The organism is Nitrosomonas sp. (assembly GCF_022842015.1).
Taxonomy (GTDB): Bacteria; Pseudomonadota; Gammaproteobacteria; order Burkholderiales; family Nitrosomonadaceae; genus Nitrosomonas.
On record NZ_JALHQJ010000023.1, the window covers coordinates 1 to 40,907 of the forward strand.

The window sequence follows — 40,907 nt, forward strand, 5'->3', positions numbered from 1 at the left end:
ATGCTTATGCCGATAAGGCAACCAGCTGGCTAATTGCGCCACGACGCCACTACTTAAATTCTGTAAATTCAAAGCAATACCGGATATCCATAACAATAGGGAAATCAGATTAAATCCCAACAGCACTGCAAGTAACCAATAAATATTCAGCGTGGAAGACTCGCTCACTGCCTGGCTCGCTGCCAGGCCGCCCAAAATCACTGCTATGATCAAACCTATTCGACGCGCACGAACAAACTGTTGACTCGGCTGCCGCAACTTATCTGCCAGCGCATTCTCGTAAATCAAATGATGAGCGCGAATCTTCAGCTGATGAATGAATTCAGGATAACTGAAATCACTGCTTGCAGAACTCGGTATATTCTTGATGCTGGTATAGGATAGTTCTTCTGCTTTGATCGATTCGATCTTGCGTAATTGCTCAATCCGCACCAAATCAGAAAAGGTATATTTTTTTACTGACATTGCGCGATCCATTTTGAGCAAATAACAATCAAAGAGTTACGGTTTATGGTTAATGAGCGACTCATGAGTGTCCAAGAAATATCAACCTAAATTCTCAGCATGCTGTAAAACAGGCTAAAATCGATCATCACATCATTCAATATAGTGACAGGAAGTTTCTATGAAGCCGGTTGCAATTTTTAGACATATACCCATCGAAGGGCCGGGCTATTTTGCCACATTTCTCGACAACAATCATATTCCTTGGCGCCTGATTAAAATCGACGCTGGAGAAAAACCGCCAGCCTGTATCGATGCATTCAGTGGTTTAGTGTTTATGGGCGGGCCCATGAGCGTCAACGATGATTTACCCTGGATCGATTCGTCGCTTACACTGATTCGACAGGCAGCTGCCGTGGATATGCCGGTATTGGGTCACTGTTTGGGTGGGCAATTGATGGCCAAGGCACTGGGAGGCGTTATCAGCGCCAATCCGGCAAAAGAGATGGGGTGGGGTGAAGTCACCGTACCGGATCATCCGATTGCGCGTGAATGGTTTGGTGATCTAGCCACCTTCAATTCCTTTCATTGGCACGGCGAAGCTTTCAGCCTGCCTCAAGGTGCCACGTGCATCCTATCCAGCCAGTATTGTGAAAACCAGGCTTTTGCACTCGACGTGCATTTAGGTATGCAATGCCATGTCGAAATGACAGAACGTTTGGTGCGCGACTGGTGCAGCGTAGCCGCAGAAGAGCTTGCCAGCATCAGCGAGCCATCAGTGCAATCAATGGAAGAGATTGAAAAAGATTTACCTGAGCGGGTGGCAGCGCTAAACATGGTAGCTGAAAGGCTGTACCGGAAATGGATTGTCCATTTGAAATAGCTCGTGGAGCTCGCCTGTTAATCGGGTCATTCTCGACAATGAGAACACTGGCATCAATTGAGAAACGAATGCATAACTTGCAGCAAGGAAATTCCATTCGCTTTTTTTACTGCCTTTCTGATCAACTATCTGCGTTTCAACAGGTAATGTTACTATAGTGGTTTTAATAATTTTCGAAGGATTGGTACTATCATGTTTTCGCAGAAACACACTATAGAAAATGTCGACCCGGATTTATGGCGAGCAATTAAAGGCGAGGTACAACGCCAAGAAGAGTATATCGAATTAATTGCATCGGAAAATTATGCTAGCCCCGCTGTCATGCAAGCCCAGGGCTCCGTTCTGACCAACAAGTACGCCGAAGGTTATCCAGGCAAGCGCTATTATGGCGGTTGCTTGTATGCAGATCAAGTTGAACAACTCGCGATTGATCGATTAAAAGCGCTCTTTGGCGCTGAGTATGTGAATGTGCAACCACACTCGGGTTCCCAAGCCAATACAGCAGTTTACCTCTCAGTGCTAAAGCCAGGCGATACTTTGCTTGGCATGTCGCTAGCGCATGGGGGTCATTTAACCCATGGTTCTAGCGTGAGCATGAGCGGAAAGATTTTTAATTCGATTTCTTATGGATTGGTTCCGGAAACCGAATTGCTTGATTATGATGAGGTCGAGAAATTAGCCCATGAACATAAACCCAAAATGATCGTAGCGGGTGCCTCTGCTTATGCACGAGTGATAGACTGGAAGCGTTTTCGGAAAATAGCCGATGCTGTTGGCGCGTATTTGTTGGTGGATATGGCACACTATGCTGGGTTGGTAGCAGCGGGCTTTTATCCAAACCCAGTTGGAATCGCTGATTTTGTCACAAGCACTACGCACAAAACCTTGCGCGGCCCACGAGGAGGGGTCATTATGGCCAAACCTGAGTATGAGAAAGCATTGAATTCTGCAATCTTCCCACAAACTCAAGGCGGTCCATTAATGCATGTAATTGCAGCCAAAGCTGTTTCATTTAAGGAGGCTGCGAGCAAGGAATTTAAAGATTATCAGGAACAGGTAATTGATAACGCTAGGGTCATGGCTAAGGTGTTAACCAATCGTGGATTACGGATTGTATCTGGCCAGACCGATTGTCATTTATTCTTGGTTGACTTGCGCGCGATGAACTTAACTGGCAAACAAGCAGAAGAATCGCTTGAAATGGCGCATATCACGGTTAACAAAAATGCTATCCCCAATGATCCGCAGAAACCCTTTGTTACCAGTGGCATTCGCATCGGATCGCCTGCAATAACCACTCGAGGCTTCAAAGAACTGGAATCGGAGCAATTGGCTAATCTGATAGCAGACGTTCTGGCTGCACCTGAAGACTCGGGAGTCATAGCACGTGTAGCTACCGAGGCAAAACGATTATGTGCAAAATTTCCGGTGTATGGATAACACCAAAACTGACACATGACTTGAGTTTATGATTACAGATCATGATTAAATATGAAGTGTCCTTTTTGTAATACCGATGACACCAATGTCATAGACTCGCGTGTAAGCGAGGATGGTCAAAAAATTCGCCGTCGTCGACGCTGTTTGGCTTGCGATAAGCGCTTTACAACCTATGAGACGATTGAGCTGCGTTTACCTCAGGTCGTGAAACATGATGGTACTCGTGCGGAATTTGATCGCAACAAATTGTTAACGGGCTTTAAAAGAGCGCTTCACAAACGTCCAGTTCCAACCAGTTATGTTGATGCGGCAATTGATCGTATTGTACAAAAATTCCTGGCCAAGGGTGAACGCGAAGTTTCATCACGCAGTATTGGCGAAAGCGTGATGGAAGAACTTTATAAACTCGATAAAGTAGCGTATATCCGATTTGCGTCTGTTTATAAAAGCTTTCAGGACGTGGATGATTTTCGTGATGCGATAAAGGAAGTGCAATAGCCGGGGCAACCATTGCAACGGGAGAAAGTATCCCGAATACGTCAGAAAGTCTCTGATGATTTTCGGGTTTTTTAAGCTGGACTTTCCTATCATTTATCTTACCAGAGGGATATTCTAGATGTTTTCTTCCGCCGATTACGCTTTCATGTCACATGCACTGCGGCTGGCAGAAAAGGGACTCTACAGTACAACACCCAATCCTCGTGTAGGATGCGTACTCACGCTACATGATCAAATCGTAGGTAGCGGCTGGCACGAAAAGGCGGGGCAGCCGCATGCAGAAATTAATGCACTAGCCTCAGCCTCAGAAAAGACGCGTGGCGCAACAGCCTATATCACATTGGAGCCTTGCAGTCATTATGGACGGACGCCGCCCTGTGTTAACGCTTTAATTGACGCTGGAATTGCCAAGGCCATAATAGCCATGGAAGATCCCAATCCAATGGTATGCGGACGTGGCTGCGCACTCCTGGAGCAAGCGGGAATCACCGTGCAAAAAGGCTTATTGCAGACACAAGCACAAGCACTCAATGCGGGGTTTATAACTCGCATGACCGATAAGAGACCGTGGATCAGGCTGAAAACTGCTGCCAGCCTGGATGGCAAAACCGCACTGAACAACGGAATCAGCCAATGGATTACCGACGAAGCCGCACGACATGACGGTCATCGATGGCGCGCACGCTCATGTGCTATCGTAGCAGGCATTGGTACCGTAAAGTCCGATAATCCACAGCTGTCAGTTCGGCATGTTGAGACAGCGCGCCAGCCCAAAAAAGTTATTGTAGACAGCCGGTTGACTATCCCGCTGGATGCGAAATTGCTTCAGGGGGGCGACGAAATATTAATTTTTACCGCACATGATGGGAATATTGAGAAAAAAAAAGCGCTTAGTGGAATGGGCGCTCAAGTTATTGTTATACCCAATGCGGAAGACTCAGTTGATCTGAGGAGAATGATGACTATTTTAGCTGAGTTGGAAATAAATGAAGTGCTGGTGGAGGCTGGGCGTGAATTGAATGGCGCATTGATTGAAGCTGGATTGGTTGATGAAATGATTTTTTATCTTGCGCCACACTTGCTGGGTGATGATGCGCGAGGGATGATTAAACTGCCTGAATTAACATGTCTTGAACAAAGAAAAGAACTTAAAATTCAGGATGTACGCATGATTGGACAAGATATCCGAATCATCGCAAGATTTCCATCAAGCCTGAGCTTATCGTAGATTTACTCTCGCAAGGGTCTTTTGGCAAGTTTGCGTTGCAGCGTGCGCCGATGCATATTCAATATTCTTGCTGTCACCGAGATATTATTGTCGTTCTCGGCAAGAATACGTTGAATATATTCCCACTCTAATCGACCCACTGATAAAGGGTTCGCACTGATCGGTGTATCAGACTCCCCAACTGTACGTTCAAAAGCTGCCATGATTTGATCCGCATCGACAGGCTTTGCAAGATAATGGGTGGCGCCAAGTTTAATTGCTTCAACAGCTGTGGCGATGCTGGCATAGCCTGTTAGCATAACAATACGGGTACCAGGATCCAAAGCTCTTAATCTTTCAACCAATACCAATCCTGATTCGCTGGATAGTTTTAGATCAACAATGGCATATTCGGGTGTCGACTGTTCAGCTAGATTTAGAGCATCTTCAATGGCATGCGCGCATGTTACGAAAAAACCGCGCTTCCTCATGGCCTTTGCTAGCACTTCACAAAAAATAGTATCGTCATCAACGATCAATAAACTGGGATCTTCGGTACTGTCAATTAATAAAGACTCGATCATGCAATTGATCCTATCAATGGTAAAACGACTTGTGTGCAGGCCCCGCCATTTTCAAGATTAAACAAACGAACGCTACCTCCAAATCGTTCTATATTGGCATTAGCCAGAAACAAGCCGATGCCAAAACCCTGTCCCGGTGCTTTACTGGAAAAGAAAGCTTCACCAGCACGCTGCAATGCCTCTGCTGACAACCCTTTGCCGTCATCAATAATCTCCAGGTGCAACTCTTGATTATCCCAATGGCTGCTGATTTCAATACGTTCTGAAGATGCATCTGCGGCATTATTCAGCAGATTGAGTATAGATTGGTTCAATAATTGATTATCCATAATTCGAGGTACGGGTTGTGTGCTTGTACTTTGATACGTGAATTTAACAGAGGGCCGTATCAACTTCCATTTATCCAATATTTGACGGAGAAATTCGTCAACAGCAAGCTCGCTACCATGCTCAGCTCTTGTTTGACCTGCTTTTGCCAGCAAATGAGTCAAAGTCTGCTTGCAATGAACTATCTGATCCCGCAGTATATGAATATTGTTTTGGAATTCTGTATCATGCGTATATTCTTGCTGTAATTCACCGGTTACTACTGCCATCGTCGAGAGCGGCGTGCCTAGCTCGTGAGCGGCACCTGCGGCCAGTGTTCCTAATGCGATGATTTGCTCATTGCGCAAGGCATGTTCACGTGCTTTGGCAAGATCGCGGTCCCGATCACGGATGGAAGAACTCATTCTAACGACAAACCAGGCAATGATTACTGTACTTAATACAAATGCCAGCCACATTCCAGATACATGCAATGCAAACTCAATAAGATGATTGCTATGCTCGTGCGGGAGAGGTATATAAACGAATAACAGCAGCGTATAACAAGCAATTGTAATAACAGCCATAATCCATGTATAGCGCCAAGGCAGTGTGGCGGCTGCGATGGTTAGGGGTAGCAAGAATAATGAAATAAATGGATTGGTTGACCCGCCACTGAAATACAGCAAAGCACTCAGTGCCAGAACATCAATCAACAATTGAAAAAAGAATTCCAAGTGAGAAACTGGCCATTTACGATGTAATCGTATCCATGTAAGCAGATTTATTACTGCGAGTAATATCACGACGACAATCATGGGTAGCCAGGGAATTACAATATCAATGCTCCAGTACACGATGGTAAAGGTGAGGCATTGGGCAAATATAGCGATATTTCGAAGCAGAAATAATCGGTGTAAGTTTTTGCTAAGTGGTGATTGACTGAGATCACTGAACATGATGCATGTATAGGATGAATTTTTGACTTGTTTAACAATAGAACATTAGCTGAAATTCCCTAAAATAGCTATGTGACAAATTGTCTCAGGTTAGTTTAAGTAGAAATTTGAACACATACTGAAATCATGGTAACCAATGGTTTTTTCGGTTAAAATCTTCGGTCACCTATCTTGCGCTTGAAAATTAGCATTATCTTTCTAAAATTACTTTATGATTCTTATTCTTGTTCCCAATACCCGACCTGAAAGCCCGGAATATAAACAGTTGATGGCGCATCTAGCCAACTTCACGGGGATATCAACACGCGTTCATACCGAAGTCGGCATTGAGCAAACACTAACAGAGATATATTTAATCGGTAACACCAAAGTATTATCCATTGAAGATGTGAGTTGCTTGCCTTGTGTTGATAGCGTTGTACGCGTATCCGAAGAATATCGCGTTTTAGGTCGACATAAAAATGACGATCGCGCAACTTACTTTGAATATAACGGTGTTCGTTTTGGGCAAGACACGCTAAACGTGTTTGCCGGTCTATGCGCCGTCGACACCATTGAACATGTTGAAATGATGATGAAGGCATTGCGTGAGCATGGTCAGGTTTGTACGCGTATGGGTGCTTATAAACCACGTACCAGTCCATATGCTTTTCAGGGTCACGGAAAGACCTGTTTACCTTATGTATTTGATATGGCGGGAAAATATGGAATAAAAGTGATTGCCATGGAGATTACGCACGAGTCTCATTTAGAAGAGATACGTAACGCGCTTTACCAGACAGGCAGTGCAACCGGCGTTATGCTGCAGATAGGTACAAGGAATACACAAAATTTTGAATTATTAAAAATCGTTGGTCGCCAGCAGAATTTTCCAGTATTGATCAAACGAGGCTTTGGCATTACTTTGGATGAATCTTTGAATGCTGCAGAGTATTTAGCTTCGGAAGGAAATCGAAAAGTAATTTTCGGTTTACGTGGCATGAAAACAAACATGGGTGACCCGCATCGTAATTTTGTCGATTTCTCACATGTGCCGGCGGTCAAGCGCTTGACACGCATGCCGGTCTGTATAGATCCCTCACATTCAGTGGGAACACGCGCAAGCTCGCCGGAGGGCATATTGGACATTATGCATGTGACTGCACAAGGCATCGTTGCAGGCGCCAATATGGTACTGGTGGATTTTCACCCGGCACCCAGTAACGCATTGGTAGATGGCCCACAAGCATTACTGATCAAAGAATTACCGCAATTTCTTGAGGATATCCAAATCGCTCGTGAAGCTTATGAAAAACGTACCCTACTGGCTGAACGTTATCGAGAAATATAAAATCCCAGCGTAATTTATAAGCTGATAAGTTTTGTTATTTATAATAATTTATCTATTACTGACTGAGTGCAAACATAATATCCATTGTTGGAGAATAAAAAATGATCAAAGTACTACTCTCAAATCCAAGAGGTTTTTGTGCCGGTGTAGACCGCGCGATCGAGATTGTAGAAAGAGCGCTTACAATGCATGGCGCACCGATTTATGTGCGTCATGAGGTGGTGCATAATCGATTTGTGGTAGAAAACCTGGAGAAAAAAGGCGCAGTTTTTGTGGAAAACTTGGATGAGGTGCCACAAGATAGCATTCTAATTTTTAGTGCACATGGCGTTTCTCATGCGGTCCGCCGGGAAGCAGCTGATCGTAAATTGAAGGTATTTGACGCAACTTGTCCGCTGGTTACCAAGGTTCATGTCGAAGTAGGTAAGATGCGTAAAGATGGCAAGGAGATCATTATGATCGGTCATCAAGGTCATCCTGAGGTTGAAGGTACCATGGGGCAGATTGAAGGTGAAGACAAGGGAATGTATCTGGTAGAAACAGAGATGGATGTTGAGGTTTTAACGGTTAAAGATGAGACAAATCTGGCTTATGTAACTCAAACCACATTATCTGTCGACGATGCTGCACGCATTGTCGATGCCCTAAAAAAACGCTTCCCGATGATTACCGGCCCTAAAAAAGACGATATCTGCTATGCCACGCAAAACCGTCAAGATGCTGTTAAAAAGATGGTCAACCAATGTGATTTAGTTATCGTGGTTGGTTCTCCCAATAGTTCAAACTCAAATCGGCTTTGTGAAGTGGCGAGAAATGCCAATGTGGAATCTTATATGGTAGATCGTGCCGAGCAGTTGCAAGAAGCATGGTTCATCGGAAAGAAAGTTATTGGCATTACGGCCGGAGCTTCTGCACCTGAAATTCTAGTACAACAAGTGATATCCAGACTCAAACAAATAGGTGCCGATCAAATTGGTGAGGATGTAATGATAGAAGAGTTAAGTGGTGTTGTAGAGTCGGTTGTATTCCCATTACCCAAGGCCTAAATGAACGTTAGTTAATTCCCCATCCTGCTTGGTACGGAGAGGTATCGAATGGTTGTGTAGCGCCCGTCATCTCATTGACTAGAATCTCGGCGCTAGCTGGTGCCATCGTCACCCCATAGCGATAGTGTCCGGTATTGATCAGCAAATTACGAATAACCGGATGCCAACCAATCGTAGGGATATTTCTGGATGAAGCAGGACGTAATCCTGACCAGTGTTGCTTAATGGGCATCATTTGAAGTGACGGCAAAATGTCATAGGCGTGTCTTAATAACTGGTTAAATGCTGATACCGTCGTTTGTTTATCAAACCCTACATCCTCGAGTGTACTGCCAATGAGCACATGGCCATCTCGACGAGGTATGATGTAAAAATCATTTTGCACCACAATGTTACTTACCGGCGGTATATTAAATTTAAATAATAACATTTGCCCTTTTATTGGCCTGATATCGAGCTGCAGAGCGTGGACTCCTAATATTTCCTTACTCCAGGCGCCGGCGCTAACAATATAGTAATCAGCAACAAATTCCCCACAAGATGATGTAAGCGACTGTATCTTTTGATGATTAGAATTAAAATAATAGGCCGCACAATTTTCTATGATTCTCCCACCTAACTGTAAAACTCTGCTGATTAATGCACGTAATAGTCTGGGGTTACGCACTTGAGCAATTTTTGGCAGAAATAAAGAACGATCATGTGTTTTCGTTCTATCAGAACCAAAATTTTTTCCGATATAAGAAATATTGGAAACTGTGGGTTGTTCGATTTCAACCCCTCGAACCGCACACCATTGCTTAGCAATTTCTAAATCGTAAGGCGGCAATATCAACATGCCTGATATTTCGTATTCTGGATCTATCCCAGACACCTCCTGCAAAGCTGAAACCCAAGCTGGAAATTGCTTGGCACTGTAGCTGGTAAGTTGTGTGACAAGATCGGAATAATCCCATGGTAAAAGCGGCGATAAAATACCACCACCCGCCCAGGATGATTCTTGTCCTGCTTGATTTCGTTCAAGTATCGTAACATTCGCGCCCTGTGCTAAAAGCCTTTCAGCCGTTGCAAGTCCAATGATGCCCGCACCAACGACAACTATATCCTGCTTCATGATGGAGTAATTATTTGCTCATACTGAAAAATTGCAAAGCTTGGTAAAGGAAACATTATCCCATACCTATCATGTATAGATGCTTTACATTGAATCAACCATCGAAAGATACATAAGATTTCGCTCTAAAAGCTAAAGTTTGTCTAAATTATGGCCGCTAGAATCTAGCCGAAAGATATTAATGAATAAGCTTAGAAGATAAAACAATGAGGGCATGGGATTTCGCGCATGAAAAAAACGCAACTGATTAAACAATTATATCAACATGGTTTCACCTTGATTGAACTACTGGTCACATTGAGCGTGGTCAGTATTTTGTTATCAGTTGCCGTGCCAAGTTTTAGCACATTTCTTCAAAACAATTTACTGACGACACAAAGCAATAGCTTCTATTCGGCATTGGCTTTAGCTAAAAGTGAAGCTGTTCGGCGCAGTAGCCCCGTTTCGCTTTGCCCCAGCACAAATGGTACTAGCTGCACAGGAGGAACAATTTGGTCGAATGGTTGGTTAGTGTTTGCCGATACCAATAACGCTGGTGTAGTTGACGCAGGTGAAGAAATTCTACAGGTTGGGACAACTTTCTCGGGAGGAAATACATTCTCCTCGGGAAAAAACAGAATTACATTTACCGCCAATGGTTATTCAATGGGATTTAACGATACTTTTACACTGTGCGATAGTCGTGGGGGATCGCATTCAAAAGCTATTATCTTAAATAATCAAGGGCGCTTTCGTTCTGAAACAGGTACAGGAACATGCGGATAAATAGGATATTTTCAATAAAAAAGCAAACTCATAGCAATGGCTTTAGCTTAATTGAAGTACTAATTACGGTTCTAATCGTGTCTTTTGGCTTACTAGGTATGGCGGCACTAGTCGTATCCGGTGCGCGCAGTAACAATGTTGCCTATTATCGTTCTGTAGCCAGCAAACAAACAGAGGATATTGCTGATCGTATGCGTGCCAACATAGCAGGTGTAGCCGCAGGAGCATATGATGCACTTTCAGCAAATATTCCCAGCAGCGCGGACTGTGTAGCAAATACCTGTAGTCCGGCACAAATCGCGACTTTTGATCATGCGCTATGGAATACAGCTAACGCCAGATTACTTCCCGGTGGGGTTGGCACTGTAAATGGAAACCTAGTAGTGGGATATTCGATTACTTTGATGTGGACAGAAAAAGAAATGGCAGATGACCCTAACCCTAGTCCTAACTGCCCAGGGGGAACAACAAATACTCAGTGCTTTGTAACAAGGTTTGCACCGTGATGACTACTTCAACAATTCATCAAAATAAATTCGAATCCGAACGAAAAAGTACAACACCAAATTCTCAAGATGGTTTTACTCTGGTTGAGTTGATGGTTGGAATGATAATTGGCTTGGTATTACTACTCGTTATCGGAACTGTTTTCGTCAGTAGCCAGGGAGTTTTTCGCGAACAGGAAGATAATGCCCGGGTTCAAGAAAGCGGGCGTTTCGCATTGGAGATTATTGGACGAAGTATCAAGCAAGCCGGACATGTAGAAATACCATTTACTGGGTTTAAAGTCGAATTTACCGGCACTGCCATTAGCGGCACTAATGGCAGTGCCGGTGTACCCGATACCTTAACGGTGCAATTTGAAGGAGCAATTGGAGACAGTGATTGCGAAGGTACAGTGGCAGGTGTTGCGGGCCAAATCATCCAGAATCATTTTAACATTGATGCGGCCAATGCAGAATTACAGTGTGATGGGCAAATTTCCGATACCCCGCTGGCGCCCGGCGCACCACCAATCGGGCAAGTTTTATTAAGCGATGTAGAAGATCTACAAATTCTTTACGGAGTGGATACGAATAGTGATCAATCCGTTGATCAATATACCGATCTACCAGCCGATTGGGAGCAAGTTATCACAGCGCGTATTTGTGTTTTGATTCGCTCTGAAAAAACAAATGTCGTTTCAGCAGGCAATTATCTCGACTGCAATGGTGCATCAATTGCCATCCCGTCAGATAGGCGATTGAGACGCGCGTTTACATCAACGATTAATTTACGTAACCGCATTAATGATACGCCATGAGTAGGAATTTTTATTATTTTCAGCGGCAAAGTGGTGCTGTCTTTGTAACAGGACTGATTTTTTTGTTGGCTCTATCTCTTCTTGGAATAACAGCCGCGAAAATGGCAACGGTAGAGGAAAGAATGTCAGCCAATATGCGAGATCGCATGCTCGCGATGCAGGCAGCAGAAATGGCTTTGCGCTATGCCGAACATCATATTCGTGACAATGATCCTTCTACAAATTCACCCAAATCGATTGAAGGTATGAGTGAATTTGACACTAGCTGCACAGACGGATTCTGTTATTACGGCGCAGGTGTTGATGCTCCAGCTAAATCCTGGGATACGTACTGTAACCCGGGTTGTCCGATTAATTATGTAGAAGGCAACGTTTTTAGATTTAATGGTGTTCCTTACACAGCACCTGCTCTACCAGTCGGTGTCCCAGCACCTACATATTTGATTGAAGGGATACAGAAAACACCGCCCGGAAATACTTTACGGTACTACTATCGTATTACTGTTCGGGCTCAAGGAGCCAAGCAAGGTACTGTTGTATGGATACAAGAGGTTTTTAGACCATAGTTATAAAAAAATACTGCCAAGGATTTGAAGATCATGAAGAAAAATAATTTATACGGTTTTTTAACATTAACTAAAGTGATGGTTTTCTCGCTCATTCTTTTAACTGGCGGTGTTCAGGCTCTTCCCCCGTTATCGAATACTCCACTCTTCCTAGGTGGAAACATTTCTCCAAATGTAATGTTCACGCTCGATGATTCTGGATCAATGCACTTCGAGATCATGCCGGAGAATTTGATAATTCAAAGTGTACGTTATATGTTTCCTCGCGCGTCAGGTGTTTATGGTGCTGATGATTATAACAATTATGTTGTCGATTTTGATTCAACTAACAAATACACCGCCTCACTGCGCTCCAGTTATGTTAACAAAAATTACTACGACCCCACTGCCAGGTATTTACCCTGGAGTAACGCTGATGGATCGTTGATGAATAATGCTGTCCCAACATGTGCGCACCACAATCCGTTGAATACTGCCGCTGGCTGCCGTAACCTGACAGTTAATAATACGCAAACAGCAACTTGGCTGAAAAATGACGGAACTCTTTCTGGCAGTCAGTCAAAAACTTTTTATCCTGCCGTACACTATCAATATAATAGTGGGAGCATCAATAATGCCGGTAGCTATACAAAAATAGAGATAAAATCATCCACTTCTACCTACTCAAGCGGCCCCAATCGTTCCGATTGTGTTGCAGCGCCCACATGTACTTATAGTGAAGAAATTCAGAATTTTGCCAATTGGTATACGTATTATCGTTCGCGCATTTTACTATCTCGGGCGGGAGTAGGCCGGGCATTTGCAGCGCAAGGAAATACCATGCGAGTTGGCTTTGCAGCTATCAATAAAGGCTCTACAACAATCGATGGTGTAGCAACAACAGTAGTCAAGACTGGTGTAAGGCAATTTACGGGCACGGACAGAACAAATTTCTTTACCAATCTATATGATCATGATATTCCTGCAAAAGGCACACCATTGCGAGAAGCCGTACTCGCGGTCGGCGAGTACTTTAAAAGAACAGACGATAAAGGCCCTTGGGGTCTGACGCCAGGTTCGACTGGTGGCACCCAACACGAATGCCGACAAAATTATAATATTTTGATGACAGATGGATACTGGACAGCGGGCTCTATATCTGGTTTGGATAATTCAGATAATTTGGCTGGTTCTAGTATTACAAATCATTCTTCACCTGCGGTTCCGGCAACATATACATATACTCCTGCACTTCCTTATTCCGATGCTTATAGTGATACATTAGCAGATGCAGCGATGCAATATTGGAAAAATGATTTACGCACAGATTTACCCAACAAAGTACCAACCAATCCTCACGATCCGGCATTTTGGCAACATCTGGTGACCTTTACCGTAGGCTTGGGAGTAACTGGCACGATGACAGAATTACCCTCCGGAACGCAAACCTGGCCAAACCCAACGACCAGTGAGGCAGCCAAAATAGATGACTTATGGCACGCTGCTGTCAATAGTCGGGGAGAATTCTTTAGCGCCGCTGATCCATCTACTTTTGCGGATGCATTAACCAATTCGTTAAGGAGTATCGTGTCCCGAACAGGTTCCGCCTCTGCTGTGGCAGCCAACTCAAATTCATTAATGACAAATGGTCGAGTTTATCAAGCAAAGTTTAATAGTGGCGATTGGAGTGGGCAGTTATTATCGATTCCGCTAAGTTCCACCGGAGTATTCGGTACAGCAGAATGGAACGCTGGGGAAGTCTCACTTGCATCAGGAGCCATTAATCCTGCTTCACGAGTCATAATTACAAAAGGCAGTAATGATGGAGTTTCATTTGAATATGGTAATTTAACCACTGCCCAAAAGGCGTTACTCGATAAGAACGCAGCGGGCACTACTGATAATTGTGGCCCTGAGAGAGTAGCATTTCTGCGGGGAAGTTCAACACGTGAAAGTGCAACTGGAACATTTACATGTTCGAGTTCTACTTCGATCAATAATTTTCGTACTCGCCCTGTTAGCAAGCTAGGTGATATCGTGAATTCTGGTCCGCTCTATGTTGGAAAGCCAAGTGCAGGTTATTCTGATGTGGATCATCCTGGCTATAAATCTTTTCATGCTAGCTATAAGGATCGTGTTCCAATGATTTACGTTGGCGCCAATGATGGGATGCTACATGGGTTTAATGCCTGTATTGCTGGAGTAACAACAGGATGCACTGCAGCAGATGCAGGCAAAGAATTGTTGACTTATATACCAAGCACGGTTTATGAGAATCTAAGTAGAGTGACGGACAAAGATTATACCGCCAATCATCGCTATTTCGTCGATGGGTCTCCGATGACGGGTGATGTTTATTCCAGCTTAACCTCGAGTTGGAGAAGTATCCTTGTTGGTGGGCTGAATGGCGGCGGTCAAGGCTATTATGCATTGGATGTTACAAACCCAGCGGACGCAACAAAATCAGCACCACCCTTTACTGTAGCAAATGCAGCAAATATATTACTATGGGAATTTACCAGTGCTGACGATGCTGACATGGGTTATAGCCATAATTATCCGCAAATTAATTCGTTTACCGGTCAATCAATGCAAATCGTCAAAATGGAGAACAATCAATGGGCTGCAATTGTAGGTAATGGTTATAACAGCACAGGCGGTAAAGCGGTCCTTTATATTTTGTTTATTTCAGGCGGTGAAGATGGTACTTGGACAGTTGGAACGGATTATATTAAATTGATTGCTAGTTCAGGTACAGGAAACGGTCTTTCAACGCCAACCCCATTTGACACAAATGGTAATGGCAAAGCCGATACCATATATGCGGGTGATATCAAAGGAAATTTGTGGAAATTCGATGTAAGCTCTGCTACGCCTTCAAATTGGAAGGTGGCCATCAGTGGAGCACCTTTATTTGTATCCGGCACTTCGAAGCCCATCATTTCTCCACCTTCTGTAAGCTTTCATCCAAAAGGTGGCCAGATGGTTTTATTCGGCACAGGAAAATACTTAGAGACTGCTGATACAACCAGTATAAATGCTCAGACTGTCTATGGCATATGGGATGATAGTAGCGTAGCAACAGTAGCAGCGGGAGCACTTGTACAACAAGTGATAACTGACGGAACAATCAGGACGGCAACGCGAAATTTGGTGTCCTATTCGACCACAATTAAAGGCTGGTATGTAAATCTTCCCGTTAGCGGTGAAAGGATTACAGGTGTACCCAGTTTGGAAGATGGAATCTTGGTATTTACTACTATTATGCCTTCTATATCACCATGCGATTTTGGCGGTCGAGGAGTTGTTAACGCGCTCGATTTCTTAACGGGGGGAATGCTTTCTTTTCCGGCATTTGATACCAACAGAAATCGGGTTCTTGCGCTTGATGACGGGCTATCGGCAGGTATGGATATTGGTTTTGCTGTAGGTGGCGTTACACGGATTAGAGGTCACTCGGATTCTGACACACTTGTGTACTCAACAGCCGACGGTACGCTCTCACAGACAACTACAGCGAAAGGTGCTGCCGGATTACGTGGCAGAATTACGTGGCGAGAGCTTTTGCACTAGAATTAATCGATACCATTGATTCTTGAATTCAAGATGGGCGATATAAGAATTTATAACAACTGAGCATCAAAATTATTTATAAAATGCTCACTGGAATTAAAATCCTCGGAGACTAAAAACTTATGAAACTACCTTTCAATTCATCTAAAGCGATGGGTTTTACTTTGATTGAGTTAATGATAACAGTGGCAATTCTAGGTATTATCGCAGCCGTTGCGCTCCCATCCTACCAAGACTATGTAAGACAAACTAACCGGACTGTTGCAAAATCAATATTGTATGAGAATGCTCAATTTATGGAACGATTTTATTCACAGAATAACCAGTATGATGCAACTGTAGGCGCGGATGGAATTATTAATACAGGTGATGATATAGCTGTAACACTACCTATCACCCAATCACCGAGAACAGGAGTGGCACAATATAATATTTCATTACAATTTGCGGATAACAATACTTTCATACTTCAGGCAATACCAATCGGTTCGATGGCGGGAGATGTCTGCGGCACACTTACTTTGAGAAATACAGGAGCTCAAGGCGCTGGTGGAAATGTAGCAGATTGTTGGAATCGTTAGCTTCTACATAACAATCCACTGCCTTCTACAGAGCAAGGTTTCATTAAAACATCGACTAGCCCTGCTGTATACCGCAGTTTATCTAGAGTAAGTTGTTCCAAATCAGCGCTTGGTATAAGAAAAAACCATTCAAATTATTCCCTGATTTCCTGTTCAATCTGGTCGGCCGTCACATGGCGCACATCTTTTCCTTTTACCATGTAAACAACGTACTCGGACATGTTCTTTGCATGATCTCCAATGCGTTCAATTGCTTTGGCAATAAATACTATCTCCAAACAAGTAGAGATTTTTCTTGGGTCTTCCATCATGAACGTAATTAACTGACGTAAGATAGAACGGAATTCTTCATCTACAAATTCGTCCTGTCTGACAATTTGTGCAGCTGCATTCAAATCAAGTCTGGCAAAAGAATCAAGCGCCTTATGCAACATATCCATTGCAATACTGGCGACATGTTTGATTTCATTAAAACGCGGAATGTGCATACGATCAGACGAATAGATCAACTTCGCCATCCGGGCAATTTTCGCTGCTTCATCACCAATGCGCTCAAGATCAGTAATAGTCTTAATCACCATCATGATCATACGTAAGTCACTTGCAGTCGGTTGTCGGCGCGCAATAATCTGATTACAGATTTCATCGATCGATACTTCCATGGCGTTGACACGATGATCGCGTGTGATGACTTGGTCGATAAGTTCTTCATTACCACTCGTCAATGCCTCAATTGCATATTCGATTTGCTCTTCAACGAAACCACCCATCTGTAAAACACGGGTACGGACTTCCTCAAGATCTGCATCAAACTGCTTAGAAATATGCTCTTTGTTTGCCATACCTCGCCTTTGGCTGGTAGCTAAGATTAGAGTTCTTAGCTATCAATTATTAAAAATTAAATAGAAATTATTCGCACACCGTTATCTGTTCCTAATAATAACGTATCCGCCGCACGCCGGGCAAAAAGACCATTAGTTACAACACCAGCAATTTGATTGAGCGCTGCTTCCAGCTCAACCGGGTTCATAATTTGCAATCCATGCACGTCCAGGATGATATTGCCATTATCCGTGATGAAATCGTGACGCAAAGCTGGATGCCCGCCTAAATGAACAATTTCACGAGCAACATAACTACGCGCCATCGGTATGACCTCTACAGGCAAAGGGAAGTTGCCAAGAATATTTACTAGCTTGCTCTGATCGGTAATACAAATAAATTTCTGTGCTACCGCGGCAACGATCTTTTCTCGCGTCAATGCGCCACCGCCGCCTTTAATCATATGCAAATTTTCAGTGATCTCATCCGCACCATCAACATAAACAGGGACATCAATAACATTGTTGAGATCATGCACTTCGATTCCATGTTTCCTAAGCCTTTGTGCCGACGCATCCGAGCTCGCAACCGCGCCGTCGATTTTATGCTTGATTTTAGCCAGTTCATCAATGAAATAATTTGCGGTGGATCCTGTGCCTATTCCAACAATACAATTAACCGGAATATATTGGATCGCAGCTACAGCTGCAGCGCGTTTTTGCTCGTCTTGTGTCATGATGTCTCTTACAAATAATAATATCGTATATCAGGATAGCGTTATCTGTTAATTTAGACAATGCCTCCATCACCAAGAGAATAAATTTTATACTCTTCTAGAGAAGGAAAGGAAATGTAATGATCGATTTAAGCTGGGAACGTATGTGACACTTTAGCGACTGATAAACAGTTTCTTTGAAGAATCCAGCGATAAGCCTCCGATTCTGCCGAAGTTAGTTTAACCTGTGCCAAAACAATTACAGTCTAATCTGAATCCTATGATCAATCATACTAAACTGCACAGTTGACCATAGGGGTTATTAAATAATTCGATTAACTACTTAACAATGGCGTTCAATTCGCCTTTAGTATAACGATTAGCCATATCTTCCAGCGAGATTGGCTTTATTTTTCCTGCTTGTCCAGCACAACCAAATGCTTCGAAGCGTGCTTTACAAATGTCCTTGGCGGCTGCCGTGGCTTCTTTCAGAAATTTGCGCGGATCGAAATTGCTTTTATCTTTTTCCAAGCTGCGGCGAATCGCGCCAGTCATTGCCAAACGGATGTCGGTATCGATATTGATCTTACGCACGCCATACTTGATGCCTTCCTGAATTTCTTCCACTGGTACGCCATAGGTTTCTTTGATGTCACCGCCGTATTGACGAATAATATCCAGCCAATCTTGCGGTACCGAGCTTGAGCCGTGCATCACCAAATGGGTATTAGGAATACGCGCATGGATTTCCTTAATACGTTGAATCGCCAGGATGTCGCCCGTAGGTTTACGGGTAAACTTGTAGGCACCATGCGAGGTTCCGATTGCAATAGCCAATGCATCCACGCTGGTTTTACGAACGAAATCAGCAGCTTCTTCCGGGTCGGTCAGCAATTGATCATGGGACAACACACCCTCTGCTCCATGTCCGTCTTCCGCTTCACCCATGCCGGATTCCAGTGAGCCCAGACAACCCAACTCACCCTCTACGGAAACACCCACTGAATGCGCAATATTAACAACATCCGCTGTAACATTGACATTATATTCATAAGTGGACGGTGTTTTAGCGTCGGCTTGCAAAGAACCATCCATCATTACACTCGAAAAGCCGCTACGGATTGCGTTGACACAAACCGATGGAGAAGCGCCATGATCTTGATGCATTACAATAGGAATATGAGGATAAGCTTCTACTGCGGCAGCGATTAAGTGGCGCAAGAACGCTTCACCGGCATATTTTCTTGCACCCGCAGAGCCTTGCATGATCACCGGGCTGTTACATTCATCCGCTGCTTGCATGATCGCTTGGATTTGCTCCAGATTATTGACATTAAACGCAGGCAAACCGTAGCTGTTTTCTGCCGCATGATCGAGTAATTGTCTTAATGATACAAGTGCCATTTAGATCTCCTTAATAAATTATCTGAATAAAATTCTGTAAGCATTAGTATAAGCGATTATTCTACACGAATGCGATTGATTCCTTTTTACTGCAGCTGTGCCCGTACATTTGTCTGCGTAGACATCGTGTCAGTAATTTTAGGTTGCATCAATTCCTTGTCTTATTTTCCACTCGCCGACCTTAATGATTTTCATGGTATTAGTACCTCCCGTCTTACCTACCGGCTCACCTATCGTCATCACCATGATATCACCGCTGCGCACAACACCGCGGTCGAGCAATTCCTGCTCGGCCAGATTGAGAATCTCTTCTGGATCGCTCAATCCTTCACCAAATTCCACCGGGTAAACACCTCTGAACAAGGTAACTCTTCTACGCGTTTCCTCGTTCGGGCTTAACGCAAAAATAGGCACCTTGGAACTCCTGCGCGACATCAGCAATGTGGTCACACCACTTTGCGTCAATGCTGCAATTGCGCGAATCTGCAGGCCACCAGCGGTATACATCGTAGCACGCGCAATTGCTTCTTCAATGGTTGCCGGAGTAATACTCTGCATCCGTCGATCAATACTCACCAGGTATTCCTTTTCCGCTTCCAGACAAACCCTGGCCATGGCTTCCACCGCTTCAACCGGATATTCACCAGCAGCAGATTCCGCCGACAGCATCACTGCATCAGTACCGTCAAGCACTGCATTGGCCACATCCGATACTTCAGCACGCGTTGGAATTGGATTGGTAATCATGGATTCCATCATTTGTGTTGCGGTCACAACGATTTTGTTATTTGCCCGCGCCGAACGTATCATTCTCTTCTGCAGCGCCGGAACAGCAGCATCACCAACTTCAACCGCCAGATCGCCACGCGCCACCATAATTGCATCCGAAGCTTCGAGTATATCATCCAGCGCAAGAATAGCTTCCGATCGTTCGATCTTAGCCATAATCATGCCCTTACCCCCCGCCTCTTGCAACAAGGTGCGTGCCTGTCGTATATCATCACCCGAACGGACAAACGATACCGCCAGATAATCTGCGCCAAACTCAGCAGCCGTTCTGATATCCTCTAAATCCTTGCTAGTCAGAGCGGGGGCACCCAATCCACCGCCTTTACGGTTAATGCCTTTGTTATTTGACAGTATTCCGCCTTGCTCGACCACACAAAATACCTGATGACCTTTCACCTGAGATACCCCCAGTACAATACGCCCATCATCCAGCATCAGTGTGGCTCCGGTTTCCAGATCGCTCGGCAGTTCTTTATAATCTAAACCAACTCGTTCCTGATTACCCAGTTCACATGCCGCATCGAGAATAAACTGATCACCTACTTCAAGCCTGATTTTGCCATGTTCAAACTTGCCGACACGGATCTTGGGGCCTTGCAAATCAGCTAGAACACCCACAGTAAAACCTGCCGCGCGGGCCAATGACCGCGTCATCTCCACCAATTCAATATGCTGCTCGCGCGTTCCATGTGAGAAATTGATCCGAACAACATCAACACCGCACCGAATCATACGTTCCAGTGTTTTCGGATTACCGCTGGAAGGACCCAGCGTAGCTACAATTTTTGTTCTTCGAATCATTATGTTCTTGGCGATTCGTTAGCACGCAATTCCAGAATTTCTACTGCAGGCAATTTTTTACCTTCTAAAAATTCTAGAAATGCACCACCTGCCGTTGAGATATAGGAAACTTTGTTATAAATATCATATTTTTGAATCGCTGCAATGGTATCACCACCACCTGCCAGCGTAAATGCTGCGGTTTCTGCAATTGCTCGCGCAACCTTTTCGGTTCCATCACCAAACTGATCAAATTCAAATACACCCACGGGACCGTTCCATACCACCGTGCCGGCTTTCATAATAATATCCACTAATTCCTGCGCACTTCTTGGACCGATGTCGAAAATCATTTCATCATCTGTCACGCTACTGGCGTCTTTCAATACGGCTGGTTCATTTGCATCAAATTTCTTACCAACCACAACATCGACCGCAATCGGGATTGATGCATTGCGTTTGGTCATTTTATCCATCAAAGTTTTAGCCGTTGGAACCAAATCATCTTCACACAATGATCTACCGACATTCTTGCCGGTTGCCTTAAGAAAGGTATTCGCAATCCCGCCGCCAACAACCAATTGATCTACTTTTTCGGACAGCGACTCAAGCACGGTCAGCTTGGTGGACACTTTCGAACCGCCCACAATAGCAACCATGGGACGAGCTGGACTCAACAGCGCTTTAGTTAAAGCCTCCAGCTCTTCAGTCAGCAAAATACCCGCGCAAGCTATCGGAGCATATTTCGCAATACCGTGCGTTGAAGCTTCTGCACGGTGTGCAGTGCCAAAGGCATCCATTACAAACACATCGCATAATTTTGCATACTTCTGTGCAGTTTCCTCAACATTTTTCTTTTCACCTTTGTTGATACGGCAATTTTCAAGCACCACCAGCTCTCCAGTAGCAACATCAAATCCGCCATCCATCCAGTCCTTGATTAGTCGAACCGGTTTTCCTAACCGGTTAGCAATATTATCAGCAATCGGTTTCAGAGAATTTTCTTCAGTCCAAATTCCTTCCTCAGGACGCCCCAAGTGAGAAGTAACCATCACCTTGGCACCTTCTTTGAGGCAATGATTAATCGTCGCCATAGAGGCGGCAATGCGAGCATCCGAGGTCACTTTACCATCCTTCACGGGCACATTCAGATCAGCACGTATGAATACACGCTTACCTTTAAGATCAAGGTCAACAAGTTTAATAACAGACACGATAAGCTCCAAAATTGTCTTTAAGAAAATAAAAGGATAGCAAACGCTATCCTTTATGTCTTAACGAATTAAATATTAATTCAGATAGCAATCAATATCTGAATTGTTCCAAACTACGTATCAATCAATACAAATTATTTGATAACAGTACGGACCATTTCCAATACTTTAGTGGAATAACCCCATTCATTGTCGTACCATGCCACTACTTTAACAAAACTTCTATCCAAGGCCATACCCGCTTCAGCATCAAAAATCGAAGTGCAGCTTTCACCGCGGAAATCGGTAGAAACCACTTTCTGATCGGTGTAACCCAATACACCTTTCATCGAGCCTTCAGAAGCTTCCTTCATTGCATTGCAAATCTCATCGTAGCTAGCTTCTTTTTCTAATTCAACCGTTAAATCAACCACTGAAACATCTGAAGTTGGAACACGAAAGGCCATACCCGTAAGTTTTTTGTTCAGTTCAGGAATAACCACGCCGACTGCTTTGGCAGCACCTGTTGAAGACGGAATAATATTTTCCAGAATGCCGCGACCACCGCGCCAATCCTTGTTGGATGGGCCATCCACAGTTTTCTGTGTCGCTGTTGCCGCATGCACTGTGGTCATTAATCCGCGCTTAATACCCCATTTGTCATTCAACACTTTGGCCATTGGTGCCAAGCAGTTGGTAGTACAGGAAGCATTGGAAATTATATTTTCACCTTTGTAGGATTTATCATTCACACCATACACAAACATGGGTGTATCATCCTTCGAGGGAGCAGACATGATGACCTTTTTAGCGCCTGCTACCAGATGTTTCTCGCAAGTTTCTTTAGTCAGGAACAACCCCGTAGATTCGATAACAACCTCAGCTCCCACCTCGTTCCATTTCAATTCAGCAGGATCTTTAACTGCGGTCAAACGAATTCTTTTGCCATTAACCACTAACGTGTTTCCATCAATCGACACATCGCCCTTGAAACGACCATGCACTGAATCGTGTTTCAACATATATGCCAAGTAATCCGGCTCTAACAAATCATTAATTGCGACGATCTCGATATCAGGAAAATTCTGTACTGCTGAGCGGAAAACCATACGCCCGATACGACCAAACCCGTTAATACCAACCTTAATTGTCATGCTAGCTCCTTGAATAAAAAACTTACTGCTTTCGGACAAACAAAATTCGTCATCCGAACACCCTATTCTTAAATCGAATTAGAGAATGTCTTTTACCGTTTTGACTACATTCTCGACGGTAAAGCCAAAATGTTTGAATAACACGTCTGCAGGCGCTGACTCACCAAAGGTATCAATGCCCACCACTGCGCCGTCCAGTCCAACATATTTACGCCAAAAATCTGTCACACCGGCTTCGATGGCAACTCGCTTGACACCCTTTGGCAAGACACTATCCTTGTAAGATGGTTCCTGGCGGTCAAAAACATTGGTACAGGGCATGGAAACAACGCGTGCATGAATACCCTCATCCGCCAATACTTTCTGTGCATTCACAGCCAGACCGACTTCTGAGCCGGTAGCAATGAGAATAACCTGCGGTTTACTGTTACTTGCTTCGGCTAATATATAGCCACCTTTTTCGATCAGTTTGATGATTGCTGCATCTCGTTTCTGGAACGGTAGATTCTGGCGGCTGAAAATCAATGTTGAAGGACCATCTTTACGTTCAATAGCACGCACCCATGAAACGGTTGATTCAACGGTATCACAGGGCCGCCATACATCCATATTTGGGATATAACGCAATGTAGCCGTTTGTTCTACTGGTTGGTGCGTTGGACCGTCCTCACCCAGACCGATTGAATCATGTGTAAAGACAAAAATGTTGCGGATCTTCATCAAAGCGGCCATGCGCAGTGCATTACGAGCATACTCTGAAAACATCAAGAAAGTTGCGCCGTAAGGAATCAAGCCGCCGTGCAACGACAATCCGTTCATCATGGCGCTCATACCAAATTCACGCACACCGTAATAAACATAATTACCGCCAACACTATTACCGACACCTTTGGAACCTGACCATAGCGTCAGGTTGGAACCGGCCAAATCGGCAGATCCTCCAATTAATTCCGGCAGAATAGGTGCCAAGCCTTCTATTGCGTTTTGTGAAGCCTTGCGACTCGCAATGGATTCTGCCTTCGCATTGACTTGATTAATAACATTCTCAACATGACTGTTCCAATTTGCGGGCAATTCCCCTGCCATGCGACGATTAAATTCCGCCGCCTCTGCAGGATGCTTCTCTGCATACTCGGCAAATTTCTGATTCCATTCCGTTTCGAGCTTCTGGCCTTTCGCTCTTGCGTCCCAAACGCTATAAACATCTTGCGGAATTTCAAAAGGCGGATGATGCCAACCAATATGTGGACGAGTAGCAGCAATTTCCGCATCACCTAATGCGGCGCCATGTACTGAATGGGTATTGGCCATATTCGGCGAACCCAATCCGATGACCGTTTTGCAACAAATCATCGATGGCTTATTGTTTACTTGCTTCGCGGCTTCAATCGCCGCTTCAATCGCCACTGGGTCATGACCATTGACATTAGGCACCACATGCCAGCCATAAGATTCGAAACGCTTCGGCGTATCATCAGTAAACCAGCCTTCCACATGACCGTCTATGGAAATACCGTTATCATCATAAAAACAGATTAGCTTGCCCAAACCCAAAGTGCCGGCTAATGAACAAGCTTCATGCGAAATGCCTTCCATCAAACAGCCGTCACCCAGGAAAACATAAGTATGATGATCTACAATATTGTAGCCAGGGCGATTAAATTCGGCCGCCAATACTTTCTCTGCCAAAGCCATGCCTACTGCATTTGTGATACCCTGACCCAACGGTCCTGTAGTAGTCTCCACGCCGGGAGTGTAGCCGTATTCCGGATGCCCAGGTGTTTTTGAATGGAATTGACGGAATTTTTTAAGTTCTTCCATCGGCAAATCATAACCAGTTAAGTGTAACAAAGCATAAATCAACATGGACCCATGCCCGTTAGATAGAACAAACCGATCACGATCAACCCAACCCGGATTGCCAGGATTATGACGCAAGTGGTGAATCCACAGCACCTCAGCAATTTCAGCCATACCCATCGGCATACCGGGGTGACCGGAATTGGCTTTTTGCACGGCATCCATCGCCAATGCGCGCACCGCACTGGTCAAATCTTTAAATACCGTCGCATCAAAATCCTTGAAAGTCCCCATCGATACTAGCTCCCTAATTTTTCAGAAAAATAAAGTAAATAAAAGTGCACATTATCCCCTAAGATAAGGGATACGACAACTAGAGACCTTCATTCTGCGTCCAAAACCAATTTGCAAAAAAAGAATTCCACCTACTGTCAGAATCAATTTTCCTGCAACCTAACCTTCAATAGTTGATATTTCAACGTAACAGCACAGAAGAAAAACCACTAAAAACCCCATTTCTAACAAAAATACAGTGCAACCTGTGAATTTATTTGGCAGAATTGGGCTATTCGAAAATAACCTTTCATTTACCGGGGAATTAAAAATGAAATATAAGAGCCTTCAGGAATTCAGCGCGTATGTGACTGAGCGCAATCCTAATCAACCAGAATATATGCAGGCGGTTACGGAAGTTGTTGAGAGCTTGTGGCCCTTCATAACGGAACACCCACGGTATGCAGAACATGGTTTGCTGGATCGCTTGGTCGAACCGGAACGTGTGATAATATTTCGCGTATCCTGGGTCGACGATCATGGTGAAGTTAAGGTCAATCGAGGTTACCGGGTTCAGCACAGCTCTTCCATTGGCCCTTACAAAGGCGGTGTCCGGTTTCATCCTTCGGTGAATCTGTCAATTCTGAAGTTTCTGGCGTTTGAACAAACCTTCAAAAATGCATTGACGACGCTACCGATGGGTGGTGGCAAGGGTGGCTCCGATTTCGACCCGAAAGGTAAAAGCCCAGGTGAAGTTATGCGCTTTTGCCAAGCTTTTATCAGCGAGCTATTTCGCCATATTGGTTCGGATACCGATGTCCCCGCCGGTGATATTGGTGTTGGTGGACGCGAAGTCGGGTTCATGGCGGGGATGATGAAAAAACTATCCAATCGAGCTGACTGTGTATTTACTGGTAAAGGATTGAGTTTTGGCGGATCAATGATTCGTCCGGAGGCAACGGGTTATGGCACGGTGTATTTTGCTCAAGAAGTATTGCGGCAGGCAGGACGTTACATGGAAGGGATGCGTGTCTCGGTTTCCGGCTCGGGTAATGTGGCCCAGTTTGCCGTAGAGAAAGCCATGGCACAAGGCGCCAAGGTGGTTACTGTATCTGACTCCAGCGGCACGATCGTAGATGAAAATGGCTTTACCTTGGAAAAACTGGCGATATTGGCCGAAGTAAAGAATCATCTGTATGCACGACTGGATGAATATGCAAAACGTGTCGCCGATGTCACTTTTCTGCCAGGAGAGAACCCTTGGCATGTGCCGGTACAAGTGGCATTGCCATGCGCAACGCAAAATGAAATCACAGGAACTGATGCGCAAACACTGGTTAACAACGGCGTTATCTGTGTTGCCGAGGGCGCAAACATGCCGTCGACTGCTGAAGCGGTCGAATGTTTTATCCATAACAAAGTACTCTATGCGCCGGGTAAAGCAAGTAATGCCGGCGGTGTCGCCACTTCGGGCCTAGAAATGAGCCAGAATGCAATGCGTTTGTCTTGGACTCATGAAGAGGTCGATGCACGCCTACAAGCGATTATGCAGGCCATTCACAAATCATGCCTGAAATATGGCACCAAACCCGATGGCAGCGTTAATTACGTGGATGGCGCCAATATCGCCGGTTTTGTCAAAGTGGCTGATGCTATGCTGGGTCAAGGCGTTGTTTAATCATCATTACCCGACTGGCTGCGGATTTTTTTCCGGGACTTGAAGTATGATGCTGGGTTTTCACAACAAGGATGTGGAAACCCAAACTAGCTATAAAATATTTGCTCCATTTCTTGATTGTAAGTACCCTCCATTGATTGTGTTCCTGCGCGGGAAATAGCTATGAGAAATTATCTTTTAGGGCTAATATTTTTAGTCTTTTCTGGAACGCTATCTGCAAGCAAGGACCTTGATTTTATCGCCGCGCGCGAGGCCTTTCTGGCCGGCAATGCTAAACGCTTAGATGAATATGCCGCAAGGTTGCAGCACCACGTACTTGGACCCTATGTGGAGTATTTTAAATTGCGCATGCGGTTGCAAACCACCGATACTGCCAACATTCGATACTTTCTCACACGCTATGACGGCGATTTGGTTGCGGATCGATTACGCGGCGATTGGCTCAAGATCTTGGGCAAAAATCAGCAATGGCTACTTTTTGAAACTGAATATCCGCTGTCAGTGAATAGAGATACTGAGCTCTTGTGCTATTACTATCAGAACCGCCTGAATGCGAAAGATAATTCAGTGCTGTCGGAAGTACGGTCATTGTGGTTTACGCCGACCAGTCAGCCCGAAAGCTGCACACAAGTTTTTCGAACGTTAATCTACAGCGGACAGATTACGCTGGAAGATATCTGGACCCGAATTCGGCTCGCTCTGGAAGAGGGTCAAACTGGCGTGGCTACGCACATTAATCGTTATTTGCCTAACAGCGAATCGTTAAACAGCGCTGACTTGAATAATGCAGCCAAGAATCCGTTGCGTTATCTGGATACTTTAAAAAACAAAATTAAATCGCGCAGTGACCGCGAAATTGCCTTGTTTGCGCTATTGCGTCTGCTGCGCAATGATACCAATCAAGCCTATGTGCAGTGGTTAAAGATCAAAAACCAGCTTACTCCATTTGATCGTTCCTTCTTCCTTGGAAGGCTCGGATACCGCGCAGCAATGCGGCATGATCCACGTGCTTTGGATTGGTTCCGGAAAGCTCAGAATGCACCACAAATCTACCCACCTTCGGATATCGTGCTTGCCTGGCAAGTACGCGCAGCTTTGCGGGTCACTCACTGGGATGAGGTGCTGAAGACTATCGAAAAAATGTCACTCACCGAGCAGCAGATTGATACTTGGCGCTACTGGAAAGCGCGCGCGTTAATCGCCAAGGGCCGAATGCTGGATGCAAATAATATTTTAATACCGCTCAGCGATGAACACAGTTTTTATGGCCAATTGGCACGGGAGGAGCTGGGCACCACACTCAGCATCGCAGGCAAAACTTATCGCGCAAACGCTAACGAGGTATCCGCAATGGAACGTAGATCCGGCATACAGCGAACACTGGCTTTTGCGCGCATGAATTTACGCACTGAGGCATTTCGTGAATGGAGTTGGACCGTTCGGCAATTTTCCGATATGGAATTACTGGCTGCATCGGAAGTAGCGCGCCGTCAAGGTATGTATGACCGCGCGATCAATACTGCGAATAGAACGGTAACGCAACATGATTTTAGTTTGCGTTTTTTATCTCCACATCGGGAAGCACTGAAAAATGTATTGCGACGGCATGAGCTGGATGAAGCTTGGGTGTATGGTCTAATCCGACAGGAAAGCCGCTTTATCGCAGATATTAAATCCCATGCGGGGGCAACAGGCTTGATGCAATTGATGCCAGCCACGGCCGAATGGGTTGCCAAGCAATTGGGAATTCCAAATTTCCGACAGAATCTCGTAGTGGATGTGAATACTAACTTACAATTAGGCACTTATTATCTTAAGCACGTGCTGAGCACGTTGGATAATCAACCGCTGTTGGCTTCAGCTGCCTACAATGCCGGGCCGGGTCGCGCTAGACGCTGGCGCGACGACACTAGAATGTTGGAAGGCGCCATCTATGCAGAAACAATTCCTTTTAATGAAACTCGGGATTACGTTAAGAAGGTTTTGAAGAACTCGATGTATTACGCCAAAGTGCTCGATCATGGGGATAATTCACCAACACTCAAGGAGCGCCTAGGAGTTGTGAGGGCGAAATAATCATTGAAAACGTATCTCGTAGGCGGCTCGGTACGCGATGAACTGCTCGGATTACCGGTCAAGGATCATGATTATGTGGTAGTAGGTGCTGCACCGGAGGAAATGGAGCGATTAGGCTATCGTCCAGTGGGCAAGGACTTTCCGGTTTTCTTGCATCCGCAGACAAATGAGCAATACGCACTAGCCCGGACTGAACGAAAAATTTCACTCGGATATAAAGGATTCGAAGTATTTACTTCCCCCCAGGTTACCTTACAGGAAGATCTGGCACGTCGGGACCTCACCATCAACTCGATTGCCAAAGACGCAGACGGCAATATCATCGACCCTTTTAATGGTGTCACTGATCTGGAAGCTGGTATTTTACGCCATATCAGTCCGGCATTTGCGGAAGATCCGGTACGTATTCTCAGAGCTGCCCGCTTTGCAGCGCGCTTCGGTTTCCGCATTGCGCCGGAAACAATGACACTAATGAATGATATGGTACACAACGGCGAAGTCGATGCACTGGTACCGGAGCGTGTCTGGCAAGAGCTCGCGCGCGGATTGATGGAGAGGACCCCCTCCAGAATGTTTTATATACTGAAGGAATGCGGTGCCTTAGCACGGATTATTCCCGAAGTGAACGTGTTGTTCGGCGTTCCGCAACCCGAGCATGTACATCCTGAAATCGATACCGGTGTGCATCTTATGATGGTAATTGATTATGCCGCCGCTCAAAACTATTCGTTACCGGTACGCTTTGCCGCGCTGACCCATGATTTGGGCAAAGGCACTACATCGCCCGAAGAATGGCCGCGCCATATAGGCCATGAAGCACGCAGCATCGAATTGACAAAGAATTTGTGTGAACGCATCAGAGTTCCTAAAGAGTCACGTGACCTCGCGTTGCTGGTTGCCCGTTATCACGGCGATGTACACCGGGCAGAAGAACTTAAACCATCCACCATGGCAAATATGCTGCAAGTGGTCGATGCTTACCGTAAACCAAGGCGATTTGAGGAATTTTTGCAAGCTTGTGCATGCGATTTTCATGGCCGCCCGGGCTATGCAATCAGGCCCTATGTGCAGGCAGATCGATTTCGAAAAGCATTTCTTGCGGCAAAAAAAGTGGATGCCGGTGCAATTGCCGCCGAACTCAGGCAGAATTTACCTGAATCAACTGCATTGCCTAGCGCTATTAACACCAAAGTACGTACAGCGCGTATTGCCAGAATAAAAGCTGAACTGATTTAGCTAAAGTACATAAGTTTTAGTTGCGGCGCTTCATTTACTGTTGTCGTGTATCATCACATGCAGCTTCGTCAACTTGCCAATACGGTCTATCAAGTGTAGTCGGCTCAGCGCCAACTCCTGCAGCGTATAATTTTTACGTGAACTACTGCAAGGTTGCGACATGGCATGTATCTGAATCTGAAGAATTTTCGAAAAATAACCAATAACTGCGATTATCACGAAATTAACTCCAGCAAAAATATCACCGTACTTATCCTCATTCTTTTACTTTAGCTATTTCAGTGACTTCACACTGAATTCGTTTAGGATCGTGCATTGTATCGCTCCAAGCAAGTGAGCGGTAGTTAAAGCCATTTTCGATTGCTGGCTTGATAATATCAAAGTAAGGCGATATATCGAAATCCCTTGGAGTAAACAAACTGTGATGACGGATATGGTAAATATCTGCATAACAATCAGCGCGCGCGGGATCATCTGACCAAGTGCGCTGAATCTCCGGCAGAATTGGATAACGCACCGATTCGAAGGCTTGTGCTATTAGAGTGGAACAAATTGCCCGTGTCGGATCGTTACTTCCTAATGCCAGCATGCGCCTGCGGAATCGTGTAGGAACCGGGATCGTTGGGAGTAGATAGCGCAAGAGATCAAAAATATGCTTAAGGTCATAATGATGTCCGATGCGTGCAACTGCATAATCGACAACGCGTTTGCGATCATCATTACTCAAACCGACAGGACGGCAGATGCGGGTATGCATTTGCGCATAATGCGCCAGTGTAATAGCGCGCACACCCTCTTTCAGATCGGCCTCGATCAGTACTCGGGGGAGTTCCCAGGGAGCGCCATGCGGAAGTACATTGCCGATGTAAAGTGCTGCATGTGACCAAGTGGATTGCGTCAGATATTTGATAGCGACACTGACGCGTGTATTTCCCTCCACCAATAGCACATCGCCGGGCTGCAAGGTAGCAGCAAGATTTTCCTGACTGATTGTTGCAACCTGAATGCTTTGTCGTACCTGCTTGGTTAAAAAACGGGCCAATCCACGCCCCATGATTTCAGTCACTTGCCCCATGAATTTTTCCTATGATGGCGTAATTATCGCTATATAAATGTTCTGTAATTAAACCTCTCTCCATTATATGTATCTACAATACGTTTTGTGATTAAAAAATTCGCTTAAAATTATGAATGAGCATGCTTCTTATTTGCTGGGATTAGTAATCTCCGGTGCGGTTGTTACTATGTGTGTAATATTGCATTATGAAACATTGCGTTTTTTAAGTCGTACGATTGGTGTGCACGTGCATAAACGCGTCGGAGTGCTGATCGTCATGCTGGGTTTGTTGGTGGCGCACGTACTCGAAATTGTGATTTTTGCTTTAGGCTATATGCTGATGCATCATAGCCCCGATATGGGGCACATTACCGGCATGAATGAAGGCAATTTATTTGATTTTATTTATTATTCATCGGTTGTATACACAACCGTCGGATTCGGTGACTTATTACCCGTTGGTGCCATCCGCATGCTGAGTGCTGCTGAGGGTTTAGCAGGCCTTGCCATGATAACCTGGTCAGCTTCTTTCACTTTCTTAGCGATGCAGCGACTATGGCCGCATCTGTTATCTCAATCAAAAAAGGATTCAAAAGATTAGATCTTGATCTGGCGTCTTTTTTCAATACAACACAAATAAAAAATTAAACTTGCTCGACAGATGTTATCGTTTAGCGCGTACATTACGTACTATAAGGTATAGAAAATCCAACAATTTCTGCTCGGAATGATTCACTAAAGGCAAAAAATTCCTTTTAATTATGATCTTGTGCGCTTATTCCGAATCGACTATATACGATAGTAATTAACTACGTAACTTGTCTAGAAAAAGTGTTGGACTAAGAATGATATTATTTCGCTATAAAATGAACAGTTGGAGAAATCATGCCTCACTCAGAACCTGAATCCGGTTTGAATTTTAATTTCATCATGCCAATCGCATTATTGGCGGTATTACTAGTTGTACCTTTCTCAATCAATGCATTGTTGCACATGCTATCGGCTCAGAGGGGAGTTAATCCGGTGATTATGAAATTACCGGTCGATAGCGCGGCAATTACGATTCCGCCAACAGTCAAACAATATGAAGGCTTTGAAGTAATTCTCAATTTGGAAACGAAGCATCTTGCCAGATTTTTGAACGAAATTGTTGCCACAGCTTCCGAGGGTACTTCGATACAGGGAATTAGCGGTGCGGTGTCCTCCAACATGAAGGCAGAAATTGCCGGAGCAACGTTCGAAATTGATCGGCAGGGACCGCAAGATCCGATTTCAGACTATGGTGGCGCAGCAAAATGGCGCTGGTGGGTGACGCCGGATTCTTCGGGTGAGCACGTATTAAAATTCCAGTTGCACTTATTGGCACAAAATAGTGTACAAACTAAAAACACAATACTTGGCCTTGCCGAGGCAAACTTTTCTGTTCGGGCAAATCCAATCGAATGGGTTAAACGGAACACGATTTGGGTAGTTTTACTGCTATCAATTTCGATAGCGATTATGTATGGATTGCGACGACGTTACTCGCAATGATTGCAATTTTTTATTTGCGATCAATATAACTAAAAATCGGTTAAAGATTCTTATCTAACCACTTGAAAAAAATCAAATGAACCTTATATCAGCATCGAAAGTGTATTTTCTGTAACTGTTAAACCGCCGCTTCAATTGGTTAGGGATGTGGGATTGAACGAGGCGTTGACATTGAACTTGCATGATGTGTTTTTAATTTATAAGGAGAAATTATCATGGCTATTACACGTTATGAACCTTGGGGCTTATTGAGTCAACTACAAAGAGAGTTGGAACGTGGTGTCGCTGAGGGTTCGACCGCAACCGCGGAATGGGCACCCGCTGTGGATATTAAGGAAGGAGCTGATAAATTTGTCATTCATGCGGATATTCCAGGGGTAAAACCGGAGGAAATTGACATCAGCATGGAAGATGGCGTACTTACTATTAAGGGAGAAAAGAAATCTGAAAGCAAAACAGAGAAAGAAGGTTATAAACGTGTTGAACGTACTTATGGTTCCTTCTACAGGCGTTTCAGTTTACCAGACACCGCGAATGCCGATGCAATCTCCGCATCGTCAAAACACGGCGTACTAGAAGTAGTTATCCCGAAACGGGAAGCAATACTGCCGAAAAAAATCAATGTATCGGCAGTTGAGTAATTCAATTTATTTTGATGGTTGTTGTAAAAATGGAGCTTATGGGCTCCATTTTTATTAATACATTTTTGCCAAGCTGATTAAAGCATGACAAAATCGCCTCCCTGTTGCTTATCAAAAAGCAGAATCTAATTATTCCCGTAAAAAATAAACCTTACTGATGCCGCTCATTACACTGGAAAACGCCTGTTTGGCTTTTGGCCACCATGCTTTACTCGATCATGCAAATTTGCAACTAGATCCAGGAGAGCGTGTAGGATTAATTGGCAGAAACGGCGGAGGTAAATCAAGTTTGCTGCGTGCCTTGGCAGGAGAAATCAAGGTGGATGACGGAAAACTTTGGCGCGCACCTAATTTAAAGCTGGCTCACGTTTCACAAGAACCGCTCTTGAATCCTGCCAATACGGTGTATTTGGAAGTTTCAACTGGCTTAGGCAATATTAGCCAAATATTGTTAGATTATCATGCTGTCTCGCATGCGTTGAGTGAAACAACAGATGATACTGAAGCGTTGCTAATTCGACTGCAGGATTTACAAAGTACTTTGGAAGTGGAAGACGGCTGGAGTCTGCAAGCAAAAATAGAAACAGTAATCGATAAGTTGAATCTGCCTGCGGATACCTTGATTGAACATCTTTCCGGTGGCTTAAAAAAGCGCGTGGCGTTGGCGCGCGCACTGGTAATATCGCCGGATGTGCTGTTGCTGGATGAGCCCACCAATCATCTGGATTTTTCTTCGATTGAATGGCTGGAAGGATTATTGCAAGATTTCTCCGGCAGTGTTTTGTTTATTACGCATGACCGCCGTTTTCTGGATAATGTGGCAACCAGAATTATCGAACTGGACCGTGGAAATCTGGAAAATTTTTCTGGAAGATTCAAGGATTATCAGCGTAAGAAAGTAGAATTGCTCGAGGTTGAAGCGGTGCATCAGCAAAAATTCGATAAAATACTGGCACAAGAAGAAGTTTGGATACGAAAAGGCATCGAAGCACGACGCACGCGCAATGAGGGCAGAGTACGAAGATTGGAAGCGTTACGTCTAGAACGCACAGCAAGAAGGGAAAAATCCGGCAAAGCCAACATCAATGTCGATGTCGGCGAGCGTTCGGGAAAATTAGTGGCTGAGCTGGAGCATGTCAATAAAAGTTATGGCGAAAAAATAATTATCAAAGATTTCTCTTGTCGCATCATGCGAGGGGACCGGGTGGGGCTATTGGGTCCTAATGGCGCTGGAAAATCAACCTTATTAAAATTAATCTTAGGTGAATTAGCACCGGATTCCGGAGAGATTCAACAAGGAACCAAGCTGGCAGTTGCTTATTTCGACCAAATGCGTGAGCAACTCGATGAAGAAATGGTTCTAACCGACACTATCAGTCAAGGTTCGGACTTTATCGAGATTAATGGTAAACGCAAACACGTCATCAGTTACCTAGAAGATTTTCTGTTTCCTCCGGAGCGTGCCCGCTCACCGGTCAAATCACTGTCGGGTGGAGAGCGTAACCGACTGTTACTAGCACGATTATTTACTCGCCCAGCCAATGTACTGGTATTGGATGAACCCACCAATGATCTGGATATCGAAACGCTAGAGTTACTGGAAGCATTGCTGCAGGACTATACTGGCACGTTGTTTCTGGTCAGTCACGATCGCGAATTTCTAGATAATGTAGTTACACAAGTAATTGCTTTTGAAGGAAATGGAAAATTATGTGAGTATATTGGCGGTTATGAAGAGTGGATACGTGTAAAACGTTTTGAAGATAATATCAGTCAGCAAAAAACATTATCCAACCTGCCAGATACTTCACCAACCAAAATTTCCAAATCATCCAAATCTGTTCTAACAAAAAAAATTAGTTATCAGGAAGCTAAGGAACTTGAAGCGTTACCTGGTAAAATAGATGTATTGGAACATGAGCAGGCCAATATTATTTGGCGCCTGAATGAGCCAACAATCTATCGCGATTATCCCGACGAAGTAAAGGCATTACAAAAACGCCTTTCAATGATTGAAAAGGAACTGACAGATTGCTTAACAAGATGGGAAAAATTGGAATCAATATCCGCCAAAGACTTGAGTACCTGAGACCAGCATTTCCCTATAAACAACATGGACATACTCACACTTTTCATTGACCAAACCGGGCGTATCGTTTAAAGTTCAAGTTTTGAGAGAAGGAGGATTAGATGAAACAAAAATTAATTATGAATTTATTACTTGCCATGGGTCTGCTCTTGGCATTTACAGGCGCATCTCAAGCGGAAGGAGAAGGAGATGCAGTTGCGGCAAAAGACAAACTTTCAATGTGTGAAGGTTGCCACGGAATTCCAGGATACAGAACAGCTTTTCCTAGTGCTTATAATGTTCCCAAACTGGGCGGACAGCATGAAGAATACCTCGTTAAAGCGTTGGAAGCGTACAAAAATGGCACGCGCAACCATCCGACCATGAATGGCTTGGCTAAAACGCTATCGCAACAAGATTTCAAAGATTTTGCTGCTTATTATTCTAAAAATTAATTAAGTCATTTACGCAAGGAACGAATTATGAAGAATTATGTAATTGCTGCAGTAAGTGCAGTGGCCTTGATGCTATCAAGTCAAATAGTGGCTGCTGATATTGAAGCAGGTAAAAGCAAAGCGGCTGAAGTGTGTGCATCATGTCATGGTGTCGATGGAAACAGTCCTGCACCAAATTTCCCTAAGATTGGCGGACAGTACAGGACCTATTTAGCAAAGGCATTGAATGATTACAAATCCGGTGCACGAAATGATCCTATCATGACTGCGATGGCAGCCAACTTGAGTGCAGCAGATATTGACAACCTGGCTTTTTACTATTCAAGCCTACCGGGCACTTTGAATTCGAACAAATAAAGAAAGTAGATTTAATAATTCTATTTGTAGCTGAAATTTAAAGGCGGGATAAATATCACAATCTATTTGGTTTTATCTCGCTTTTAATTAAATTATCGAATTTAATCGCTTGTCCAGACAATCAAAATAGATGGTTGCATCCGGCGCAGATTGATAGCGCTGCGCTTGCCAAATCATTTCTGCTAGGCATTCCATTACCTGATGGGCAGCATCGTGATGGCTTCCCGTTTTTTCCTGTAATCGAGCAAATCGTTCACAAATGCCAATTGGCTGATTGATTGATAGCTGTTCTTTAATCGCCACATGCATACTCATATGCAAGAATGGATTCGTATCACCCATTTCAGGCAAAAAGTCCTTATCTAAATATTGATCGACGTTATCAAGTAAGGCCTGGTACTCCTGATGTTGCAGTATTACCTCCAACGCAATTGCTTCAATCCCGGATAACACCTCCTGCTGGCGGTATTTACGCCAAGTATCAAAAAATAACTGGCGCGCTTGTTCTCGAGATGGTTTAAACATAGACATAGGACTGCTGAGGTTAAATATTTTTATTCTTAAATTCACACAGATGATTAATTTTACATGCTGAACATTCTGGTTTTCTCGCCTTACAAACATATCTGCCATGAAGAATCAGCCAATGATGCGCATCCTGAAGAAATACTTTAGGTACCACCTTGAGCAATTTCAACTCCACTTCCAGAACATTCCTTCCAGGAGCCAGGCCTGTGCGATTGGCAATTCGAAAAATATGAGTATCGACAGCAATTGTTGGTTCGCCGAAAGCTGTATTCAGAATCACATTGGCAGTTTTTCGTCCGACACCGGGTAATTGCTCGAGCAATTCTCGCGTACGGGGCACTTCACTATGATGCTGTTGCATCAACAATTGACAAGTGGCCAGGATATTCTTTGCTTTGGTTTTATATAATCCAATCCTTTGGATAAATCCTGTTAAGCCAGCCTCTCCTAAAGCAAGAACTTTTTCTGGCGTGTTGGCTTGCAAGAATAAGTTTCGTGTCGCCAAATTAACGCTTTTGTCTGTAGCCTGTGCAGAAAGAATGACTGCAATAAGCAATTCAAAAGGTGAATGGTATTCTAGCTCAGTGGTCGGATGGGGATTGGCTGATTTCAGGCATGCAAAAATTTCGTGACGCTTGATTGAGTTCATTCGGCTTTTCTGAAAGTCGATTCGTTTGTTGCCTGAACGCGTATTGCAGCTGCACGCTTAAGTGCAGCTGCAATAATAGTCTTTTTGCGCACTTCAGCGCTTACCTGGTTATCTTTCGGCGGTTGAGTAATTTTTTCAGTACGCACCTTGTTATCAACTTGTTTGATATGTGCAAGTCGTTGCTGGCGAAATTGGTAACGTGAACGCGCTCTTTCTGCAGCTTGTTTTTTAGCAACATCTGCAGGCGAGCTAGCCGAATCTGTTATTTCTTTATCAACTGGAATCATGCGAATGCAATCCATCGGGCAAGGTGCAACACACAAATCGCAACCTGTGCATTCGTCTGCGATCACCGTATGCATTTGTTTTGCAGCACCAACAATCGCATCAACGGGGCAAGACTGGATACAGAAGGTGCAACCGATACACAAATGTTCATCAATCCAAGCAACAACTTGATTGGGTCTTGGGAAGCCATATGTCGTATCGAGCGGCTTAGCCGAAACACCCAATAACCTGGAAATTCTATGGATGCCTTGTTGCCCTCCAGGTGGACATTGATTGATATCTGCACGACCTTCTGCGATAGCTTCTGCATAGGGTCTACACCCAACAAAACCACATTTCCTGCATTGGGTCTGAGGCAGAATCTCATCTATCTGGTCTACAAGCAGTTTATCCATATTCCCTATGATTAACTTTTAAATCGACACAAACCGTTTTGGCAATTTCTCCGACCAAATCAGGACCACGGTAAATTAAACCGGTATATAGCTGAATCAGGCTAGCACCAGAGCTTAATTTATCTTGCGCATCACTTGCTGACATGATGCCGCCGACACCGATGATTGGAATAGCATCTCGCAAGAAATGATGCAGTTGCCGAATTACTACCGTAGCACGCTGAGTCAATGGAGCCCCACTGAGCCCCCCGTTCACCTGTGCGAGTGCCAGATGCTCAATACCGGTTCGAGAGATAGTAGTGTTGGTTGCAATTACGCCATCTACGCAATGTTTCAGCAACAACGTTGCAATCGACTCGACTTGCTCTTGATCAAGATCGGGGGCTATTTTTACCACCATCGGCACATATTTTCCATGAATTTGTGCTAATTTAGCTTGTTCGGACTTTAATTCGCCTAACAACTGATCAAGGGCATCAGCAGCTTGTAATTGCCGTAAATCTTTGGTATTCGGTGATGAAATATTGACTGTCACGTAACTAGCGTGACAATAAACTTTCTGTAATCCGATCAAATAATCATTGATCGCTTTTTTTAGCGGCGTGTCAAAATTCTTGCCGATATTAATACCTAAGATGCCTTGATAATTCGAGCGTTTAATATTCTCTACTAACTGTTCGACACCCTGATTATTAAAACCCAGACGATTAATGATCGCGTTTGCTTCAGGCACGCGAAAAATACGAGGCGTTGGGTTGCCCGGCTGAGGTCTTGGTGTTACGGTGCCAATTTCAATGAAGCCAAATCCCAATGTCGCGAGAGCATCCAGATACTCACCGTTCTTATCTAAGCCAGCAGCCAATCCTACAGGATTAGGAAACGTCAATCCCATCACGTTTCGTGGCTGACAAGAAATAGAAACATTCTTTAGCAAGCCTAATTTACTGATCTGTTGAATTACGCCAAATGTTATTCTGTGAGCAAATTCAGGATCTAATTTAAACAACAGAGGACGAAGCAAGGTATAGAACATAAATAATTTTATCCTGAAGCGATGGCCAATTTGAATGTATCTTAAAAAATATTGTTGCCATCCAGCAGTTGCCAGCGACCATTAATCAAAACTTCGAGTGATTGAAAATTGGCCTTATACCGCATCTTCTGATTTTCTTTAATCCAATAGCCAAGGTAAAGATAGTCTAGCCCCAGCTCCCGACATTGTTCAATCTGCCATACGATATTGTAGGTGCCAAAACTTGCATGAGCAATATCCGCGTCATAGAATGTGTATACCGATGAAATACCATCGGGCAGAATGTCAATAATGCTTATCATGCGCAACTGCCCTGCTTCATGGAATTCTACCAATCTAGAATTCACATAACTTTGTAACAAAAAATTATGATATTGCTCCCGGCAATCATTATCCATGCCACCACCCAAGTGCCGTTTGGATTGGTAGCGCTGATAAAGAGCATAGTGCGCCGCTTGATAATGCAACGGATGCTGCATGGCAACTAAGTTCTGATGCCGTTTCCAAGCGCGGCGTTGGGTACGTTTGGACGTAAAAGTTTTGACATTGATACGCACCGACTGGCAAGCCTGACAATGTTCACAACAGGGGCGATAGACGTAATGTCCACTGCGGCGAAAACCCGCCTGAATCAACTTTCCGTAAGCTTTTGTATCAATCAGATGTTCTGGCGTTGCGATTTCAGAGCATGCCAATCTATCAGCCAAATAGCTGCAGGAATAGGGATTGGTGGTGTGAAATTTAAGCACGGGCAGCTCTACTCAATCAAGATGCGTTCAAAGTTCCATTTACTGCCGGGCTCGAATCCGGCAGTAATTAGACTATCCAGCTTTTGACTGAATTCCACTCTGGAAATTTCTTGCGCACCCAAGGATGCCAAATGCTGGGTTCTAACCTGGCAATCTATCACACCAAATTGCCAGAATTGTAATTGCTTTACCAGATGCACCAAGGCAATTTTTGATGCATCCTGAACCCGCGAAAACATTGACTCTCCAAAAAAAACCTTACCCAAAGCCACTCCATACAGCCCCCCCACAAGCTCACCATCGATCCAGATTTCCACACAATGCGCCAACCCCATTTCATGAAGCGCAGTATAAGCAGCAATCATTTGCGGGTGTATCCAGGTGCCTGTCTGACCTTTGCGCGGCGCCGAGCAAGCTAGCATAACCTGGGTAAAGTTGCAGTCCACACAAATCTCATAGTTAGTCTTCCTAATAGCTTTACGAAGTGAACGAGAGATTCTTAACTCATGGGGAAATAGCACCATGCGCGGATCCGGGCTCCACCAAAGAATCGGCTGGCCTTCATTAAACCAAGGAAAGATACCCCTGCTATAAGCCTCGAGCAAGCGCTGCGAAGTAAGATCCCCGCCAATGGCCAGCAACCCATTGGGCTCGCT

39 protein-coding genes and 1 pseudogene are annotated in these 40,907 nt (G+C 44.4%); 21 read left to right on the forward strand and 19 right to left on the reverse strand.

Features of this window, described 5'->3' with window-relative positions; genetic code table 11:
* Positions 1-465: pseudogene (locus Q0C11_RS05860) on the reverse strand (DUF2868 domain-containing protein); the annotation flags it as partial.
* Between the two features lie 160 nt (positions 466-625).
* Here Q0C11_RS05860 and Q0C11_RS05865 point away from each other — a divergent pair.
* The 4 genes from Q0C11_RS05865 (at position 626) to ribD (ending at position 4,493) form a co-directional block, all read left to right on the forward strand.
* Positions 626-1,327 carry a type 1 glutamine amidotransferase gene (locus tag Q0C11_RS05865; RefSeq protein WP_293006574.1) on the forward strand — a complete coding sequence of 234 codons (702 nt, stop codon included), beginning with the start codon at positions 626-628 and terminating at the stop codon, positions 1,325-1,327.
* Positions 1,328-1,519: 192 nt separating this feature from the next.
* Complete coding sequence (glyA, locus tag Q0C11_RS05870; RefSeq protein ID WP_293006576.1) at positions 1,520-2,767, forward strand: serine hydroxymethyltransferase; 1,248 nt, start codon at positions 1,520-1,522, stop codon at positions 2,765-2,767.
* Positions 2,768-2,818: 51 nt separating this feature from the next.
* Positions 2,819-3,265: a transcriptional regulator NrdR gene (gene nrdR, locus Q0C11_RS05875; RefSeq protein WP_293006577.1), complete on the forward strand. Its 447-nt coding sequence runs from the start codon at positions 2,819-2,821 to the stop codon at positions 3,263-3,265.
* Positions 3,266-3,383: 118 nt separating this feature from the next.
* Entirely contained in the window at positions 3,384-4,493 is a 1,110-nt protein-coding gene (ribD, locus tag Q0C11_RS05880; RefSeq protein WP_293006579.1) for a bifunctional diaminohydroxyphosphoribosylaminopyrimidine deaminase/5-amino-6-(5-phosphoribosylamino)uracil reductase RibD, read from the forward strand.
* Between the two features lie 2 nt (positions 4,494-4,495).
* Here ribD and Q0C11_RS05885 read toward each other — a convergent pair whose 3' ends face one another.
* Entirely contained in the window at positions 4,496-5,056 is a 561-nt protein-coding gene (locus Q0C11_RS05885) for a response regulator transcription factor (protein WP_293006581.1), read from the reverse strand.
* Complete coding sequence (locus Q0C11_RS05890; protein ID WP_293006583.1) at positions 5,053-6,321, reverse strand: ATP-binding protein; 1,269 nt, start codon at positions 6,319-6,321, stop codon at positions 5,053-5,055. Before Q0C11_RS05890 ends, Q0C11_RS05885 begins: the two co-directional genes overlap by 4 nt.
* Positions 6,322-6,532: 211 nt before the next feature.
* Here Q0C11_RS05890 and Q0C11_RS05895 point away from each other — a divergent pair, with 211 nt between their 5' ends.
* A complete protein-coding gene (locus tag Q0C11_RS05895; RefSeq protein WP_293006585.1) occupies positions 6,533-7,651 on the forward strand; it encodes a 3-deoxy-7-phosphoheptulonate synthase in 1,119 nt (372 codons plus the stop codon).
* A 101-nt stretch (positions 7,652-7,752) separates the two neighbouring features.
* The gene (gene ispH / locus Q0C11_RS05900; RefSeq protein WP_293006587.1) at positions 7,753-8,697 is read left to right on the forward strand and encodes a 4-hydroxy-3-methylbut-2-enyl diphosphate reductase; all 945 of its coding nucleotides are present in this window, start codon (positions 7,753-7,755) and stop codon (positions 8,695-8,697) included.
* A gap of 7 nt (positions 8,698-8,704) precedes the next feature.
* Here the strand turns inward: ispH and thiO are convergent, their stop codons facing one another.
* Complete coding sequence (gene thiO / locus Q0C11_RS05905; protein WP_293006589.1) at positions 8,705-9,811, reverse strand: glycine oxidase ThiO; 1,107 nt, start codon at positions 9,809-9,811, stop codon at positions 8,705-8,707.
* A 228-nt stretch (positions 9,812-10,039) separates the two neighbouring features.
* Between thiO and Q0C11_RS05910 the strand changes: the two genes are divergently transcribed.
* The 6 genes from Q0C11_RS05910 (at position 10,040) to Q0C11_RS05935 (ending at position 16,578) form a co-directional block, all read left to right on the forward strand.
* Entirely contained in the window at positions 10,040-10,576 is a 537-nt protein-coding gene (locus Q0C11_RS05910; protein WP_293006591.1) for a Tfp pilus assembly protein FimT/FimU, read from the forward strand.
* Positions 10,567-11,082 (forward strand): type IV pilus modification protein PilV, encoded by a 516-nt coding sequence (pilV, locus tag Q0C11_RS05915; protein ID WP_293006593.1) that lies wholly within the window; start codon positions 10,567-10,569, stop codon positions 11,080-11,082. The genes Q0C11_RS05910 and pilV overlap by 10 nt, the downstream gene beginning before the upstream one ends.
* Positions 11,082-11,879, forward strand: coding sequence for a PilW family protein (locus Q0C11_RS05920; RefSeq protein WP_293006595.1), 798 nt, complete (start codon positions 11,082-11,084; stop codon positions 11,877-11,879). The genes pilV and Q0C11_RS05920 overlap by 1 nt, the downstream gene beginning before the upstream one ends.
* Positions 11,876-12,445 carry a PilX N-terminal domain-containing pilus assembly protein gene (locus tag Q0C11_RS05925; protein ID WP_293006596.1) on the forward strand — a complete coding sequence of 190 codons (570 nt, stop codon included), beginning with the start codon at positions 11,876-11,878 and terminating at the stop codon, positions 12,443-12,445. Before Q0C11_RS05920 ends, Q0C11_RS05925 begins: the two co-directional genes overlap by 4 nt.
* Before the next feature lie 33 nt (positions 12,446-12,478).
* The gene (locus Q0C11_RS05930) at positions 12,479-15,997 is read left to right on the forward strand and encodes a PilC/PilY family type IV pilus protein (protein WP_293006597.1); all 3,519 of its coding nucleotides are present in this window, start codon (positions 12,479-12,481) and stop codon (positions 15,995-15,997) included.
* A gap of 122 nt (positions 15,998-16,119) precedes the next feature.
* The gene (locus Q0C11_RS05935) at positions 16,120-16,578 is read left to right on the forward strand and encodes a type IV pilin protein (protein WP_293006599.1); all 459 of its coding nucleotides are present in this window, start codon (positions 16,120-16,122) and stop codon (positions 16,576-16,578) included.
* 134 nt (positions 16,579-16,712) lie between these two features.
* On the opposite strand, the gene phoU is transcribed toward Q0C11_RS05935, so the two are convergent.
* The 7 genes from phoU to tkt all read right to left on the reverse strand — a co-directional run bounded on the left by phoU (position 16,713) and on the right by tkt (position 25,529).
* Positions 16,713-17,420, reverse strand: coding sequence for a phosphate signaling complex protein PhoU (phoU, locus tag Q0C11_RS05940; RefSeq protein ID WP_013646214.1), 708 nt, complete (start codon positions 17,418-17,420; stop codon positions 16,713-16,715).
* A 56-nt stretch (positions 17,421-17,476) separates the two neighbouring features.
* Positions 17,477-18,136 (reverse strand): ribose-5-phosphate isomerase RpiA, encoded by a 660-nt coding sequence (rpiA, locus tag Q0C11_RS05945; protein ID WP_293006601.1) that lies wholly within the window; start codon positions 18,134-18,136, stop codon positions 17,477-17,479.
* A gap of 318 nt (positions 18,137-18,454) precedes the next feature.
* Positions 18,455-19,519 carry a class II fructose-bisphosphate aldolase gene (gene fba, locus Q0C11_RS05950; RefSeq protein WP_293006603.1) on the reverse strand — a complete coding sequence of 355 codons (1,065 nt, stop codon included), beginning with the start codon at positions 19,517-19,519 and terminating at the stop codon, positions 18,455-18,457.
* Positions 19,520-19,657: 138 nt separating this feature from the next.
* Complete coding sequence (pyk, locus tag Q0C11_RS05955) at positions 19,658-21,109, reverse strand: pyruvate kinase (protein WP_293006604.1); 1,452 nt, start codon at positions 21,107-21,109, stop codon at positions 19,658-19,660.
* Positions 21,109-22,302, reverse strand: a complete 1,194-nt coding sequence (locus tag Q0C11_RS05960; RefSeq protein WP_293006606.1) for a phosphoglycerate kinase — start codon at positions 22,300-22,302, stop codon at positions 21,109-21,111. Before Q0C11_RS05960 ends, pyk begins: the two co-directional genes overlap by 1 nt.
* 134 nt (positions 22,303-22,436) lie before the next feature.
* Positions 22,437-23,435: a type I glyceraldehyde-3-phosphate dehydrogenase gene (gene gap / locus Q0C11_RS05965; protein ID WP_293006607.1), complete on the reverse strand. Its 999-nt coding sequence runs from the start codon at positions 23,433-23,435 to the stop codon at positions 22,437-22,439.
* A 78-nt stretch (positions 23,436-23,513) separates the two neighbouring features.
* Positions 23,514-25,529: a transketolase gene (gene tkt, locus Q0C11_RS05970; protein WP_293006608.1), complete on the reverse strand. Its 2,016-nt coding sequence runs from the start codon at positions 25,527-25,529 to the stop codon at positions 23,514-23,516.
* Between the two features lie 310 nt (positions 25,530-25,839).
* On the opposite strand from tkt, the gene gdhA reads away from it, so the two are divergent.
* The 3 genes from gdhA (at position 25,840) to Q0C11_RS05985 (ending at position 30,498) form a co-directional block, all read left to right on the forward strand.
* On the forward strand, positions 25,840-27,186 hold the full coding sequence (gdhA, locus tag Q0C11_RS05975) for an NADP-specific glutamate dehydrogenase (RefSeq protein ID WP_293006609.1): 1,347 nt from the start codon (positions 25,840-25,842) through the stop codon (positions 27,184-27,186).
* Positions 27,187-27,348: 162 nt separating this feature from the next.
* On the forward strand, positions 27,349-29,262 hold the full coding sequence (locus Q0C11_RS05980) for a lytic transglycosylase domain-containing protein (RefSeq protein ID WP_293006610.1): 1,914 nt from the start codon (positions 27,349-27,351) through the stop codon (positions 29,260-29,262).
* A 3-nt stretch (positions 29,263-29,265) separates the two neighbouring features.
* Positions 29,266-30,498, forward strand: a complete 1,233-nt coding sequence (locus Q0C11_RS05985; protein ID WP_293006612.1) for a multifunctional CCA addition/repair protein — start codon at positions 29,266-29,268, stop codon at positions 30,496-30,498.
* Positions 30,499-30,528: 30 nt separating this feature from the next.
* Here Q0C11_RS05985 and Q0C11_RS05990 read toward each other — a convergent pair whose 3' ends face one another.
* Complete coding sequence (locus Q0C11_RS05990; protein WP_293006613.1) at positions 30,529-30,717, reverse strand: hypothetical protein; 189 nt, start codon at positions 30,715-30,717, stop codon at positions 30,529-30,531.
* A gap of 37 nt (positions 30,718-30,754) precedes the next feature.
* The gene (locus Q0C11_RS05995) at positions 30,755-31,573 is read right to left on the reverse strand and encodes a YiiX/YebB-like N1pC/P60 family cysteine hydrolase (protein ID WP_293006615.1); all 819 of its coding nucleotides are present in this window, start codon (positions 31,571-31,573) and stop codon (positions 30,755-30,757) included.
* 112 nt (positions 31,574-31,685) lie between these two features.
* Between Q0C11_RS05995 and Q0C11_RS06000 the strand changes: the two genes are divergently transcribed.
* From Q0C11_RS06000 to Q0C11_RS06025, 6 genes are all read left to right on the forward strand, one after another.
* The gene (locus tag Q0C11_RS06000) at positions 31,686-32,156 is read left to right on the forward strand and encodes a potassium channel family protein (RefSeq protein WP_293006616.1); all 471 of its coding nucleotides are present in this window, start codon (positions 31,686-31,688) and stop codon (positions 32,154-32,156) included.
* Positions 32,157-32,440: 284 nt separating this feature from the next.
* Complete coding sequence (locus tag Q0C11_RS06005; protein ID WP_293006618.1) at positions 32,441-33,088, forward strand: hypothetical protein; 648 nt, start codon at positions 32,441-32,443, stop codon at positions 33,086-33,088.
* Between the two features lie 215 nt (positions 33,089-33,303).
* Positions 33,304-33,729: an Hsp20/alpha crystallin family protein gene (locus tag Q0C11_RS06010; protein ID WP_293006620.1), complete on the forward strand. Its 426-nt coding sequence runs from the start codon at positions 33,304-33,306 to the stop codon at positions 33,727-33,729.
* 157 nt (positions 33,730-33,886) lie between these two features.
* Positions 33,887-35,818: an ATP-binding cassette domain-containing protein gene (locus Q0C11_RS06015; RefSeq protein ID WP_293006621.1), complete on the forward strand. Its 1,932-nt coding sequence runs from the start codon at positions 33,887-33,889 to the stop codon at positions 35,816-35,818.
* A gap of 101 nt (positions 35,819-35,919) precedes the next feature.
* On the forward strand, positions 35,920-36,252 hold the full coding sequence (locus tag Q0C11_RS06020; protein WP_293006623.1) for a cytochrome c: 333 nt from the start codon (positions 35,920-35,922) through the stop codon (positions 36,250-36,252).
* Positions 36,253-36,279: 27 nt separating this feature from the next.
* On the forward strand, positions 36,280-36,609 hold the full coding sequence (locus tag Q0C11_RS06025) for a cytochrome c (protein WP_293006625.1): 330 nt from the start codon (positions 36,280-36,282) through the stop codon (positions 36,607-36,609).
* Positions 36,610-36,696: 87 nt separating this feature from the next.
* On the opposite strand, the gene Q0C11_RS06030 is transcribed toward Q0C11_RS06025, so the two are convergent.
* The 6 genes from Q0C11_RS06030 to aat all read right to left on the reverse strand — a co-directional run.
* Positions 36,697-37,134 (reverse strand): DUF1841 family protein, encoded by a 438-nt coding sequence (locus tag Q0C11_RS06030; RefSeq protein WP_293006627.1) that lies wholly within the window; start codon positions 37,132-37,134, stop codon positions 36,697-36,699.
* Positions 37,135-37,153: 19 nt separating this feature from the next.
* Positions 37,154-37,786, reverse strand: a complete 633-nt coding sequence (gene nth, locus Q0C11_RS06035; RefSeq protein WP_293006629.1) for an endonuclease III — start codon at positions 37,784-37,786, stop codon at positions 37,154-37,156.
* A complete protein-coding gene (rsxB, locus tag Q0C11_RS06040) occupies positions 37,783-38,469 on the reverse strand; it encodes an electron transport complex subunit RsxB (protein ID WP_293006631.1) in 687 nt (228 codons plus the stop codon). The genes nth and rsxB overlap by 4 nt, the downstream gene beginning before the upstream one ends.
* The gene (locus tag Q0C11_RS06045; RefSeq protein WP_293006633.1) at positions 38,462-39,502 is read right to left on the reverse strand and encodes a quinone-dependent dihydroorotate dehydrogenase; all 1,041 of its coding nucleotides are present in this window, start codon (positions 39,500-39,502) and stop codon (positions 38,462-38,464) included. The genes rsxB and Q0C11_RS06045 overlap by 8 nt, the downstream gene beginning before the upstream one ends.
* Before the next feature lie 41 nt (positions 39,503-39,543).
* Positions 39,544-40,251 (reverse strand): arginyltransferase, encoded by a 708-nt coding sequence (locus Q0C11_RS06050; protein WP_293006635.1) that lies wholly within the window; start codon positions 40,249-40,251, stop codon positions 39,544-39,546.
* An 8-nt stretch (positions 40,252-40,259) separates the two neighbouring features.
* On the reverse strand, positions 40,260-40,907 hold a 648-nt coding region (gene aat / locus Q0C11_RS06055; protein WP_293006637.1), incomplete at its 5' end, for a leucyl/phenylalanyl-tRNA--protein transferase.

Coding starts and splice junctions, on each gene's coding strand:
- ispH (WP_293006587.1), top strand. CDS start 7,753: ATGATCAAAGTACTACTCTCAAATCCAAGAGGTTTTTGTGCCGGTGTA.
- gap (WP_293006607.1), bottom strand. CDS start 23,435: ATGACAATTAAGGTTGGTATTAACGGGTTTGGTCGTATCGGGCGTATG.
- tkt (WP_293006608.1), bottom strand. CDS start 25,529: ATGGGGACTTTCAAGGATTTTGATGCGACGGTATTTAAAGATTTGACC.
- nth (WP_293006629.1), bottom strand. CDS start 37,786: ATGAACTCAATCAAGCGTCACGAAATTTTTGCATGCCTGAAATCAGCC.
- Q0C11_RS05885 (WP_293006581.1), bottom strand. CDS start 5,056: ATGATCGAGTCTTTATTAATTGACAGTACCGAAGATCCCAGTTTATTG.
- fba (WP_293006603.1), bottom strand. CDS start 19,519: ATGGCACTTGTATCATTAAGACAATTACTCGATCATGCGGCAGAAAAC.
- Q0C11_RS05930 (WP_293006597.1), top strand. CDS start 12,479: ATGAAGAAAAATAATTTATACGGTTTTTTAACATTAACTAAAGTGATG.
- Q0C11_RS05895 (WP_293006585.1), top strand. CDS start 6,533: ATGATTCTTATTCTTGTTCCCAATACCCGACCTGAAAGCCCGGAATAT.
- pilV (WP_293006593.1), top strand. CDS start 10,567: ATGCGGATAAATAGGATATTTTCAATAAAAAAGCAAACTCATAGCAAT.
- thiO (WP_293006589.1), bottom strand. CDS start 9,811: ATGAAGCAGGATATAGTTGTCGTTGGTGCGGGCATCATTGGACTTGCA.
- Q0C11_RS06015 (WP_293006621.1), top strand. CDS start 33,887: ATGCCGCTCATTACACTGGAAAACGCCTGTTTGGCTTTTGGCCACCAT.
- Q0C11_RS06010 (WP_293006620.1), top strand. CDS start 33,304: ATGGCTATTACACGTTATGAACCTTGGGGCTTATTGAGTCAACTACAA.
- rpiA (WP_293006601.1), bottom strand. CDS start 18,136: ATGACACAAGACGAGCAAAAACGCGCTGCAGCTGTAGCTGCGATCCAA.
- Q0C11_RS05890 (WP_293006583.1), bottom strand. CDS start 6,321: ATGTTCAGTGATCTCAGTCAATCACCACTTAGCAAAAACTTACACCGA.
- ribD (WP_293006579.1), top strand. CDS start 3,384: ATGTTTTCTTCCGCCGATTACGCTTTCATGTCACATGCACTGCGGCTG.
- Q0C11_RS05995 (WP_293006615.1), bottom strand. CDS start 31,573: ATGGGGCAAGTGACTGAAATCATGGGGCGTGGATTGGCCCGTTTTTTA.
- Q0C11_RS05865 (WP_293006574.1), top strand. CDS start 626: ATGAAGCCGGTTGCAATTTTTAGACATATACCCATCGAAGGGCCGGGC.
- Q0C11_RS05920 (WP_293006595.1), top strand. CDS start 11,082: ATGACTACTTCAACAATTCATCAAAATAAATTCGAATCCGAACGAAAA.
- nrdR (WP_293006577.1), top strand. CDS start 2,819: ATGAAGTGTCCTTTTTGTAATACCGATGACACCAATGTCATAGACTCG.
- Q0C11_RS05980 (WP_293006610.1), top strand. CDS start 27,349: ATGAGAAATTATCTTTTAGGGCTAATATTTTTAGTCTTTTCTGGAACG.
- phoU (WP_013646214.1), bottom strand. CDS start 17,420: ATGGCAAACAAAGAGCATATTTCTAAGCAGTTTGATGCAGATCTTGAG.
- Q0C11_RS06005 (WP_293006618.1), top strand. CDS start 32,441: ATGCCTCACTCAGAACCTGAATCCGGTTTGAATTTTAATTTCATCATG.
- Q0C11_RS05910 (WP_293006591.1), top strand. CDS start 10,040: ATGAAAAAAACGCAACTGATTAAACAATTATATCAACATGGTTTCACC.
- Q0C11_RS05925 (WP_293006596.1), top strand. CDS start 11,876: ATGAGTAGGAATTTTTATTATTTTCAGCGGCAAAGTGGTGCTGTCTTT.
- Q0C11_RS05935 (WP_293006599.1), top strand. CDS start 16,120: ATGAAACTACCTTTCAATTCATCTAAAGCGATGGGTTTTACTTTGATT.
- Q0C11_RS06045 (WP_293006633.1), bottom strand. CDS start 39,502: ATGTTCTATACCTTGCTTCGTCCTCTGTTGTTTAAATTAGATCCTGAA.
- Q0C11_RS06020 (WP_293006623.1), top strand. CDS start 35,920: ATGAAACAAAAATTAATTATGAATTTATTACTTGCCATGGGTCTGCTC.
- glyA (WP_293006576.1), top strand. CDS start 1,520: ATGTTTTCGCAGAAACACACTATAGAAAATGTCGACCCGGATTTATGG.
- Q0C11_RS06030 (WP_293006627.1), bottom strand. CDS start 37,134: ATGTTTAAACCATCTCGAGAACAAGCGCGCCAGTTATTTTTTGATACT.
- rsxB (WP_293006631.1), bottom strand. CDS start 38,469: ATGGATAAACTGCTTGTAGACCAGATAGATGAGATTCTGCCTCAGACC.
- Q0C11_RS06000 (WP_293006616.1), top strand. CDS start 31,686: ATGAATGAGCATGCTTCTTATTTGCTGGGATTAGTAATCTCCGGTGCG.
- pyk (WP_293006604.1), bottom strand. CDS start 21,109: ATGATTCGAAGAACAAAAATTGTAGCTACGCTGGGTCCTTCCAGCGGT.
- gdhA (WP_293006609.1), top strand. CDS start 25,840: ATGAAATATAAGAGCCTTCAGGAATTCAGCGCGTATGTGACTGAGCGC.
- Q0C11_RS06025 (WP_293006625.1), top strand. CDS start 36,280: ATGAAGAATTATGTAATTGCTGCAGTAAGTGCAGTGGCCTTGATGCTA.